The sequence below is a fragment of the Gordonia soli NBRC 108243 genome, assembly GCF_000334455.1.
GTDB lineage: Bacteria > Actinomycetota > Actinomycetes > Mycobacteriales > Mycobacteriaceae > Gordonia > Gordonia soli.
Genome location: NZ_BANX01000003.1, coordinates 1 through 57,671, shown reverse-complemented (window position 1 = coordinate 57,671; position 57,671 = coordinate 1). Strand labels below are relative to the sequence as shown.

The following is a 57,671-nucleotide window of genomic DNA, read 5'->3' as shown; positions in this document are numbered from 1 at the left end:
GGGTCCCGACGCCGACGGCGTGCCCGATGCCGACAGCATGCCCGATGTCGACGAGCGCGCGATCGCCGCCGCGGGTCTGCTCGCCGAACTGGCCGATTCCGACATCCCCGGCGCGCATCCCTCGCACTGGTTCGGACTCGGCGGTCCCAGCACCGACTCGCCGCTGTGGACCCCCGATCGCGGTCCCGTCTCGCTGAGTCCGTCGAATGTCGAAGCATTGACCCGGTGTTCGCTGCGCTGGGTGCTCGAGCGGCACGGCGGTCGTGACGGCGACGGTGCTCCGGCTCTCACCGGGACCCTGGTCCACACGCTGGTACAGGCGGTCGCGGGCACGCTCGACCACGCCGAGGTGACGGCGGCACTCCGCGAGATCTGGGATCGGGTCGACACGGGGGTGCCCTGGTACTCACATCGCGAACTCGCGCGAGCCGAGGGAATGTTGGTCAACTTCCGTGAATGGCTGCGGGTCTCGCGATCCGATCTCACCGAGGTCGGGGTCGAGACCGACGTGGACGCCCTGGTGCCCGCGCCCGGTGATCCCGACGGTTCCGGAGCCGTCGACGACATCCCGGTGCGCCTGCGCGGCCGCATCGACCGACTCGAACGCGACGAGCAGGGCCGTCCGGTGGTCGTCGACGTCAAGACGGGCAAGACCGCGGCGACCAAGGCCGATGCCGAGCAACACGCCCAGCTGGCCGCGTACCAGCTGGCTGTGGCACTGGGAGGACTGCCGGGCGAGCGTGACGGCGTCGAGCCCGGCGGCGGACGCCTGGTCTACGTCGCGACGTCCAACAAGACCACCGGTGCGGCCGAACGCATCCAGCCCGCCCTGACCGCCGAGCTCTTGGACGAGTGGACCGGCATCGTGCGTGGCGCCGCCCGCGCCAGTGTCGGCCCGGTGTTCGCCGCGACACCGAATCCGGGCTGTGGACACTGCCAGCTGGCGACCAGCTGCCCGGCGAAGCTGCCCGGCAAGGCGGTGACCGATGACTGACCGGATCTCGGCGACCTCGCTGGCCGCCGCCCTCGGACTGCCCACGCCCACACCGGAACAGGTGGCGGTCATCGAGGCGCCGATGGAGCCGGTGCTCGTGGTGGCGGGTGCCGGTGCGGGCAAGACGGAGACGATGGCGTCCCGGGTGGTGTGGCTCGTCGCCAATCGCATGGTCGGCCCGGAGGAGATCCTCGGTCTCACCTTCACCCGCAAGGCCGCCAGCGAGTTGGGGGCCCGGATCCGACGCCGTCTCTCGATGCTGGCCGGTTCGCCCGCGTTGCTGCACTGGGACCCCGACGGCGCGTTGGCATCCCGCCTGCGCAGCGCCGACCCCGAGGTCAGCACCTATCACGCCTACGCGGGACGGCTGATCGCCGACTACGGTCTCCTGCTGCCGGTCGAACCGTCGTCGACCCTGCTGTCGGAGACCGAACTGTGGCAGTTGGCGTTCTCGGTCGTGTCGAGCTGGCCAGAGGAACTCGACACCGCAAAGGTGCCCGCCGGCGTCACCGAGGCAGTGCTCAAGCTGTACTCCGAGATGGCCGAACACCTCGTCGACGTCGAGGACCTGCGACACAGCGGTGACGACCTGCAACGGCTGATCGAGACGCTGCCCAAGGGGCCGCGCCAGCGTGATGCCCCCACGCAGGCGCTCCTCAAGGTCAGCGACGTGATCGACGAACGGCGCGAACTGATCCCGATGGTGCTCGCGCTCGTCGAGGCGATGCGCCAGCAGTCGGCGCTGGACTTCGGCAGTCAGATGTCGATGGCCGCGCGACTGGTCGTCGAACATCCCGAGGTGGCCGACGAGGAGCGACGGTCGGTGCGGGCGGTGTTGCTGGACGAGTATCAGGACACCGGCCATTCGCAGCGGATCCTGTTGTCCACACTGTTCGGTCGAATTCTTTCTGGTGCCGGGGGATCGAAGGGCGCCGGCCCGGCGGGGACCGTCGCGGTGACGGCGGTCGGCGACCCGATCCAGTCCATCTACGGATGGCGTGGAGCGTCGGCGGCCAACCTGCCCCGCTTCACCACCGACTTCCCGAAGGCCGACGGGTCACCCGCTGACCGTCTGGAACTGCTGACCAGCTGGCGCAACTCGGCGAACGCTCTGCGGCTGGCCAACGAGACGTCCGAGGAACTGCGGCGACGCGGCATCCCGGTCAGCGTCCTGCGATCGCGGCCGGGCGCCCCGCAGGGCACCGCGCATCTCGCGCTGACCGAGACGGTCGTCGACGAACGCGCCTGGATCGCCGATCACGTGGAACAGCACTATCGACGCGCAGAAGAGGAGGGGACGGCGCCACCGACCACCGCGGTCCTGGTGCGCCGCAACGAGGATTCGGCCCCGATCGCCGCCGAGCTGGAACGGCGGGGGATTCCCGCGGAGGTCGTCGGCATCGGCGGTCTGTTGCACGTGCCCGAGATCGAGGACATCGTCGCCACCCTCCGGCTGATCGCCGATCCGATGGCGGGGACCGCCGCGATGCGGCTGCTCACCGGAGGGCGTTGGCAGTTGGGTGCCGCGGATCTCGCCGCACTGTGGCGGCGGGCAACCGAACTCGCCGCCGAGGAATTCGCCATCTCCAGCGGCGTGGTGACCAGTCGCGAAGAACTCGACGCCGCACTCGATGCCGCACTGCCGACCGAGATCGTCGACCGCGCCGGCATCGCCGACGCCATCGTGGATCCCGGTGAGCCGCAGCGCTACAGCCCGGAGGGGTTCGCGCGCATCCGAGCATTCGGTGCGCAACTGGAGTCGCTGCGCAGGCGGATCGGGCAGCCGTTGCCTGAACTCGTCGCCGACGTCGAGCACACCATCGGGGTGGGGGTCGAGGCGCAGATCCGCGCCCGGCGCATGCGTGGCGCGATCACCGGACGCGAACACCTCGACGCCTTCGCCGAGTACGTGACCCGCTATGCCGATCGGCCCGGCGCCAACCTGCCCGGACTGCTCGCCTTCCTGGACACCGCGGAGACCATCGAGAAAGGACTCGAACAAGGCCGCATCGAGGTCGCCGAACAGCGCGTGCAGATCCTCACCGTGCATGCGGCCAAAGGACTCGAGTGGGACGTGGTGGCCCTGCCGCACGTGTGCCGGGGGATCTTCCCGGGAGGACGCAACGAGGGCACCTGGCTGGGGAGCTCCAAGGAACTGCCCGCCGATCTCCGCGGCGATCTCGCCGACGACACCGCCGAGGGCTTCCCACGACTGTCGCTGGAGTCCGTCGGCGACCGCAAGGAACTCGAGAACGCGCTGACCGAGCACAAGGAGGCGATTGCGCAGCGTCGGCTGGAAGAGGATCGCCGGCTCCTCTACGTCGCCTTGACCCGGGCGAAGGAGGCGCTGCTCGTCTCCGCGCACCAGTGGTCGGAGAGCGGTGACAAACCGCGTGGCGGCAGTGATTTCTTCGATGAGATCCGCGACATCGTCGTCACCGCGATCGACGATCCGGCCACGGACTCCGAGGGCCTCGTGGTCGATGTCCTGGCCGACGACCCACCCGACGGTGCGACGAATCCACTCGCCGAACAGGTGATCCGTGCCCCGTGGCCACGCGACCTGCTGGGCAGCCGGCGGGACGCCACCGCGCGCGGCGCCCGACTGGTGCTCGACGCACTGGCCGCCCGGGATGCGCCGTCGTTGTTCGCCGAACCGGCCACCGACGCCTACCCGGCGTCCGCCGACGAGAACGGCGATCCCGAGGTGAAGGCCTGGCGCGCTGAGGTCGCTGCGTTGCTCGCCGAGCACCACCAGGGCAACCAGGCGCTGGTCGACGTCGAGTTGCCGACCCACCTGTCGGTGAGCCAGCTCGTCGAACTCGACTCCGACGAACAGGTCTTCGCGCAGCGGCTCCGGCGACCGACCCCGTTCCGCCCCAATCCGATCGCACGTCGCGGCACCGCCTTCCACGCCTGGCTCGAGCGGTGGTTCGGAGCGACCCGGCTGCTCGACATCGACGAGCTGCCGGGTGCGGCCGACGCGACCGCGAGTCCTGACGCCGACCTCGACGCCCTGCGCGACGCCTTCCTCGCCTCGCCGTGGGCCAATCGCACCCCGGCCGAGGTCGAGGTCCCGTTCGAGACGGTCATCGGCGGGACCGTCGTCCGCGGCCGGATCGACGCCGTCTTCGCCGAACCCGACGGCGGATGGATCGTGGTCGACTGGAAGACCGGCTCGGTCCCGGAACCGGCCCGGCGTTCGTCGCTCGCCGTGCAGTTGGCGGCCTATCGCCTCGCGTGGGCGCAACTCGCCGGCGTCCCGCCGGAACGGGTGCGGGCCGCCTTCCACTACGTGCGGGACGGGCACACACTGGAACCCGATGTGCTCCTCGATGAACCGGCTCTCGCTGCACTGCTGGCCAGATAGGCTAGATTCCACTCTTGTGAGCGAACGGCGGACCGGCTGATGCGACATCGTCTGCGACGCGGCCTGGCGTCGGAGGAACTGTCCGAGCGTCCCGATCACGCACTCGTCGGTGTCATCCGGATCCCGGAGACCCAGCAGAGCCCCGGTCGCGCGATCGGTCGCCGCGTGGTGTTCGCCCTGGTCGCACTCTTCTTCACCGCGGTCATCGTCTACCTCGATCGCGACGGGTACCGCGACGTCCAGGAGAACGACCTCTCGTTCCTGGATGCGCTGTACTACTCCGCGGTGACCTTGTCGACGACGGGCTACGGCGACATCACGCCGCTCACGCCGACGGCCCGCCTGATCAACCTGCTCATCATCACCCCGCTCCGGGTGCTGTTCCTGATCGTGCTGATCGGTACCACCCTCGAGGTGCTCACCGAGCGCTCACGACAGGCCCTCAAGATCCAGCGTTGGAGGAACAGCGTGCGCAATCACACGGTCGTCGTCGGGTACGGCACCAAGGGCCGCACCGCGGTGGACGCCATGATCGGCGACGGCATCAAGCCCGCCGAGATCGTCATCGTGGACTCCGATGCCGCCGTGCTCGAGGCCGCAGCCGCCGACAACCTCGTCACGGTCCGCGGCGATGCGACCAAATCCGACATCCTGCGTCTGGCCGGGGTCCATCACGCATCGAGCATCGTCATCGCCACCAGCCGTGACGACACCGCGGTCCTGGCCACCCTGACGGCGCGAGAACTCAACCCCCGGGCCAAGATCGTCGCGTCGATCCGGGAGTCGGAGAACACCCACCTGATGCGACAGTCGGGTGCCAACTCGGTGGTCGTGTCGTCGGAGACGGCCGGTCGGCTGCTCGGTATCGCCACCCTGACGCCGTCGGTCGTCGAGGTCATCGAAGACCTCCTCACCCCGGACGAGGGCTACGCGATCGCCGAGCGCGAGGTCGACCCGACCGAGACCGGTGGCTCGCCCTCCCACACCCGCGACATCGTCCTCGGCGTGGTCCGCAACGGAGTCCTGCACCGCGTCGACGACAGCGAGGTCGAGCAGATCGAGGCCGGGGATCGGCTCCTCTACGTCCGTAAGGGCGCATCCGACTGAGGCATGCCCCGCGACGTCCGTCGGGTGCGGGTGACAGGCTGGTGCCCATGGCCCACTTCGTCTTCGACCAACCACCGCTGCTGTCCCGCGCGACGTTCGACCGCGCAGACGAGATCCGCGACGAACCGGAGCGGATGCGATCCGGCTGGCCGACGGCCCGTGTCCTGCCGATCGACGCCTCGGGGCGCTACCCGGTCACCGAGACCGGTGCCCTGCGATGGTCGCCGGCCGCGGACTTCGGATCGACTCCACCGGCAGATGCGGTCTTCCTCGCCGTGCACGGCGGCACCGACCTCTGGACCCTGCGCGTCGGCTCCGTCGACGGCGAGTCCGACGATGCCCGGCGCGGCGCCCACAAGCTCGATCCCGATGAGGCCGGCCTGCTGGCCACCGCCCTCGGCATCCTCAACTGGCATGCGACCGCAGCGTTCTCACCGATCGACGGGGCGGCGAACGCGCCGGCCCGCGGTGGTTGGGTCCGCCGTCATCCGGAGACCGGGGCGGACGAGTTCCCGCGCACGGACCCGGCCATCATCACCGTCGTGCACGACGGGGCCGATCGCGTCCTCCTCGGACGACAGGCGGTGTGGCCCGACGGCTGGTTCTCGACACTGGCCGGTTTCGTCGAGCCGGGGGAGTCGCTGGAGCAGTGCGTGATCCGCGAGGTCCACGAAGAGGTCGGCATCACCGTCCGTGAACCCCGATACCTCGGCAGTCAGCCGTGGCCGTTCCCGCGCTCGCTGATGCTGGGGTTCGCCGCGATCGGCGATCCGGCCGAGCCGCTGCGATTCCTCGACGGAGAGATCGGCGACGCCCGATGGTTCACCCGCGACGAGGTGCTGGCGGCTCTGGCCGACGGCGACGCCTCCTGGATCCGGGGCGACGGTTCGCCCGCAGTGGACACCGGCCCAGACTCCCCGGCGCTCCGGCTCCCGGGATCGATCTCGATCGCGCGGGCCCTGATCAACGCCTGGGCGACCGGCGAGGGTGTGGCCTGAGGCGCCTCGTGCCGGGAATCGGCAGCATCGGCGTGATGTTATGGCTGACATGAGCAACGAGTCGCATGCGCTGACGATGTACACCACCACCTGGTGCGGGTACTGCGCACGCCTGAAGACCGGTCTGAAGTCCCTCGGCCTGACCTGGAACGAGATCGACATCGAGCAGAACCCGGAGGCCGCGGAGTTCGTCGGCAGTGTCAACGGCGGAAACCACGTGGTGCCCACCGTCCTCTACGCCGACGGCACCACCGCGACGAATCCGTCGATCGCCGACGTGAAGGTCAAGCTCGGCGTCTGAACTTCTGTCCCCAGCCGCCGGTGCCCGAGGACCGTGGACGTCGGTGCCGGGTGGGATAGTGAACCGATGCCCGACCACTCCCTGATCCTCGACGGCCTCGATCCCGAGCAGTCCGCCGCGGTGACTGCGCCGCGCGGTCCGGTGTGTGTGCTCGCGGGCGCGGGTACCGGCAAGACCCGTACGATCACGCGGCGCATCGCGCACATGATCGAGACCGGTCAGGTCTCGGCCGGGCAGGTGCTCGCGGTCACGTTCACCGCGCGCGCGGCCGGTGAGATGCGTGGCCGCCTGCGGTCGCTGGGAATCAGCGGACCCGGTAACACGGTGCAGGCGCAGACCTTCCATGCGGCGGCGATGCGTCAGCTGCGGTACTTCTGGCCGCAGGTGTTCGGCAATGCGTCGTGGGAACTGATGGACAACAAGTTCCCCATCGTCTCGCGCGCCGCGCGCCGCGCTGGCCTCGACACCACCACCGAGACGCTGCGCGACCTGTCGTCGGAGATCGAGTGGGCCAAGGCATCACTCATCGGACCCGAGGGCTATGTGCAGGCCGTCACCACCGGCCATCGGGACACTCCGGCACCTCCGGCCAAGGTGGCCGCGGTCTACGCAGGCTACGAGGACGCCAAGGTCTCCGAGGACGGCGACCGGCTCTTGGACTTCGACGATCTGCTGATCTACACCACCCAGATCCTGCAGACCGATCCCGCCATCGCCGAGGAGTTCCGGTTGCGGTACCGGTCCTTCGTCGTCGACGAGTACCAGGACGTCACCCCTGTTCAGCAGGGACTGCTCGACGTCTGGATGGGGGAGCGGGACGACCTCACCGTGGTCGGCGACGCGAACCAGACCATCTACACCTTCACCGGGGCGACCCCGACCTACCTGCTCGACTTCTCACGGCGTTTCCCGGAGGCCGCGGTGGTGCGACTCGAACGCGACTACCGGTCGACGCCGCAGATCGTGTCGCTGGCCAACGACGTGATCGGGGCCGCTCGCGGCCGGATCGCCGGTACCCGTCTCAAGCTCGTCGGTCAGCGGCCGCCGGGTCCGGCGCCGGAGTTCGCCGAGTACGACGACGAACCGGCCGAGGCGACGGCGGTGGCCGCGGCCATCAAGCGCCTCGTCAACCGTGGCACCCCACCGGCCGAGATCGCGATCCTCTACCGCGTGAACGCCCAGTCGGAGAACCACGAGCAAGCGCTCACCGAGGCCGGTATCCCCTATCAGGTGCGCGGTGGTGAGGCGTTCTTCACCCGGAGTGAGATCCGGCAGGCCATGCGACAGCTCACCCAGGCCGCCCAGCGTGACGACCTGCCCGCCGAGGCCGACGTGGCGACCCTGGTGCGCGCGGTGCTCGCCCCGCTCGGTCTGACCGACGCCGAACCCGAAGGTGCACAGGCCAAGGCCCGCTGGGAGTCGCTGCGCGCCCTGGAGGTGCTGGCCGGCGACCTCACCGCCGAGCACCCGGACCTGACCCTGCGTGATCTCGTCGCCGAGCTGTCCGCGCGGGCCGAGGCGAGGCATCCACCGACCGTGCAGGGTGTCACCTTGTCGTCGCTACACGCGGCCAAGGGATTGGAATGGGATGCGGTGTTCCTGATCGGTCTGACCGACGGCTCGCTCCCGATCAATCAGGCGATCAACAACTCACCGGAGGCCATCGAAGAAGAGCGACGGCTCTTCTACGTCGGCGTCACGCGCGCGCGTGAGCACCTGCACCTCTCGTGGGCGCTCTCGCGTAACGAAGGCGGGCGAAAGGGGCGTCGCCGCTCACGTTTCGTCGCCGACCTGGTGCCAGACGACTCGCCCGCGTCGATCGTGGCCGCACCGTCGAAGCCCCGCCGCGGTCCCACCTGTCGTGTGTGCGGGACCCGTCTGGTCGGCAAGACGGCCGCGTTGCTCGGGAGGTGCGAGAACTGCCCGAGCGACCTCGACGAGGACCTGCTCGTGGCGCTGAAGGAATGGCGCCGGGACCAGGCCAAGGAACAGAGCGTGCCGGCCTATGTGGTGTTCTCGGACAACACCCTCGTGGCGATCGCCGAGCAGCGACCGTCGGATGTCTCCTCGTTGGTGGCAATCCCGGGTATCGGTGCGAAGAAGCTGGATCAGTACGGCGACGACGTCCTCGAGATCGTGCGGACCTCCGGCGGCTGACGCGGTCGGTGTCCCGGTTCGGGTCCGAGCGGATGTCGTTCGACCGGACGATCTGCGAAACCGCAGGTAGAAAATAGGTTGTGCCCATTTGCGGGAGCCCTTAGTCTGATTGTCGTCAGTACGGGGAAGCTTCCACGTGCGTCCGAACCGGACCAGCGCGAGTGAGTTTTTCGGTGAAGAAGATCGAGCCAGAAAGGAGTGGATCAGTGAACGGAATCACGAAGTTCGTCGGCACGGCTACGGCTGCCGCCTCGCAGCGCCATCTCGGTGCAGACCTCGTCATCCGACCCGATCGCTCCTGGAACGAAGCGATCTTCGCGCACCCGATGCCGCTGCATTGCGCCGCCGCTTTCGTAGCACCGGAGCAGGCAGCCGGGCGAGTGCCGCAGCGATTCCCCGTTCAGACTCGAAGTCTCCTGATCTAGCAGGACTATTCGACTTCGGGCCACGGGCGATCGCATCGGCGAACCCGTGGCCCTTTTCATGTGGACTCCTCGATCACGTCCTCCCGGACGGACTCCGACGAGGGACCGCACACATCAGGGCTCGGGTGCGACAACACCGACAATCACGAGCAGATGTGGAGATCAGAGTGACTGCGAATTGCGTTCTCGAACCCTGCCTTCCCGAGGTCGGGGCACAGTCCCCGCGTCCGGAGGATGTCGACCTGGCGACCAGCCGGTTCGATGACGTCCCCTGCCGCGTGGCCGACCCCGACCTGTGGTTCGCCGACGATCCGCGCGACCTCGAGCGCGCCAAGTCGATGTGCATCGACTGCCCGTTGCGGGCCGAATGCCTTCGGGCGGCCCTCGATCGGGCCGAGCCGTGGGGCGTGTGGGGAGGCGAGATTTTCGACCGCGGGGTCGTCATCGCGCGCAAGCGTCCGCGTGGACGGCCGCGTAAGAATGCGGCCTGAGGGCCGAGGGCAAGAATGCGGCCTGACGGCCGAGAGCAAGACCCGCCTGAGGATGGTGAAGGGAACGGTGCCCGGGTACCGCGGACTGCGAGATCAGTCCGCGAGCCCGGGCACCCACTTCTCCATGATGGCGCGGTACGGGGCGTCGGCCTCGAGCTGCGCGGCGATGCCGACGCAGCCCGCCAGCACTCGGAACACCATCACATAGTGCTTCGGCACGTTCAGATTGCGTGAGGTCTTGTAGACCTCACCGCGGACGTCGGTCGCCTTGCCCGCCGCACGCTGCAGCCACTTACGCGTGAAGTGGAACGACTCCGTGTACAGCGGATCGACATACGGCTTCAGGTAGGCCTCGATGTCGGCGGGCGACACCTTGTCCTTGTGGGACCGACGGATGAAGTCGGTCTGCACCATCAGCTCGATCAGCTCTTCGTACCTGCGGTCGCGGGCCAGTCGCAGGATCGGGCCGGTTTCTGCCGGGAGGCCGTCGGGGTAGTGGCCGACCGCCCCGAAGTCGAGCACACCGAACCGACCGTCGGAGGCGATGAAGAAGTTGCCCGGATGCGGGTCACCATGCAGGAGGCCCACCCGGAACGGCGAACTCACCTCGAAAGTCGCCATCTTGGCGGCGGCGTCGTCACGGGTCGCCTTGTCGCCGGAGGTGATGATCTTCGACAGCGGGGTGCCGTCCAACCATTCCGACACCACCACCTTGGGAGCGCTGGCCACGATCTTCGGGACCACGAAGTCGGGGTCACCGTCGAATGCCTTCGCGAAGGCGCGTTGATTGTCGGCCTCGCCCAGGTAGTCCAGTTCGGCCTCGGTGCGGTCGATGAGCTCGTCCATCATCGCCTTGACGTCGGTGCCCGGCGAGAGACGTTGCAGCAGACCCGACATGCGCGACAAGGTCTTCAGGTCGGCCTTGAGCGCGTGGTCGGCGCCCGGGTACTGCACCTTGACCGCGACCTCGCGACCGTCGGACCAGACGGCGCGATGCACCTGTCCGATGCTGGCCGACGCTGCTGGTTCGTCGGAGAACTCGCGGAAACGCTCACGCCATTTGGTGCCGAGCTGCTGATCCAGGACCTTGTGGACCCGGTCGGCCGGCATGGGCGGAGCCTCGGCCTGCAGTTTGGTGAGGGCCTCGCGGAACGGCTCACCGAATTCGTCGGGGATGGCCGCCTCCATGATGGACATCGCCTGTCCGACCTTCATGGCGCCGCCCTTGAGTTCACCCAGGACGGCGAAGAGCTGCTCGGCGGCACGCTCCATCAACTCCTGGTTGACCTCGTCCCTGTCTTTGCCGACCATGCGCTTGCCCAGTCCTGCGGCCGCGCGGCCAGCCATTCCGATGGGCAGCGACGCGAGTTTCGCATTGCGTCGACCCTGCCCCCGAGTGATGTCGGCCATAGTTTCCTTTCCCCGCCCCAGGATAGATGACCCGCCGGTCGTGACCCGACAGCGGTGACCCGACCAGCGCATCGGCGGCGACTGCGCGATCACCCGGCATCGCGCAGGGCGACACCGCACTCGCACAGCGGATGCGGTGGCCATCGACGCATCCGCAGTCGCGCCGGACGCGGGTGGAATTCGAGGGCGTGACCGATCAGTTGGGGTGGCGGGACACCGGCGCCTCCCGAACCTCCTGAACCCGGTGACCCTGCGCAACCCGCTGTCGCGGACGACTCCGAGCGGACTGTCTCCAGTTGCTCGATCTGTTCGTGGGCCAGGGCGGCGGTCGCGCGGATCGTGGCGGCGCTGGCGTACCCGGGGCGGCGGAGCAACTGAGCGGCGAGGAGCGGCCAGCCGGGGTCGAGGGCCGTGCGATGGTGGTCGGCGCAGCGCAGGCAGCTGGAGGCGCCGGGCAGGACCAGGGGGCCGACGATGCCGATCCCGTCCCGGACGCGCACGGGCAGGTGCGGGCTCCTGGTCGCCGACAGCGCGGCGACCACGATCGGGTCGTGGACCAGGAAGTCGGTGAGCACCACCAGATCGGCGGCCCACGGGTCGTCGCCACCGGCGAGTCCGTCCGGACGCAGGGCCGATCGTCGGATCGGCAGGCCGACCTCGTCCAGGGAAGTGGCCAGCAGCGTGGCGAGTGGGCCCCGCCCGTGAACCCGGACCCGGAGTCGGCGGGTGGCCGCGCCGATCCCCGGCATCGTCTTGTCCGCGGCCACGAGCTGACCCACCAGGTCGGCGACGTCGCGTCGGGTCAGTCCGATCCGTCGGGCGGCCCGGACGACGTCGGCAGTGGATCTCGGGGCATGCAGCGATCGGATCAGCGTCGCGACCGCCTCGGCGGACTCTGGTCGGGCGAGGGTGATCCGCAGACTGCGATCGGGGTCGGCGCCGACATGGATGGAGTTGTCCGGACGCACGACGACGGGGCTACCCGGCCGGAGGATGGGCAGCATCGTCGGTAGGTTTCCGGCTCCCGCGGCTCGGACGGGCGGCGGATCGGTCGACGGCATGGATCGGTGTGCCATGCGCCGACACTGCAGCATCGGACGCGATAGGCCACGCCGGCTGTACACAGCTGCGACGGTCTGTGGATGGTGCAGTTGCCGCTCGGGTGATTGTGTGGTCGGCCGCGCCGTCAGGAGCGTGTCGTGCCGTCCCCGTCGTCGGGGTTCTCGCTGGTGTCCTCGCCGGGATCCTCGGAGCCCTTGTCCTCGGGGCCCTTGTCCTCGGAGCCCTTGTCGTCGGCGGCCTGGTCGGTGGAACCCTGATCGGTCGCGTCGTCGCCGGCCGCGGATCGCTCTGCGGCCAAGGTCTTCTCGAGTTGCGCGATCGGATCGTCGAAGGCATCGACGCCGCCGCCGATGACGCGGTCGATGAAACCCGCCGGATTGTCGATGTCCTCGCCGTCGGGCATGAGGTCGGGATGAGCCCAGACCCCGTCACGGGTGTCGATGTCGCCGGCCTCGAGGAGCTGACTCCACAGCGCCGACGCCTCACGCACCTTCCGGGGCCGCAGTTCGAGGCCGACGAGGGTCGCGAAGGTCTGCTCGGCGGGCCCGCCCGAGGCGCGACGCCTGCGCATCGTCTCGGTCAGTGCGCCGGTGCTCGGGATGCGGTCGGTGAGGGCGCGCGAGACCACCTGCTCCACCCAGCCCTCGACCAAGGCCAACAAGGTCTCGAGCCGGGCGAGTGCGGCCTTCTGCTCGGGCGTGGTCTGCGGCTCGAAGGACGCCGACGAACTCATGAGCTCCTCGAGCTTGGACGGATCGGACAGCAGTTGCTGCGGATCGACGCCGCCTGCGAGGTCGGTGATCCCGGAGAAGTCGATGCTGATGCCGCGGGCGTACTCCTCGACCGTCGACAGCAGGCGCTGTCGCAGCCATCCCACGTGCGTGAAGAGTCGGACATGCGCGGCCTCGCGCGCCGCCAGGAAGACGATGATCTCTTGTGCGGGCTGTTCCAGACCGTCGGCGAAGGTCGCGATCGCCTCCGGCAGCAGCACCGCGACACCCTCGGGTGCCAGGGGGAGGCCGATGTCGGTGGAGGTCAGCACCTCCTTGGCGAGCTGGCCCAGTCCCTGGCCGAGCTGGGTGCCGAAGGCCATCCCGCTCATCTGGGTGAGCATGCCCATCATCGGGCCCGCGAACTGCGCTGCCTCGGGCGGCAGGTTCTGCTCCCAGGTGCGGGCCAGCTGACCGGCGACCGGATCGCACAGGACCTTCCAGGTCGGCAGTGACTCCTCGAGCCACTGGACCGGGGTCCACGCGACGGATTTGCGGACCCCGCCGGGCAGCGTGGTGACGTCGTCGAGCCAGACGTCGGCCAGGCGCACCGCATCGGTGACGGCGGTGGTCTCCTTGTCCAGGACGGGCGTGAACGATCCGATCTGCTGACGCGCCAGATTGGCGGCCACCTCGTAGTTCACCGGGCCGCCGCCGGAGCCGCCACTCATGCCCGAACCCATGCCACTGAACATGTTGCCCAGCTGGGAGAACATCTGGCCGAGTGCGTTGGGGTCGAAACCCTCTCCGCCGGTGGCGAACCCGAACGGGTTCTGCGGACCGCCGGAGCCGGGGTCCGAACCGCGCCCGTCATCGCCGCCCTTGTTGCGGCGGTCGTTGTCGTCGTCCCCGTCCGAGGACGACGAGAATCCGAAGGGCAAATCGCTCATGTCCCCACGGTACCGGCCGGACGGTGTGATCAGCTCGGATCCCGTGTTCGCCTTGAGCGTAGTCGGCTCAATCCGCCTGTCGGGCAGGCTCACGCCCGTCGCGGCGGACCCGGACCGCGGTTCCGTTAGGGTGAGCGGAATGAGAGTCCAGGCCGGACACCGTCGGATCGCGACGGTCGCCGTCACCGTGCTGGTGTTCGTCGCGCTGCTGCTCGTCGGGACCTCGGTGCAGGTCCCCTACGTCGCGCTCGGACCCGGACCGACGGTCAACACCCTCGGTGAGGTCGACAAGACACCGGTCGTCGACATCCAGGGTGCGCCGACCGACCCCACCACCGGCCATCTGAACCTGACGACGGTCTCGGTCACCGATCGGCTGTCGCTGTTCCAGTCGATCGGGATGTGGATGTCGGGCACCTACACGCTCGAGCCGCGCGAGAAGGTGTTCCCGCCGGATCAGACCGCCGATCAGGTGCGCCAGGAGAACCAGCAGCAGATGACGGGGTCGGAGGACTCGGCCACCATCGCGGCGCTGCGCCATCTCGGTCGCCCTACGAAGCTGGTCGTCGGTGTGGTCGCCGACGGCGGTCCGGCCACCGGGGTCCTGCGTCCGGGTGATCAGGTCGTCGCGGTGGCCGGGACTCCGGTGTCCACCTCTGCGCAGATGCAGGCCGCGGTGCGCGGGCGGGTACCCAAGTCGCAGTTGCCGGTCGAGATCGTCCGCGACGGCGTCCGTCAGACGGTGACCGTCACTCTCGGCTCCCGTCCCGACGACCCGAAGGTCGGCTACCTCGGCGTCACCCCGGAGGTCGTCAACGGCGACCCGTCGTTGAAGATCGACTACAACGTGGGCGACATCGGCGGACCGTCCGCGGGGATGATGTTGTCGCTGGCCGTGATCGATCGGTTGAGTCCCGGCGAACTCACCCACGGAAAGTTCATCGCCGGCACCGGGACCATCACCGACGACGGTCAGGTGGGCCCGATCGGCGGCATCACCCACAAGACCCGGGCGGCGCGCGATGCCGGGGCGACGGTGTTCCTCGTCCCGGACCGCAACTGCGCAGAGGCCACCGGGGACGCTCCGGACGGGCTCGAACTGGTCAAGGTGACGACGCTCGACTCGGCCCTGTCGGCGCTCGACGACATCGGCGCGGGTCGGCCGGCCCCGCACTGCTGACAGGCCTACGGCCGGCTCGGATTCGGCTCGCGTCAGTTCTGATCGTCGGCGTGCTCCAGGGTCGCCGACAACGCGGCGACCAGATTGGGCGCAAGTTCCGGATGCGTGAGCAGTTCGACAGGCGTGCCGGGCTCGCGTGGCGGCTCGTCGTCCCCGGGCCGCAACTGCAGCACGCTGACCGTCCGCCCGTCGCGTAGCGCACCCACGGCGAGTCGGGCCGCCCGACTCCCCGGATGGCTCCGCGCGGCGTCGCGTGCCGCGGTGTCGGCCGCGGCCGGATCGGCCAGCAGCGGTTCGAATGCCGAGTCCAGGTCGGCCTCCGCCTCGGGTGGCAGGACCACGATCTCCTGGACCAGGACGCAGCCGACGACCGTCGGCGGCCACGTCGTCGTCGCCAGCACCTCTTCCAGCCGTGCATCGTCTTCCAGCCGTGCATCGTCGGCGGGTGGGTCCTGCGCGATGGGACTCAGCTCGGAGGTGTCCTGGTCATCGATCAGATCGGGCTGGGTCTGCCTGAGCAGTGCGGTCGGGACCAGAGCGAAGAGGCTCGGTCGGCGACCCCAGCCCTCGGTGTCGACGTACTCGACGACGTCGCGCAACGCCGACCCGAGCGCATCGGGGGACAGGGGCTGCCCGGCCGCGGCCGGTGGGTTCGGATCGGTCACACCGCCATCTTGCCGGGCGGCCGCGGTGGTGTCCGATTCGAGGTCGGGAACCGGATGGGGGTCGGAACCGTTGGAGAGCCAACCCCTCCTCGACGGGCGCTGTGCGGCCGAGCAGGTGACGGGGCGGTTCCGGCGGAACCGTCGCCAGTACAGTGGGGTGCGCATCACACGGTCCGTCTGGCGATCGTGTCCGCGCCGGGGCGGTGCCCGGTATGAGAACTTTGGAGAGTGGGTCACGTGGGCGTACGCGGACCGTCGGGACTGCCGACTCTGTCGCGCAGGAGCAAGATCGCCATCGGTGTCGGTGTCGCGATCCTGGTGCTGCTGTTGGTCGGTCCCCGCCTGGTGGGGATCGCGACCGACTGGCTGTGGTTCTCCGACCTCGGCTACACGCGCGTCTTCTCGACCATCACCTGGACCCGGGTGATCCTGTTCCTCGCCACCTCGGTGGTGGTCGGCGGGATCATCTTCGGCGCGATCGCAGCCGCGTATCGATCTCGCCCGGTCTTCGTGCCGGCCAGCGGTCCCAACGATCCGCTGGCGCGCTACCGCGCCACCGTGATGGGGCGCGTGCGCTGGTTCGGCCTGGTGCCGCCGATCCTCATCGGCCTCGTCGCAGGCCTCGTCGCGCAGGGGTCGTGGGCCACCGTGCAGACGTTCCTGCACGGCGAGCAGTTCGGAGTCACCGACCCGCAGTTCGGTCTCGACGTCTCGTTCTACGCCTTCGACCTGCCGTTCTACCGATTCCTGCTGAACCTGCTCTTCGTCGTCGTCGTGGTCGCGTTCGTGTCGAATCTGGTGACCCACTACGTGTTCGGCGGAATCCGCCTCGGCGGCAGCGGCGGCGGGTCGATGACCACCGCGGCGCGTATCCAACTGGCGCTGCTGGCCGGAACCTTCCTCGCACTCAAGGCCGTCGCGTACTGGTTCGACCGGTACTCGCTGCTGTCGAGCCAGCGAAAGCAGGAGATCTTCACCGGCGGTAGCTTCACCGACATCAACGCGGTGCTGCCGTCCAAGCTCATCCTGATGTCCATCGCGATCATCTGCGCCGTGGCGTTCTTCGCCGGTGTGGTGCTGCGCGACCTGCGTGTCCCGGCCCTCGCGACCGTGCTGATGCTGTTGTCGGCGTTGCTGATCGGTGTCGGATGGCCGCTGGTGATGGAGCAGTTCTCGGTCAAGCCGAACGCGGCCCAGAAGGAGCAGGAGTACATAGCCCGCAACCTGACGGCGACCAAACAGGCATACCGGATCGTCGACGGTCAGGACGTCACCTACGAGCGGAACTGGACCGCGCAGGCGGCGAACTCGGCTGCGGTCAACTCCGATGCGGCGACGCTGTCGAACATCCGCATCCTCGATCCGAACGTCATCGAGCCGGCGTTCACCCAGCGCCAGAAGCTCAAGAACTTCTACGGGTTCCCCTCGCAGTTGGCGGTCGACCGTTACACCGTCGACGGCGACAAGCGTGACTACATCGTCGCCGCGCGTGAACTCGATCCGAGCCGGTTCGACCAGAACCAGCAGAACTGGATCAACAAGCACACCGTCTTCACACACGGGAACGGCTTCATCGCCGCGCCGGCCAACACCGTCGACGAGGCGTCCTCGGATGCCGAGAGCGACCGCGGCGGCCTGCCGGTGTTCGAGGTCAGCGACCTGGAGAACTACCAGACCGACGCCTACAAGCAGAACGCGCCGATCAAGGTGACCCAGCCGCGGATCTACTTCGGCGAGTTGATCTCCAAGGTCAACCCGGACTACGCGATCGTCGGTTCCACCGACGGTGACCGCGAGTACGACGAGGACGGCCGCAACTACACCTACACCGCCGACTCGGGTGTCTCGCTCGGCAACTGGTTCAACCGGCTGCTGTACTCGGTCAAGTACACCGAGCGGAACATCCTGCTGTCGGGAGCGGTCAACGAGAACTCGAAGATCCTCTACAACCGCGATCCCCGGGACCGTGTGAAGAAGGTCGCGCCGTGGCTGACGGTGGATTCCAAGACCTACCCGGCGGTCATGGCCGACGGTTCGGTGAAGTGGATCGTCGACGGCTACACCACCCTCGACAACTACCCGTACGCGCAGCGGACATCGCTGCAGGACGCCACTGCCGATGCGCAGGAGCTCAACCAGGGCCAGACCGGCCGTACACAGGTGAACCGCCAGGTCTCCTACGTGCGCAACTCGGTCAAGGCGACGGTCGACGCCTACACCGGCAAGGTCGAGCTCTATCAGTTCGATCAGAACGACCCGGTGCTCAAGACGTGGATGAAGGTCTTCCCGGGCACGGTGAAGTCGCGTGACGAGCTCAACCGCAAGGCCGATCTGCTCGATCATCTCCGCTACCCGGAGGACCTCTTCAAGATCCAGCGTGCGCTGCTCTCGAAGTACCACGTCGACGATCCGGGAACGTTCTTCCGCAGCAACGACTTCTGGTCGATCCCCAGTGATCCGACCAAGGACGATGCGACCCAGCAGGGATTGAGCCAGCCGCCGTATTACTTCACCGCGGCCAATCCGAAGGGCTCGGGCGACAAGGCCGAGTTCCAGCTGACCACGGTGATGAACGGTCTGAACAGCCGCTTCCTGTCGGCCTACATGACCGCGTCGTCCGATCCGGACACGTATGGCCAGATCACCGTCAAGACGCTGCCGACGACCAGTCAGACCGTCGGTCCGCAGCAGGCGCAGGAGAACATGAAGAGCGCCGGCCCGGTCGCCTCGGACCGCAAGCAGGTCGAGGACACGACCAGGGTGACATACGGCAACCTGCTGACGCTCCCGGTCGGTGGCAACGGCCTGCTCTACATCGAGCCGATGTACACGCAGTCCAAGACCGACGACTCGGCGATCCCGAAGCTGTACCGCGTGTTGGTCTACTACCAGGGACGTGTGGGCTACGCGCCGACCGTCGCGGAGTCGCTGCGTCAGGTCGGGATCAACCCGGCTGCTGCGACGACCCCCGAGGGTGGCTCGCCGCCGGTGGAGGGAGCGCCGGATGCGAACCAACCGCCGACGCAGGGTGGTACGACGACGCCGCCGTCGGGCAACGGGCAGCCGAGCAGCCCGGAGCGCGATGCCGCGGTCCGCGAGATCGGTGACTCGTTGTCGGCGCTGAAGGAGGCCCAGTCGAAGGGTGACTTCAAGGCGTACGGCGAGGCACTCGATCGGCTGAACAAGGCCGTCTCGCAGTACGAGACGCTTCCAGGCGTGAACTGACACCACCCGACGAACGCAGGGCCCTCCGGTGCATCACCGGAGGGCCCTGCGTCTTCCGCACCTCGGGGCCGAATGAGGGGAGTGCGCGGCGCTCAGCGCCGGTATCGGAGCATGTAGCGGTCGAGTTCCTGCGGTGTGTTGTCGGGCAGCACGGGGCTGTGGTGGTTGCGGTGGATCAGTGACACGAAGATCGATACGGCACTCGTGAACGCCGCGATCATCAGGATGCCGAACAGGATGGCCGGCACCACGTGTCCGCCCGCCATGAACACCAGCCAGAGAGCCGCCGCGGTGAACCCGCTGAGCACCAGCAGGTAGCCGACGACGCTCATCGGATGGTTGCCGTGGCTCTCGTGATGGGGCATGTGCAGCGCCATGGGGACTCCTCCGTCGGTGGTCGAATAGCAGGCAGTATACGCCTACGTGTGACAAACATCACAGTAAGCGATCACTGTGGCGGGCCGCTTAGCGCTGTCACCAGCACAGCTATGTAGGGTTGCCTAGTCCTATGCTGCAAGAAAGTGGGCTCTGATGCCACCGCTGAGTCGCCTCGCGCGTATCCAGATCGCCGTCGTCATCGTCATCGGTCTGTTGGCCACCCTGTATGCGGCCGTCCGCTACGTGCGCGTGGACAACATGGTGGGTATCGGCGTGCACCGGGTGACCGTGTCGATGCCGGACAGCGGCGGCATCTTCCCGAACGCCGAGGTCACCTATCAGGGTGTGGCCGCCGGCCGGGTCACCGACCTGCAGCTCACCCGCACCGGGGTGGACGTCCACCTGGAGATCGACTCCGGCGGGCCCGACATCCCTGCGTCTGCCACCGCGGTGGTGGCGAACCGATCTGCGATCGGCGAGCAGTACCTCGACCTGCAACCGACCTCCACCGATGGCCCGTTCCTGCGGACGGGGTCGGTGATCACGAAGTCGTCGGTGCCGCCGCCGCTGCAGGATGTCGTCGCCTCGGCGATCGATTTCACGTCGTCCATCCCGTTGGACGACCTGTCGACGGTCATCACCGAACTCGGAAAGGCGTTCAACGGCCAGGGGGAGAACCTGACCCGGCTGACGGACTCGCTGTCCAAGTTGTCGCAGGCGGGTGTCGACAACCTGCCGTCGACACTCTCGCTGATCCAGAACTCGGATGTGGTGCTGGCGACGCAGGCGGACCAGTCCGACGCGATCCTGACCTGGTCGCGCAACATCGATCTCGTCACCGCTCAGCTGGCGTCGTCCGACCCGGACCTGCGTCGACTCCTGACGACCGGCACGGCGTCGGCGACCCAGATCTCGGCCCTGGTGCGGGAGCAGGGGCCGGACCTGTCGACGGTCGTCAAGCAACTGGCGGGGACCGTCCGCGAGATCGCGCCCACATCATTCGTCACCGGCCCGACGCTCGCGATGCTGGCGAGCCTCTCGGCCAGTGCGCACTCCCCGGCGCGCGGAGACGGCCAGATCCACTTCGGGACCGTCCTCGAGACGAACAACCCGCCGGCCTGCACGCAGGGGTACGAGTCGACCAACGCGATGATCGCGGCCATCAAGAAGCGCGACCCGACCTTCGACCTCCGCTACGACGACTTCCCGTTCAACACCGCCGCACGATGCACGGTGCCCTTCGGCAACCCGACGTCGGTGCGCGGTGCCGCCCGCGCGCCGTACGCGAACCCGGCGTTCACCCAGCCGTGGGATTCGACACCCAAGAAGGACCCGGATCGTCTGGATCTGAACCCGTTGGCACAACAGCTGGCCGGATTGATGGGAGTCCACGCCCGCTGAGGCCAGCCGGTCCCGACGCCGAAGTGTGCGCGATCACAATCGTTTTCGCAGTTCAGTGCGTTGTGGGTGCCATCACGGATACCGATTTGGAGTTGGGGTGACCGTGCGTGTAACGTTGTGTTCACCAACGCGGGGTGGAGCAGCTCGGTAGCTCGCTGGGCTCATAACCCAGAGGTCGCAGGTTCAAATCCTGTCCCCGCTACGAGGACTTCGGCCCCCGATCGCATGTCGATCGGGGGCCGAAGTTTTTTCTGTCACCGACAGGTGCGCGTTCGACGGTCAGCGCCGAAACGCCTCGATCATCGCGGATGTGTCGAGGTGTCCGTGCCCGCGCTCCACCTCACCGGCGATTTGGTGGTGCAAGTGTCGTTTCGGGTTCTTGTTACCGCGCGTCGAGCCCGAACCGTCCGATCCGTTTGGCATGCTGATCGCGATGGCTCCGACGGCTCAAGTGTGTCCGCGGTCGGACTGGGTGATCTTGACACAGACATTGAGTAGCCGAGAGCTGCGGGGGAAGGCACGTATGTCACCGAAGACGTCACAGGAACAGCGTGATCAACTACACAAGACCATTTGGCGCATTGCTAATGATCTCCGTGGAAGTGTGGACGGCTGGGACTTCAAAAGTTACGTGCTCGGCATGCTGTTCTATCGATTCATCTCCGAGAATCTCACCGCCTATTTAAATGGATTGGAACACGAAGCCGGAGACGCGGATTTCGACTATCCGAAACTCGACGACGAGAATGCTGAGTTCGGACGCAAAGATACTGTCGACGAAAAAGGCTTTTACATCCTGCCGTCTGAGCTTTTCCAGAACGTCCGGGAACGCGCGGCGCGAGATGTCAACCTAAACGAGACCCTTGAGCGGGTATTCAAAAACATCGAAGGTTCGGCGGTTGGCACCGACAGCGAGGACGACCTCAAGGGCCTGTTCGACGACCTCGACGTCAATAGCTCTAAGCTCGGCAACACCGTCGCCAAACGCAACGAGAAGCTAGTCAAGTTGCTCAACGCAATCGGGGACCTTCCGCTCGGAAACTTCGAAGACAACTCGATCGACCTTTTCGGCGATGCCTACGAGTATCTCATGCAGATGTACGCCTCCCAGGCTGGCAAGTCGGGTGGTGAGTATTACACGCCGCAAGAAGTCTCCGAGGTGCTGGCAAAAATCACCGTCGCGGGTAAGAAGCGGGTTAACCGGGTGTATGACCCGGCAGCCGGCTCCGGATCGCTCCTGCTCAAGTTCGCCAAGGTGCTCGGCAAAGAGAACGTGGGCGGCTTCTACGGCCAGGAAATCAACCTGACCACCTACAACCTCGCTCGCATCAACATGTTCCTACATGATGTGAACTACGAGAAGTTCGACATTGCCCACGGTGACACACTGACCGATCCCGCACACTGGGACGACGAACCATTCGAGGCGATCGTCTCCAATCCGCCCTACTCGATCAAATGGGAAGGCGACGCCAACCCGCTCCTGATCAACGACGAACGATTCGCTGCTGCAGGCGTACTCGCGCCGAAATCCAAGGCCGACTTGGCCTTCACCATGCACATCCTGTCGTGGCTAGCAGTCAACGGCACGGCGGCGATCGTTGAGTTCCCAGGTGTGCTCTACCGCGGGGGCGCGGAGGCGAAGATCCGGAAGTACCTGATCGACAACAACTACGTCGACGCCGTTATACAGCTGCCGCCAGATCTGTTCTACGGCACCACGATTGCGACATGCATCATCGTGCTGAAGAAGTCTAAGAAGGACAATAGTGTGCTGTTCGTCGATGCATCGGCAGAGTTCAAGCGCATCGGTAACAAAAACAAGCTCACTCCCGACCACGCGCAGACCATTCTCGGTGCTTTCGAGAATCGGGCCAATGTCGCCCATTTCACGAAACTCATCTCGAACGAAGATATCGCGGCAAATGGCTACAACATCGCCATACCGTCGTACGTCGAAGCCAAAGACACTCGTGAGGTCGTAGACATCACTGCCCTCAACGCTGATATCGCCCGCATCGTCGCCCGTCAGGCGGAGCTTCGCGCATCGATCGATGAGATCGTTGCTGACCTGGAGAGCGCGAAGTGAGTCGACTCGATGAACTGATCGCGGAGCTAGCACCTGAGGGCGTCGAATTTAAGTCAGTGGGCGAAGTCGCTGCGAAAAGCTCCAATATCAAATGGGCCAACGCGGGTGACGACGAGTTCCGGTATATCGATCTAAGTTCCGTGGACCGCGTGACGCGCAGGATCGGTGAGACGGTATCCATCACTTCAAGTAACGCTCCAAGTCGCGCACAGCAGATTTTGCACACGGGGGATGTGATTTTCGCAACCACACGCCCCGCGCAAATGCGATGGGCGGTGATCCCTGCTGAGTATGACGGGCAGATCGCAAGCACAGGCTACTGTGTGCTGCGGCCGGATACCTCTATCGTCCTCACGAATTTCCTAGCTCATATCCTTGGCGCAGATGTCTTCCGGCGATACGTTGAAGCGAACCAGGTTGAAGGAAACTACCCCTCGATCACCGATCACCGTGTCAGGTCCTATCGAATTCCCGTACCGCCTATCGAAGTCCAGCGGGAGATTGTGCGGACATTAGATCAGTTCACGGAGCTGGAGGCAGAGCTGGAGGCAGAGCTGGAGGCAGAGCTGGAAGCTCGCCGCCGCCAGTACGCCTTCTATCGGGATTCGCTCGTGGCAGCCGCGGACGGGCCTAAGGTCCAAATGGGTGAACTTGGAACGTTCGTCCGTGGACGTCGATTCACAAAGAATGACGTCGTCGAGTCTGGCATACCCAGTATTCATTATGGCGAGATCTACACCCACTACGGTGTGTCAGCATCGGAGGCGGTGCGAGAAGTCAGATCTGAGCTGTCCCCTCAATTGCGATTCGCCAAGCCTCGCGACGTGATTTTCGCGGGCGTCGGCGAGACGGTTGAAGATGTGGGCAAAGCGGTTGCGTGGTTGGGGGAAGGCTCTGTCGCCGTGCATGACGATACCTTCTCGTTCACGTCGGATTTGAGTCCGAAGTATGTGGCGTACGCGGTGCAGACCGGTGACTTCCATTCGCAGAAGGCGAACCATGTCGCGCGAGGTAAGGTTAAGCGGCTGTCTGCTTCCGGCCTAGCTAAGATTTCGATTCCTGTTCCGAGTGTCGAGGATCAGGGTCGGATTGTCTCCACACTCGATAAGTTTAACTCCCTCGTGAACGATCTCAGCGCTGGACTTCCCGCTGAGCTGACGGCTCGCCGCAAGCAGTACGAGTACTACCGGGACAAGTTGCTGACCTTTAAGGCGGTCGCAGCATGAGTGAGGCGACGCCACGCAAGTACGACCCGATCGCTGTCTCGGCAGAGAGTACGGTCGTCGCCGAGTATGTGCCGGACGCAACGTCGGAGGCTGCGTACCAGTCCGAGGCTGCGCTGGAGCGTGAGCTAGTCAACCTGCTGGAGTCGCAAGCCTACGAGTACCTCGCGATCTCTTCTGAAGCGCAGTTGGTGGCGAACCTCCGTACGCAGCTAGGGGCGTTGAACCAGATTACGTTTTCGGATGCGGAGTGGACTGACTTCTTCGAGAACAAGATCACCGGGAAGAACGACGGCATCGCGGAGAAGACGGTGCGCATCCAGGAGGATCATGTCCAGGTCCTCAAGCGTGACGATGGCTCAACCAAGAACATCACGCTCCTGGACAAGCAGAACATCCACAACAACCGGCTGCAGGTCATCAACCAGTACGAGGTTGACCGAGCCGATCCTGCCGACGAGGACAGCGCGGGAGGGCGCTACGCCAACCGCTACGACGTGACCATCCTGGTGAACGGTCTGCCGATGGTGCACATCGAGCTCAAGCGGCGTGGTGTCGACATCCGCGAGGCGTTCAACCAGATCAATCGCTATCAGCGCGATAGCTTCTGGGCGGGCTCTGGGCTGTTTGAATACGTGCAGCTGTTCGTCATCAGCAACGGAACGCTGACGAAGTACTACTCGAACACGACTCGTAGTCAGCACCTCAAGGAGGGGCAGAAGCCGAGCAAGGGTCGCAAGACGTCGAACTCGTTCGAGTTCACTTCCTGGTGGGCGGATGCGCAGAACAAACCGATCCAAGACCTGACGTCGTTTGCGAAGACTTTTTTTGCCAAGCACGCGCTACTCAACATCCTGACCCGCTATTGCGTGCTGACTGCCGATCGGCTGTTGCTCGTCATGCGTCCGTACCAGATTGTGGCGACCGAGCGAATCTTGCAGCGCATCGACATCGCCACGAACTACAAGCAGCTTGGCTCCGTCGCGGCCGGCGGATACGTGTGGCACACCACCGGCTCGGGCAAGACGCTGACATCGTTCAAGACGGCACACCTCGCCTCGAAACTACCGAGCGTGGAAAAAGTGTTGTTTGTCGTGGACCGCAAGGACCTCGATTATCAGACGATGCGCGAGTACGACCGCTTCCAGAAAGGTGCAGCGAACTCCAACACCTCGACGGGCGTCCTGAAGAAGCAACTCGAAGACCCAACCGCCCGGATCATCATCACCACGATCCAGAAGCTTTCGACCTTCATCAAGGCCAACAAGAATCACGCGATCACAGGCGAGCACGTCGTGATCATCTTCGACGAGTGTCACCGTTCGCAGTTCGGTGATATGCACACCGACATCACTAAAGCCTTCAAGCGCTACAACCTATTTGGCTTCACCGGCACGCCGATCTTCGCCGAGAACAGTGGCAGCGGCGGCAACCCGCAGTTCAAAACCACCGAGCAGGCCTTCGGTGAGAAGCTGCACACCTACACGATCGTCGACGCGATCACCGACAAGAACGTGCTGCCGTTCCGGATCGACTACATCAACACGATCAAGGTCGGTAACCCCGACGACAAGCAGGTCTCGGCGATCGACCGGGAGAAAGCGCTGCAGGACGAGCGCCGCATCGGTGAGATCGTCAAGTACACGTTGGAGCACTTCGACCAGAAGACGAAGCGATCATCTAGCTACGAACACTCTGTCGTGACCAATGTGCCGCAGGCGACACGCACACGCCGCCAAGCCGAAGCACTGCGCGAACGGAAACGAGTGCGCGGCTTCAACGCCATTTTCGCTACTGCTTCGATCCAGGCAGCGCGCATCTACTACAACGTGTTGAAGTGGGAACAGGAGAACCTGGCCGCCGATAAGCGCCTCAAGATTGGGCTCATCTACTCCTACGGCGCCAACGAAGCTGTCGACGGCGGAATCATCGATGACGAGGGCTTCGAGACCGACGACCTCCCAACCGACGCACGCTCGGCCCTCGAAGACGCGATCATCGACTACAACGAGATGTTCGGCACCAGCTACGACACCAGCGCCGACAAGTTCCAGAACTACTACAAAGACCTGTCACAGCGGCTGAAGAATCGCGAGCTCGACCTGGTGATCGTGGTCAATATGTTCCTCACCGGGTTCGATGCAACCACGCTGAACACCCTGTTCGTGGACAAGAACCTGCGCGCGCACGGCTTGATCCAGGCGTACTCCCGCACCAACCGCATCCTGAACTCAGTGAAGACCTACGGCAACATCGTGGCCTTCCGCGACCTCGAAGACGCCACCAACAAGGCGCTGGAGCTGTTCGGCAACAAGGACGCACGCGGTGTGGTCATTCTCAAGCCGTACGGGGAGTACTACAGCGAGTACTCCGAGAAGGTGAACGAGATGCTGTCGGCGTTTCCGCTTGGACAGCCGATCGTCGGCGAGGATGCGCAAAAGGAGTTCATCGCATTGTTCGGGCAGATCCTGCGGCTCGAAAACATCCTCACCTCGTTTGACGACTTCGCCGGCAACGAGATCCTGACTCAACGCCAGGGGCAGGACTACCGCAGTGTCTACCTCGACCTCTACGCCGAGTTCCGCAAAGGTACCGACGCCGAAAAAGAGCTGATCAACGACGACGTGGTGTTCGAGGTCGAGCTGATCAAGCAAGTCGAGATCAACGTCGACTACATCCTTATGCTCGTCGCCAAGTACCGCGAGGAGCACGGCGGCGATGGCCAGGACAAGGAGATCCGTGCTGAGATCTCTCGCGCGGTCGACGCCAGCCCCACCCTGCGCAACAAGAAGGACCTCATTGAGGACTTCGTCGACTCGGTATCGGTCGACGGAGCGATCGACGAAGAGTGGCAGGCATTCATCGCGGCCAAGCGCGAAGCTGAGCTGGCCAAGATCATCGAGGACGAGAACCTCCGTGCCGACAACACGCGCGACTTCGTCGAGACGGCCTTCCGCGATGGCGCGCTACGCACTACCGGCACCGCGATCACCAAGGTGCTGCCTCCTGTGTCCCGATTCGCGAGTGGCGGCGGTCATGGCGAGAAGAAGCAGCGTGTGATCCAGAAACTCGCCGCGTTCTTTGAGCGGTTCTTCGGGCTGGGCACTGGAGGCGACCAGTGAGGAAAAACAGCTGGGAGCAAGTGCAATTGAAGTGCCGAGTTTTCGCGAGACGCTGCTTGATCAGGGAAGCGCTGGCATGAGGGTTCGGCAGGTCGAAATCGAGAACTTCCGCGGAATCGTGGCGGGACACGTGCTGTTCCAGCAGCACACCCTGCTCGTGGGCGGAAACAACATCGGGAAGTCGACGGTCTGCGAGGCACTGGAGCTGGTATTGGGGCCAGAACGTCTCTATCGTCGCCCCGTCATCGACGAGCACGACTTCTCTCACGGCGACTACATTGGTGGCGAGGGCGACCCCCGCGAGATACGTATTCGCGTCGTGCTCACTGACCTATCGGACGAACAGTTGCGTCGGTTCTTCCAGCACGTCCGGCGATGGGACGACGAGACGTTTTCGTTCATCGACGAGGAGCCAGACAGTATCCAATCCGCCGACGGCGACGGCACCGTTTGGGCGCTGCCCGTGATCTTCATTGGACGATATGACCGCGAGGAAGACGACTTCATCGGGGACACGTTCTTTGATCATCCGCTGCCCGAACTCGACGATCTTGACGAAGACGAGCGCGCATCACTTGGCGCGGGCCGCGCGCAGTTCAGCCGCTTGCACAAGCGGGTTTGCGGCTTCATCTTCTTGCGAGCGCTGCGCACCGGATCTCGTGCGCTCAGTCTGCAGCGCGGTTCGCTGCTCGACTCCTTACTCAGGCTAGGCGGTGAGGGCGCGGAGGAGATGTGGCGGGATGCGCTTGGCGCGCTGCAGAACCTCGATCCGGCCATCGGAGAGATCGAACAACTTAGGATCATCCGGGAGAACATTCGCACGCGACTCGGTAAGTTTGTCAACCTGGCTCCTAGTGAGAACGCAGCGGCTTTCTTCGCATCAGATCTCACACGTGAGCACCTGCGTGAAGTCGTCCGACTCTTCGTTGCGACACAACCGAGCAACCACTCAGTACCGTTCACCAAGCAGGGCACTGGCTCGATCAACCTGCTGGTCTTCGCGTTGCTGACGATCATCGCGGACCTCAAGGAAGACCAGTCGGTCATCTTCGTGATGGAGGAGCCCGAGATCGCCCTTCCTCCTCACACCCAGCGGCGCGTGACGAAGTACGTGGTGCAGCAAATGGGACAGTCGATTGTCACCTCCCATTCGCCCTACGTCATCGAGCAGTTCGATCCGGAGAACGTAGTGATCCTGTCGCGCGATGGGAATACATTCTCCGGCGCACCGATCGACACGACGAGCGTCAAGCCTAAGACATACCGCACGCAGCGCCGCCAGTTTGCAGAGGCGATCCTGAGTCGGGCGGTCTTTGTGCTTGAGGGTCAGACGGAGATGGTTGCCGTGCACGCCGTCTCATCGGCGCTCGAGCAGGTCCGTGACGATTACTCGCACGTTGATCTCACCGGCGTCACCCTCTTCAATGCAGGAAATGACCGCGAAGTGCCGCGGTACGCCCCGATCTTCAAGGCGCTTGGCAAGCGGGTCTATGGCATGCGAGACAAGCTGAACGCCCCTGATGCAGCGGACGCGGCTGAGAACATCAAGTCGTTCGACGAGTTCTGGGAGTCGCCGGAGACCGGCATCGAGCAGATCCTGGTGAAGCAGGTTTCAACACGTGTGTTGCGGAGCTTCCTCGACGAAGTCGTGCAGCGCGACGACTATCCGTCAAGCCATCCCTACGTGGCCGAGCGGGTTGCTGATGACGACTTGGCCGAGTTGGCAGTGAAGGTGCTGAAGGCTCGCAAGGGCGATGCGTTTGGCTTCGGATACACCGGCACACTCATCGAGCAGTGTGAGACCGAGGCCGATCTACCAGCTTTCATTCGGGACGCGCTCCTCACTATCAACGAACAGCTCCAGGACGAGCCTGAACTGATACTGGACGACGACACTGCAGCGCCGGGGGCCGGTGCTGCAGAGCCCGAGGAGTAGGTGGCGTGGAGTTGCAGCTCTCCGAGACTGCCCAGGGAGCCGTGGACCACGATTGCCCCGTCTTGGTACTCGGCGGCCCCGGCTCCGGCAAGACCACGCTGTCGCTTCTGAAAGCCCAAGCGATGCTTCCCGTCCTGCAGCCTGGCCAGGAGATCCTCTTCCTCAGTTTCTCTCGGGCTGCCGTCCGGCAGGTTGAGATCCGGTGTCGCGATACTTTGCGTTCGGAAGAGCGTCGGCAAATCGCGGTGCGCACCTACCACGCGTTCGCGATGGAGGTTTTGCGCGCGCATGGTCGACTGCTCACCGGACATGCTCCGCGAATCGTCTATCCCGGCGACGAGAACCTCTCTAAAGCGGTCTTCGAAGGAGACTGGGGCACCGAGATCGAACGCCTGGCACGGGAGGAAGGCCGCTACGTGTTCGGGCAGTTCGCAGCCGCTGCCGCCCAACTCGTTGCTGGCAGCGCATCGATTGCATCGCTACTCGCCAATAAGTACCCCGTGGTCATCCTGGACGAGTTCCAGGACACCGACGACGCACAGTGGGCGCTTGTTCGGACGCTCTCAGAGCGGTCGAAAACTGTGTTTATGGCCGACCCTGATCAGCGGATCTTCGACTATGACTCAAGGGTAGATCCGGAGCGCCTTAATCACCTGCGCGCCCACCTCGGCCCCGCCGAGTTTGATCTCAGCGGGGAGAACCATCGAAGTCCTAACGCTGGCATCCTGCATTACGCCAACGCCGTACTGATAAACCGACCTTTGCCAGACACCAAAGACGTGATCACGCGCGCATACTGGGCGAACGCTTTCGACAGCACCGTTCACGCTGGTGTGGTCTGGATGCTCGGCTCGCTCCGCAAGGCGGGTATCGCTCATCCCTCCGTCGTCGTACTTGCCAGAACGAACGCGCTCGTCGGCAAGCTGTCGATGATCCTTGCGCAAGAGCACAATTTCAACGGCCAGACGATCAGACCCGTCGAGCACGACGTATTGTGGGACGCCGACCTCACGGCAGCGGCTGCCCTGGTAGTGGCTTCGATTCTCGAATGGCCGGGCTGCCCCAAGGAGGTGGCACTCGGCCAGACCTTCGACCGCATCGCCGATTATTTCGATGCGAAGAACGCTGCTAACGCGAGCAACGCCGCTCGTCAGACCAGCGAGCGGTACCGAACTGCTGCAGATCGGGCGCGCAGAGGTGAGACGCAGCGGCTCGCGAGCGCCAAGGCTCTCGCCGCCTCATACGACAGCGGTCTGGTGCTTCAGGGTGATCCTGCACAGGACTGGCTACACGCGCGTGATCTGTTGGCAGCTGGGAACGATTTGTCGGATCTGCTGGCCAACGCCAGGTTCGTCCGGCTCTTCCGAGCAACCGATGAGATCGGAAGCCGACTTGCGTCGGCATGGGACCTTCGCGGCAGCTACGGCCGCGCCATCGACTTGGTACGCCGTGCGCTCGAGGCAGGTCGGCTTCAGTCCGACCAGCGCGACCTACGCGGTTGCGTGCTCATGACTATCCACAAGGCAAAAGGCAAGGAGTTTGATGGCGTTCTGCTTGTCGAAGGGCAGTACCAGGGGGGCTTCTTCCGCGACACCGACACCGAGGCGCAACGAGCGGCGGCGAGACGACTGCTGCGAGTAGGTATCACTCGTGCACGACACCAAGTGGCGATCATCAGGCCGCAGGGCGCCGCACCCCTTGTCGGCTAGTAGCTCGCTCCATGCGGTCGAATCACGACGCCTTCCCGCCTAAGCACGTTCAGTACTGTCGTTCTCCCTAGTCCGACTTGCTCGGCACCCGCGCGACTCGTCATGCCGCCTTCGTACAGCCGAACGACGTCGCGCCGCAGCTGCTCCGTGACCCGCGATCGGAGACGTGTTGTTTGGATTGTGCCTGGTCAGCTCGATGTCCATTGGATCTTGGGGTGTTGGCCTTGGCGCCAGCGAGGACTACGAGGACTTCGGCCCCCGATCGCATGTCGATCGGGGGCCGAAGTTTTTTCTCGGGCACCGACGGCCGCGCTCCCGCCGGTCAGCGTCGGAAGGCCTCGATCATCGCGGATGTGTCGAGGTGCCCGTGCCCGCGCTCCACCTCACCGGCGACCACGTTCTGCACCGCGGTCAACACGGACGGTTCCCGACCCTCTTCGCGGGCGGCTCGGACGATGAGATCGACGGCGTTGCGGGTGAACACGAGGTCTTGGCCGACGGTCGTGTGGTCGCCGGAGTCGAACGCCGGGACATCCTTCTGGATGGACGGCACCATCGCGCCGACGAAGGCGGCGAGCTCCGGCACCAGGTCGGCAGCAGTGATGCCGGCCGAACCCGCCAGTGCGACAGCCTGATGCAAGCCCGCGAAGGTCGTGTACATCGCGGAGAGCAGTGCGAGGTCGCGGATCGAGGCAAGACCCGGTTCGCCGCCGACATGTCGTGACGTGCCGAGGATCTGCAGCGTCGGCTCGGCCTCGGTGTAGACCTCGGGATCACCGCTGTAGAGGATCGCTGCTTCCGGTCGGCCGATCATCGACGGGATGGCCATGATCGCACCGTCGAGGTGTCGCCGGCCCGCTTCGGCTGCCGCGGTGGCGGTTCGACGGGCTTCGGCGGGTGTTGTCGTGGTCAGGTCGACCAGGATCGGTTGTGCGGCAGGGGAGAGGTCCGTCTGCGATACGTCGACAAGGGCGTCCATCACGTTCTGATGGTTCAGCAGGCAGGCGATGACCACCGGTGCAGACGCGGCCGCGTCAGCCGGGGTCGGCGCCACTGTTGCCCCTCGTGCGGCGAGTGGCTGCGTCTTGGTCGGCGTACGGTTCCACACCGTCACCGATCGCCCGGCGTCCAGCAGAGCGTCGGCCAGAGCCGTGCCCATGGCGCCGAGGCCGAGAACGGCGACGTCGGAGGTGGTGGAGTCGGGGACAGGGACGGTCGGCTGCGACGTGGTCATGTCCTCACCATGCTCCCTGGATCGCGAAACGGTAAGTACCGACTTTTTTCTCAGTAACTCCGCACGATGCGAGCTACTGTCGACGTCATGGCACGACGACTTCCCCCGTACACCTGCGGCCTGGACGCAGCCGCCGACGTCATCGGCAGCAAGTGGAAGCCGGGCATTCTCTGGGCTCTCTCGACCGGGACCCAGCGCTACGGCGAGCTGAAGCGGCTCGTGCCGGGCATCACCGAGAAGATGCTCATCCAGTCGCTGCGCGAACTCGAGGCCGACGGTGTGGTGCATCGCGAGATCTATCCCGAGGTGCCGCCGCGGGTCGAGTACTCGCTGAGCCCGAACGGCCGCGAGCTGTACGCCGCCCTGGAACCGCTGGGCGCCTGGGGAACCCGATACATCGACCACATCACCGAAGTTCACGGCCGGGAGGCGTACGTCCCGCACTGAGCGGTCGGCGTTCCGCGGAACGTTCCAGCGGAACATGACAAACTGCTTGCCATGCAAACGAACCCGTGGGTCACGGCTGGCGGTTACATCCTCGCTGCGATCGTCGCGGCCGTCGCGGTCATTTGGAACAATCGCCAGCGACCGCACGACGCCCTTAAGACCTACGTGGAGATCTGGAAGGACCTGCCTGACGACTCGGAAGTGAGAACGGAACTCTGGATTCAGATCGAGATCCGGCTTCGTCAGCTGACAACGCCAGTGGGCGCCTCCCTGTCGTCTGAACAGTCGGCCCAGGACGTACCGCACGAAGATGTCAGTGCCGAGGAGGCTCCGATCCAGCAGCAACTCCGAGGCCGGGGGGCGATTCGTCAGTCAGTCAAGGAGTACGCCTCCGTCGGAGGTGCGGCTTTATGCGTGCTCGGCATCCTCGTGGGTTTTGGCAACGCTGTTGGGAAATGGGTTAGCGGCGAAATTGGCTCGGGATTTGGATATCTCGTCCTGGGTCTCGTCTATGCCGGACTCCTGTTGGCGCTCTACTTCGCTTCCACTTGGGGATCGCCCGACAATTGGCTTCGACGGCATCGCGACGACATGCCTTTCAAGTACTTTGTGGGCACTGAAGCCAAGGATCCTGAACGGTGATCGTCATCACGTGCCACTCATGCCGGAACGTTTTCGGCGTTCCGCGGAACGTTCTTCAGGCGGCCTGCACCATGCTCGAGTGCTGCGCTTTCCAGGCGCAGATCGCGGTGAGGACTTCGGTGGTGTAGCCGAGGTCGAGGCGTCCGCCGGCGGTGGGGGTGGTGGCGGTGGCCGAGATGGTGGGGTCGGGTGTCCAGCTGGTGGGTGCGGTCACTGGTGGTGCGGTGTCGATGAGGGTGCCGTCGGGGCGGTGGAAGCTGAACTGTTGCAGTGCGAGTGCGGTGATCGAGAATTCGCCGCGATGCAGCGCCCGGTGGTGGGTGCTGCACAGCAGGATCAGGTTGTCGGGGTCGGTGCGGCCACCGGCCGACCACGCTCGCACGTGGTGGATGTGTAGGTAGCGGGTGCGTCCGCAGCCGGGATGGCGACATCCCCGATCACGCTGGGTGATGATCCTGACCAGGGCAGCATTGGGTACCCGACGTTTACGCCCCCACCACAGGATCGCACCGTCGCGCCGTGATCGGATGTCGCGCACCGCCGCTCCACACCGTGCTTCATCGAGCTCGGCATCGGCCATCGCCGGTCCGTCATCGAGATACGCATCGACGACTGGCGCAACACCAGCGACTACATCGTCGTGGGTGTGGATGAGGATTTCCGCACCGGGTGCGGTCTCGGGGATGTCGACGAGGTCGTGGATGGTGTCGGCCATCGCGATGACCGCCGGGGCGATCTCGGCCGGCACGTGTCGCCACAGGTCACGCCGCTGCGGCGGACAGGGTTCGTCGTGTGATGGGGCGTTCGGCGGAACGTCGGGGTCGCCGTCGACGCGGGTGCGTTCGTACTCTGCCCGTACCGCGCCGGCCAAGAACCGGGCCCCGTCGAGAGGGCTGAGTCGCAGCGTCACCGACAACGTGCCGTCGTCGTTCCACCTCCACCGCCGTTCCACCTGTGCTGCTGTCGCGTTCATGGCGAGGTTGAGCAGTTCGGCGTCCCGCTCGGGCGTCGCGACCCGGATCAATGCCCGCACCTTCGAATATGTGAGTCGCCCAGCCGCGAACGCTGCTGCGATCATCGGGAGCTCGGAGAGTGCGTGTGCGACCCGAACGTGGTCGTGGGCGGTGCGTAGGGAGAGCCCGACCCGCCACGACAACCACTGCGCACACGAGACGATCCCCTCCCCACTCCAGGCGCGACGCCGATCGAACTCGGCCAGCAACTCCAGAAACCGGGCCGTCAACGCCGCCATCTGACCCGCGTACCCGACCACCCGCGTACACAACTCACCATCCGACAACTCCGCCACCACCGCGCCATCGAACAACGGGGCATCAGATGACGGTGACACCGCAACGGAGACAGCAGCAACAGGCGCGAGCCCAGGCGGTGAAACGACAGCGGACATGACGACCCCACGAGACTCAGGATCAACCCGAACGCTACCGCCGACCACCGACAATCCTGGTTGCCGAAAACTACCGAGTACGAGTCCTTTACGGATTCGCGCCGGGGCGCAGGTCGAGCCGGCGCAGCAGCTGTGCGTTGAGGGCCACCACGACGGTCGACGCCGACATCAGGATCGCGCCGACGCTCATCGGCAGCACGAAACCGACCGGGGCGAGCACCCCGGCGGCGAGCGGTACCGAGATGAGGTTGTATCCGGCTGCCCACCAGAGGTTCTGCTTCATCTTGCGGTAGGTGGCTCGGGACAGCTCGATGATCGACAGCACCGACCGGGGATCGGAACTCGCCAACACCACTCCGGCCGAGGCGATCGCGACGTCGGTGCCCGCGCCGATCGCGATGCCGACGTCGGCGGCGGCGAGGGCGGGAGCGTCGTTGACACCGTCACCCACCATGGCCACCCGCCGACCCTCACGTTGCAGACCCTCGACGGTCGCCGACTTGTCCTCGGGACGGACGCCGGCGAAGATCCGGTCGACCCCGACCTCCGCTCCGACCTTGTCGGCCACCGCCTGCGCGTCACCGGTGATCATCACGACCTGAATGCCGCGCTGGTGCAGGGCATCGACCGCCGCCTGGGATTCGGGACGCACCGCGTCGGCGAGACCGAGTGCGCCGATGACCACTCCGTCGCGAACGACATGCACGATGATCGCGCCGTCGGCGCGCCAGTCCTCGACCGCCGCCAGTTCGGTCAGTCCGTCGGCCAGCACGCGGGGTCCGCCGACCGACACCGTCACGCCCTCGACCGTCGCGGTCACCCCGACCGCCGGACTCGGCGAGAAGTCCTGGGCACGAGGCACTTCGATGCCGCGGTCGGTCGCCGCCGCGACGACGGCCCTGGCCAGCGGGTGCTCGGAGTCGCTCTCGGCACTCGCAGCCAAGCGGAGGACGGTGGTCTCGTCGACGCCGTCGGCGGTGGCGACCGAGGTGACGGTCGGCGTGCCCGTCGTCAGCGTGCCGGTCTTGTCGAACAGCACCGTGTCCACGGTCCGCATCGCCTCCAGCGCGAGTCGGTCGGTGATCAGCACGCCGCCGCGGGCCGCGCGCTCGGTCGCGATGGCGACGACGAGAGGGATGGCCAGACCCAATGCGTGCGGGCACGCGATCACCAGGACGGTGATGGTGCGGACCACTGCTTCGTCGGGCATGCCGATCGCCGACCACACCACCGCGGTGATCACCGCGGCGCCGAGTGCGAACCAGAACAGCCAGCCCGCCGCGGTGTCGGCGAGGCGTTGTGCGCGTGACGACGATGCCTGGGCGTCGGCGACCAACCGCGAGATGCCCGCGAGAGTCGTGTCGTCGCCGATGGCGGTCACCTCGACGCGCAGCCCGGAGTCGGTGGCCACCGTGCCGGCGACCACCTGATCGCCGACACCTCGACGCACCGAACGGGATTCGCCGGTCACCATCGACTCGTCGACGTCGGCCGATCCCTCGACGACGCGACCGTCGGCGGGCACCGAGCCGCCGGGCCGGACGACCACGACGTCACCGACGGCCAGATCTGCGGGTGCGACGGCGACGATCTCATCGCCGACCACCTTCTCGGCCTGGTCCGGCAGGAGCGCCGCCAGCGAGTCCAGCGCCGAGGTCGTGCGTGCCAGGGACCGCATCTCGATCCAATGTCCGAGCAGCATGATGACCACCAGAAGCGCCAGTTCCCACCAGAAGTCGAGCTCGTGGTCGCGGATGCCGAGGGTGGCCCCCCACGAGGCGACGAAGGCGACGGTGATCGCGAGGGCGATGAGGAGCATCATGCCGGGCGCGCGTGCACGGAGTTCGGAGAGCGCACCGGTCAGGAAGGGGCGTCCGCCCCAGACGTAGACGACGGTGCCGACCGCGGGTGAGATCCAGGTGGTCCACCCGTGGTCGGGGAGTTCGTAGCCGACCAGCATCGCGAACATCGAGCTGAACCCGACGACCGGGATCGCGAGTACCAGCATGATCCAGAAGAGTCGGCGGAACTGGGCGACGTGGTCGCCGTGTCCGCCATGCCCCCCGTGGCCACCGTGACCTGCGTGTGCTTCGCGACCCGCGTGTGAGTCGTCCGCGTGTTCGCCGTGATCCGCGTCGTGGTGATGCATGTGGGTGGTCTCCATGCGAGCGACTATACCCCTAGGGGGTATCGAGACGACGAGTGTGCCGGTCGCCCGATGATGACGAAAGGGTGACCCTTTGCACGATGCGGCTGACGACGCCGAACCTCGCGCGCAGTATCGAGGGTGATGACCACAACTGACACCGCCTTGGACGGTGACCGCGCACCGGAACACGGCCCGGCGATCGGCATCATCGGCGGCACGGGACTCTATTCCTTCTTCGACGACGCCGCAGCCACGACCGAACTGGACGTCGACACGCCGTTCGGACGTCCATCGGCGCCGCTGACCAGTGGAGTGATCGCGGGACGGCGAGTGGTGTTCGTGCCGCGGCACGGTCGCGGCCACGAATACCTGCCCCACGAGGTGCCCTACCGGGCGAACATGTGGGCTCTGCGGGCGTCGGGCGCGCGGCGGGTACTCGGTGCGTGTGCGGTCGGCAGCCTGACACCGCGATTGCCCGCCGGCACGATCGTCGTCCCCGATCAACTCGTCGATCGGACGCACGGGCGACCACAGACATTCTTCGACCGATCCGGCTTCCCCTCGCCCGACGGCCCGGTCCACGTGTCGTTCGCCGATCCGTACTGTCCCGACCTACGAGCAGTGCTCGCGTCGGACGGGATCGTCGACGGCGGCACGATGGTGGTGATCGAGGGACCTCGGTTCTCGACCCGTGCCGAGAGTCGGTGGTACGCCGGACAGGGCTGGTCGCTGGTGAACATGACCGGACATCCCGAGGCGGTCCTCGCCCGCGAACTCCGGCTCTGTTACGCGACGACCTGTCTCGTCACCGACCTCGATGCCGGGGTCGACGCCGGTGGCGGTGTGACGGCCGAGGAGGTCTTCGCAGAGTTCCGACGTGGCCTCCCGATCTTCGCGGACCGACTCCGGGACGCCGTCGCGAACCTCGACCCCGGCGGGGACTGCGATTGCGCTGCGGCCGACCACGATCCCGACCGGATCGTCGCGGCCGGGGGAGCGGTACCCCGATGACCCGCGTACTCGTCACCGGCGCCGCGGGATTCATCGGCGGCCGCATCCTCGCCCAGTTGCGCGACGCGGGCTTCGACGTGATCGGCATCGATTCGATGTTGGCGGCGGCGCACGGCGAACACGCTCAGCACCCACCCGGTGTGCATCAGGCCGACGTCGCCGACTCGGACACCATGAGCGCGATGCTCGACGGTGTCGACGTGGTGTGCCATCAGGCGGCGATGGTCGGCGCGGGTGTCGATGCGTCCGACGCACCCCGCTTCGCGCGGGAGAACGACCTGGCGACAGCGGAACTATTGGCGTCGATGTACCGGGCGGGATGCGACCGGCTGGTCCTGGCGTCGTCGATGGTCGTGTACGGGATGGGGTCTCACCGGACCGCCGACGGCCACCGCCCCGACGTCGTCCCCCAGCGTCGTCGCGAGGATCTGGCGGCCGGATTGTTCGACCATCGACTCCCGTCGGGCGAACGTCTGCACTGGGCACTCACCGGTGAGGAGGCGCCGATCGCGCCGCAGAGCAGTTACGCGGCGAGCAAGGCGGCCCAGGAGTACTACGCCCGTGCCTGGGCGCTGGCGACCGGCGGCTCGGTGACCGCGTTGCGCTACCACAACGTGTACGGGCCGGGGATGCCGCGCGACACACCATATGCCGGGGTGGCCTCGATCTTCCGCTCCCAACTGGCTTCCGGCCGTGCACCGAAGGTGTTCGAGGACGGACGACAGATGCGGGACTTCGTGCACGTCGACGATGTGGCCAGGGCGAACCTCGCCGCGATCGAAGATCGGTCACTGGAGTCGTTTCGTGCGTTCAACATCTGCTCGGGTCGACCGATCGCGATCGGCGAGGTCGCGACGATCCTTGCCGAGGCAGCAGGTGGGCCACCGCCGATCGTCACCGGCGAACACCGGGTGTCCGATGTGCGTCACGTCGTCGCGGATCCCGCTGCGGCCGAAGCCGAGCTGGGGTTCCGTGCCTCGACGATGCCCGAGGTCGGGATCGCCCGGTTCGCCGGTGAGCCGTTGCGCGAATCGGTCGAACGGGCCTATCGCTGACCGACCAGTCGACTGTGTTGCGTCAGGCCGGGGTGATCAACGGGATGGTCACGTCGAACCGGGTACCGCCGTCGACGTTGTTTCGTGCCGCGATGGCTCCGGCGTGTGCGTCGACGAGCCCGCGCGCGATGGCGAGCCCCATTCCTGATCCGACCGGCATCCCCGCCGCGTTGACGGGTGTGCGCGAAGCGGTGCCGCGGTAAGAGATCTCGAAGATCCGCGGTAGGTCGGAGTCGGCGATCCCCACACCGGTGTCGGCGACGCTCACCTGTGCGCGACGGTCGGAACAGTTCAGCGTCACGGTGACCTCACCACCGGGCGGGGTGTGCGCGATGGCGTTCACGACGAGGTTGGTCAGTACTCGGGACAGGGCCGACGAACTGCCCTCCACCATCAGCGGATCGGGGAGTGGGCAGACGGTGAGCGAGACGTCGGCCCGTGCGGCGGCGCCGGCGTTCGCGGATACGACCTCGTCGGCGACCTCACGGAGATCGATGGCCTCGAGGTCCAGCGTGAGAGCCCCGGCGTTGATGCGGGCCATCTCGAAGAGGTCGTCGACCATCTGCGACAGCCGAATCGCGTTGCGGTCGATCTGATCGGCGAACTCGGCGACCTCGGTCCGCTCGGTGACCACACGGTCGGCGAGCGCCTCGGCGAGGGCCTTGATGTCGGCGAGCGGGGTGCGCAGGTCGTGGCTGACCCAGGCGATCAGTTCGCGGCGGGAACGCTCCGCGGCGCGTTCCTGTTCGCGCATCTTGCGCTCCCACACTGTGCGTCGCGCCTGGAACCGTCCGAGCCATAGCGCCCCGGGGATGGTCACCAGCGACACCGCGGCGAGCACGGCAACGGTGTTCCACAGGTCTTCGGTGAACATCAGGCCGCTGACGCCGAAGACGCCGACGAAGGTGGCGGCCAACGGGATCAGCACCATGGCGACCATGCTGATGACCAGCGGCATGCGGCGGGCCCACACCACTATTCCCGCACCGATCAACACCACGGGGGCGGTCCACGCGATCGCGAGGAGCAGCATCCGGAGGTTCTCAGGCATCGGTCGCCCCGGCCGTGCTCGTCCAGCGGTACCCCTGCCCCCACACCGTGTCGATCTGCGAGGCGTCGCCGAGCTTTGCGCGCAGCCGCTTGACGTGGACGGTCACGGTCGACAGGTCGCCGACTGTCCAACCCCACACCTTCTCGAGAAGTTCGTCGCGGGAGAAGACGACGTCGGGATGCGCGAGGAAGAAGGTGACGAGATCGAACTCGCGTTTGGTGGTCGACACCGACTGCGAGCCCACCCAGAGTTCCCGCGCCGGCACGTCGACATGGACGTCGCCGTCGGTGACCGTGTCCACCCCGTTGCCGACATGTGTTCCGGCCCTACGCAACACGGACTGGACTCGCAGGCTCAACTCACGGGGGCTGAACGGCTTCGCCAGGTAATCGTCCGCACCGGTCTCCAGACCCAGCACACGGTCGTCGGCGTCACCGAGCGCTGTCAGCATGATGACCGGCAGGTCGGGGTGATCGCTCGCGCGGATGGTGCGGCAGACCTCGATCCCGTCGCCCTCGGGCATCATCACGTCGAGGACTGCCAGGTCGATGGGAGAGCGCTCGATCTCGGCCAGCGCCTCCGCGCCGGATGCCACGACGACGACGTCCATGCCGTCACGCTGTAGGTATCGCCGGACGACGTCGGCGACGACGGGGTCGTCGTCGGCCACCAGGATGTGCATGAGTGCCACCGTTCCCACTTCACCAATACGTTAACACCAGGTGGTTGACCGCGAGGGCGAGAACGACCTGGGCCGACAACCACCATCGCTGATGTCGTGCGGGCAGGAGCGCTGTCGCGATCATGACCCACAGACCGAAGGGAAGCCAGATGCGTTCGGTCTCCGCCTTGCTCAGTGCGCTCACGTCCGCGGCGAGGATCGCGAGCACCCCACCGATCGCCAGCAGCGCGGCGGGACGCGTCCAGATCGAGCGTCGGCACAGTCGTCCGATTCCTCCCGCCGCGGCGGGACCGAGAGCGCACAGGGTCGCCGCGAAGTTGGCCCAGCCCCAATACGAGAACGGGCGGGTCGACGCGATCCCCTGGTAATAGCGCTCCACGACGGCGAAGTAGCCGTCGAACCACCAGAACCCGTAGGCCCAGAACACCGCGACCACTGCCAGAGCGCCGGGTATCGCCCACAGCAGCGGCCGCGCACTCCGCGCGGCGATCAGCACGGCGAGCGCCACGAAGCCCATCAGCACGGCGCCGTAGTTGAGGAAGATCGCCCAGCCGAGTATCACTCCGGCGACGACGCCCGCAATGGCTGAGGCCCGGCGTGATGAGGTTGTCGCCGACACCGCGAGCGCGGCGACACCCCAGGCGGCCACGCCCATCAGCGCTCCGTCCGCGGAGACACCGACCCAGACCAGCCCGGGGAAGAGTGCGAGAAACGGTGCGCACCGACGCGCCCAGTCCTCCGCGCCGAGCCGCCGGAGGGCGATCAGAACAGCGGCGGTGCCACTGCACCCGACCAGCACACACCACACCCCGGCCCAGGCTCCGCCGCCGAGGCCCAACCGGTCCAGCCAGACGAACGTCAGCAACGCGCCGGGCGGGTGGCCCGACACATGCGTTGTCCACGACTCGGGACCGAAATCGACTATCCGACCGGCAAATCCCTCGAGGGTGGCCGGGATGTCGTGTACTCCAGGAACTTCGGCGAGGTACTCGTCCGGCCGAGTGAGTCGGCCGGCCATCCCGCGCTGCCAGCCGTCGATGAGCGCGAGTGCGAATGTCCACATCGTTGCGACGCCGGAGATGACGACCAGCAGCCGGCCCCATCGGAGCGTCGGTGCCTGGATCGGGAGCACGACGACGGCCGCCACTCCGATGACGACAGCCGGGATGGTGCCTGGTCCCATATGCGGCAGCCACCGGCCGAACAACGGTGCAGCATCGGCGAAGATGCGGCCGCGCAGGTCATCGCCCATGACGATGGGGACGATCGCAGCCAGCGCCACCAGTGCTGTCGCGCCACCGACCCACACCAGGTCACGGCGCCAGGTGATCCGTGAGGTGGGGTCGGCGTCGTCGAGGAACGGGTCCTCGACGGGTTCAGGACGCGTCGCGGTGTCACTCACACAATCCAACCTATGCCCGGACGCAACGAGGCGATGCCACCGTGACAGGACGTCACAGTTCCGTCATCGGTCTCGGCCACCATCCTCGCGTCCGGCGTCCTAGCGTGAAAAGCATGAGACCGGAAGATGTGTCGGTGATCATCCCTTGTCGCGACGAGGCGGGTTCGATCGCAGCTGTGGTGCAGGAGGTCCCGTACGGGATGCAGACGATCGTCGTCGACAACGGTTCGTCGGACCCCACCGCCGAGGTCGCGGCGCGTGCCGGGGCAGCCGTCATCCGTGAACCGCGCCCCGGCTACGGCGCCGCCGTCGATGCGGGCGCTCGCGCGGCCCGCCGGCCGGTCGTCTGCATCATCGACGGTGACGGGTCGATGCGACCCGGCGAGCTCCGAATGTTGTTGGATGGCCTAGATGCTGGCGCCGATCTCGCGGTCGGGCGACGACGGCCCGATCGCGCGTCGACCTGGCCATGGCATGCCCGGCTCGGTTCGGCCGGTGTCGCGTGGCGGCTCCGTCGGCGCCATGGAATCGACGTGCACGACATCGGGCCGATGCGTGCGATCGGGCGAGATGTGCTGCTGGGACTCGACATCCGAGATCGGCGGTCGGGTTATCCGGTCGAGCTCCTGGTGCGTGCCGCCGAGTACGGACTGCGAGTGGTCGAGTGTGACGTGACCTACCGGCCCCGGACCGCGGGACGCTCGAAGGTCTCCGGCTCCGTGGTCGGCTCCTGGCGGGCAGGTCGGGACTTCCTGGCGGCGCTGCCGTGAGCGCCGGAATCCTCATCGTCGCAAAGGCTCCGGTACCCGGTCGCGCGAAGACCAGGCTCATTCCGCGGTTCGGCGCGCTCGGCGCCGCGCACCTGGCGGCTGCCGCATTTCTCGACACCCTCCGCGCGGCACGAGCGGTCCGAGAGGCCTCGGTGGTGGTCGCGTGCACCGGTCGGCTCAGCGACGGCGTGCGCGGCGACGAGCTGAGTGCCGAACTCGCCGGCTGCAGGGTGATCGCGCAGCGCGGCGACGACTTCGGTACCCGGTTGGCCAATGCTCACCGCGACGCGGTGGAACTCGGCGTGGACACCGTCCTGCAAGTGGGAATGGACACCCCGCAGGTGGGTGCCGACGAGATGGCCGCCGGCGTGGAACGACTCGCCGCCCCCGGTGTCGACGCCGTGCTGGCGCCGGCTTGCGACGGTGGCTGGTGGGCGCTCGGTCTCCACGACGGTGTCGGGTCGGAGCTGCTGCCGTCGATCCGGATGTCGCAGGCCGACACCGCCTCGGAGACGGAGGGCGCGCTGCGGGCCTCGGGTCTCCGGGTCGCCCATCTGGGCGCACACACGGACGTCGACGTGCCGGATGACGTCGACCGAGTGGCCGGATGGTGCACCGCCGACAGTGAATTCGTCGGTGCTCTGACCAAGTTGCTCGGGGATCAGAGGATCGCGCACGATGCGGCCGGATGACGAACAGACGGTCGGGATGTTCGACGGCGCGTTTGTGGGCGAGTCGAGCAGCCTCCGCCGGGAGGACGGGACGGTCGTCGACCTCCCGGTGACGCGCTGGCTCGGGGCCTCGGGCGAGATCGGGGACCGGTGTTTCGACGACGCCGTCGCCTCGCGGTGCTCCGGTCCGACCATCGATCTCGGTTGCGGTCCCGGGCGATTCCTCGCCGCGCTCGCGTTGCGCGACATCATGGTCTTGGGAGTCGACCATTCGCGCACCGCGATCCACATGGCACGGCAGTGCGGCGCACCCGCGTTGTGCCGCAGCATCTTCGACCGACTGCCGGGCGAAGGGCGGTGGCATCGTGTGCTGCTCGTGGACGGGAATGTCGGGATCGACGGGGATCCGGAGCGGATTCTCGGCCGCGCCGCGAGTCTTGTCGCCGTCGGCGGCACCGTGCTGGTGGAGCTCACCCCCGACATCGAACATGTCGCCGTCGACACGGTGCGGGTGGAGGCGGCGGGTGAGGCCGGTCCGTGGTTCCGGTGGGCCCGGGTGGGATTGCTCGGTGCCGAACGTGCGGGAGCACGTGCGGGGCTGACGATCTCGACGGTGTGGGAGGTCGCCGACCGGCAGGTCGCCGAGATGGTGCGGATGTGACCGCGGCCTCGAGCAGCCTTCGGGACCGGCGGGTCACCACCCACATCGGTCTGGCCCTGGGGCTCTGTGTCGCGGTCTGCTTCGTGACCGGCATCCTCAGTCACTGGATTCAGCATCCGCCGGACTGGTTCTGGTGGCCGAGTCGTCCGGTCTGGCTGTATCGGGTGACCCAGGGTGCCCACGTGATCACCGGTGTCATGGCGATCCCTCTTCTCCTCGCGAAACTCGTTGTGGTCTACCCGAAGTTGTTCGAACGCCCGGTGATCGGGTCGCCGGCGCGACTACTCGAACGTCTGTCGATCGCCGTTCTGGTCGCGGCAACCATCTTCCAATTGGTCACCGGCCTGTTCAACACCGCGCACTGGTACCCGTGGACATTCTTCTTCACCACCACCCATCATGCGATGGCCTACGTCGTCGTCGGCTCGATCGTGGTGCACGTCGCGGTCAAGTTGCCGATCATCCGCGATGCCCTCGATGCCGGGCGGCGTCGGGGTGGCGAGCAGGACGAACGCGGCCCGGTGCATCCCGGTGCCGTGCGCGAGGAGGGCGACGCCGACGACGGCGCCACCCCCGATCACGAGCGCCGGCTGGTGTCGCGGCGGACCGTCGTGCGGAGCGCCTGGGCAGCTGCGGGGGTGGCAGCGGTGGTGACGGCGGGCCAGACGGTGACACCGCTGCGACGCCTCGCCGTCCTTGCGCCGAGGAGCGGGGACGGGCCGCAGGGATTGCCGGTGAACCGTACCGCCGACCAGGCCGGCATCGTCGAAGCTGCGACCGACCCCGCCTATCGTCTCCGGATCGTCGGGCCGGGCATCGAGCGGGTGTTGACTCACGCGGAGCTCGCGGCGCTTCCACAGCACACGGTCGCCTTGCCGATCGCCTGTGTGGAGGGGTGGAGCGCCGAGGCGACCTGGACCGGCGTGCGCTTGTCGGATCTGGTCGCACTCGTGGATCGCAGCGGCGCGAACGGTGCACGGATGGTCTCACTCGAGCGTGGGGCCTATGCCGTCAGTGACGTGCCCGGAGGTCATGTACGCGATCCCAAGACCCTGATCGCGCTCGCGGTCAACGGTCAACGACTCGATCTCGACCACGGGTATCCGTGCCGATTGATCGCACCGAACCTTCCCGGCGTGATGCAGACGAAGTGGCTCGCGAGGATCGAGGTGAGTTGATGTCGACCGCGATTCGGGCGGTTCTCGTGCTGATCGGCCTCGCGTCGATCATCTACGGGGTCAGCCTTATGTGGCAGTTCCCGACAGCCGAGCAGCTGTCCATCGTCGTGTGGCTGGCTCTCGGACTCGCGGCGCACGATGCGGTCCTCGCGCCGATCGCGTTGGGCGTCGCCTGGTTGATCCGACGCAGCACGCCCACACGGTGGTGGGTTCCGCTGATGACCTCCCTCGCCAACACCAACGTCCTGCTCCTGCTCGCCGTGCCGGTCGTGCTCCCTCGGCTCATCGGGTCGGCGCCCGCCAACCCGACCGTCGCCGACCGCAACTATTGGATCGGACTGACGGTCGCGATCGCTGTCGTGTGGGTGCTGATCTTCGCCGTGTTCCGGGGCTCGGCGTGGGCTGCGCGACTACCGTGGTCTCATGGCCGCCGACAAGTCGATCCATGACCACATCACCCAGCTGATCGCCGAGGAGCACGAGTTGCGTGCCAAACTCGGCCGCGGCGAGATCAGCGCCGACGAGGAGAACGCGCGACTCAAGGAACTCGAGGTCGCCCTCGACCAGTCCTGGGACCTCCTGCGCCAGCGACAGGCCCGTCGTGACGCGGGCGAGAATCCCGACGACGCGCAGGTCCGTTCGGCCGATGTGGTGGAGAACTATCTGGAGTGACCTACCGTTGCGCGCACAGCAGTGAAGCGGCAGTCGGAAGAGGGGCGTCATGGGCAGCTATCGGGACGAGTTCGATCGCAGTGTCGACGACCGCGAGGACTTCTGGCTCGACGCCGCACAGGCTGTCGACTGGGTGACGCCACCGACGACCGCACTGGACGACTCGAACCCACCCATCTACCGGTGGTTCCCCGACGCCGAGCTCAACACCTCCGTGAACGCGCTCGACCGCCACATCGTCGCCGGTCACGGCGCTCGGACAGCCCTGATCTGGGACTCGGCGATGACCGGACAACAGCGTCACATCACCTATGCCGAACTCCTCGACGAGGTCGCCCGGTTCGCCGGAGTGCTGCTGGCGCAGGGCGTCACGAAGGGCGACCGCGTGGTGATCTACCTGCCGATGATCCCCGAGGCGGCCGTCGCGATGCTGGCCTGCGCGCGGATCGGTGCGGTGCACTCGGTGGTGTTCGGTGGGTTCGCGGCCAAGGAGTTGGCCGCGCGTATCGACGATGCCGAACCGGTCGCCATCGTCACCGCGTCGGGCGGACTCGAACCGGGGCGAACCGTCGACTACCTGCCGATCGTCGCCGCGGCCATCGACCTCGCCGCGTCATCGCCGACGGTCGTGGTGAAAGACCGCCCGGAGGTCTCCGGGTCGGCCGCCGACGTCGACGGCTGGCTCGACTGGGACACCGAGATCGCGAAAGCCACTCCGGCGGAGCCGGTGCCGGTCGCCGCGACCGACCCGTTGTACATCCTCTACACGTCGGGAACCACGGGTAGGCCGAAGGGCGTCGTCCGCGACAACGGCGGTCACGCGGTCGCGCTGACCTGGTCGATGGCCAACATCTACGACATCCATCCGGGCGACACCTGGTGGACGGCGTCCGATGTCGGCTGGGTGGTCGGGCACTCGTACATCGTCTACGCGCCGCTGTTCGTCGGCGCGACGTCGGTGATGTACGAGGGCAAGCCGGTCGGCACCCCCGACGCCGGGGCTTTCTGGCGGGTGATCGCCGACCATGGCGTCAACGCCCTCTTCACCGCACCGACCGCGATCCGGGCCATCCGCAAGGTCGATCCGGAGGCCGTCGAGCTGTCGAAGTACGACACCTCCTCGCTCCGCACCCTGTTCGCCGCGGGGGAGCGGCTGGACCCGGACACCTTCGAATGGGCCGGGCGGGTGCTCGGCGTACCGGTGGTCGACCACTGGTGGCAGACCGAGACCGGGTGGGCCATCGTCGCGAATCTCCGTGGCCTGGAACCGATGCCGATCAAGGCCGGATCGCCGACGGTTCCCGTGCCGGGGTATCGGGTCGGGGTCCTCGATGCCGCGGGCAATCGTGTCGGCCCGGACCAGGAGGGGACGATCGTGATCGACCTGCCGCTCCCGCCGGGCACGCTCGCCGGACTCTGGCGCGACGAGAAGCGATTCCGCACGTCCTACCTCGACGCCTTCCCCGGCTACTACCTCACCGGCGACTCCGGCTACATCGACGCCGACGGCTACGTGGTGGTCCTCGGCCGCTCCGACGATGTCATCAACGTCGCCGGACACCGACTCTCGACCGGCAGCATCGAGGCGGTGGTCGCCACGCACCCCGCGGTCGCGGAGTGTGCGGTGATCGGCATCCACGACGAGCTGAAGGGGCAGCGGCCCAGCGGATACGTGGTCCTCAAGGCAGGCGTCGAGATCGAGCCCGACACCCTGCGATCGGAATTGGTCGCGAAGGTGCGCGACGAGATCGGTGCGGTCGCGACCTTCCGGGACGTGACAGTTGTCGCCGCTCTGCCGAAGACCCGCTCGGGCAAGATCCTGCGGAAGACCATGCGGCAGATAGCCGATAACGAGGACTATGCCGTGCCGTCGACCATCGAGGACGCTGCGGTGTTGGATGCATTGGCCGAACAACTGCGCGGCTGAGCGGCACAGACCTGATAAGCCGAAGGACCCGGGTGCGATGTGCGCCCGGGTCCTTCGGCCCTGTGAGAGGTGCTTCTCGAGCCGTCAGCTCACTTCAGGTCGGCGCTGCTCTTGTTCAGTACGCGCCGCGCGATGATCAGCTGCTGGATCTGCTGGGTGCCCTCGAAGATGTCCAGGATCTTCGAGTCGCGGGCCCACTTCTCCACCAGCAGACGCTCGGAGTACCCGAGCGTGCCGGTCAGTTCGACGGTCTTGTTGGTGATGTCGGTGCCGGTGCGTCCCGCCTTGGCCTTGGACATGGACGCCTCGAGTGAGTTCGGCTGCTTGTTGTCGGCCATCCAGGCCGCCCGCATCGTGTGCAGGTAGGCGGCCTCGAAGTCGGACTCCATGCGGATGAACTCGGCGGCAGCTGCGTGCTGGTCGGCGGCGGGCTTGTCGTAGTCGATCTCGACGCCTGCCTCCTCGAGCACCCGACGCAGCTCCTCGAGCGACGCTCGTGCCACACCGACCGCCATGCCGGCGACCATCGGGCGTGTGTTGTCGAAGGTCTGCATGACCCCGCCGAAGCCCTTCTTGGTGTCGACCTCAGGCGACCCGAGGAGGTTCTCCTTGGGGATACGGCAGTTCTCGAACCGGATCACGGCGGTGTCGGACACCCGGATTCCGAGCTTGTGTTCGAGGCGTGCGACCTCGACGCCCGGGTGTTCGCGCGGCACCACGAAGCTCTTGATCGCGGCACGCCCGAGGCTCTTGTCGACCGAGGCCCACACCACGATGTGGGTGGCGCGTGAGCCGGCGGTGACGAAGATCTTCTCGCCGTTGAGGACGTACTCGTCACCGTCGAGGGTCGCGGTGGTCGAGACGGCCGCCGAGTCGGAGCCGAAGCTGGGCTCGGTGATGGCCATCGCAGCCCACACCTTGCCGAAGCGCTTGAGCTGCTCGTCGTCGGCGACTGCGGCGATCGCGGCGTTGCCGAGGCCCTGGTAGGGGATGGTCAGCATCAGGCCGACATCGCCCCACGAGGTCTCCATCGTGTTGATGACCGACTGCATGTTGCCACCGTTGACCACGGTGCCCTCGGGCTTCGGCTTGCCCTTCTTCTCCTGGCTGCGCCCGCCGTCGGCGCCTGCGCCCGCCTGACCTGCCTCGGCCAGACCGTCGTACAGGCTGGCCAGCGTGTCGAGCTCGACGGGGTAGTCGTGCTCACGCAGGTCGTACTTGCGGGAGATCGGACGGAAGATCTCGGCCGCGGCCTGGTGGGCCTGATCGATGGTCGTGTCCAGCTTCTTGGGAAGCTCCAGATTGATGCTCATTGTGATCGTCTTTCGGTGAGTGTCCCGGAGGTCGTCAGAGGACGACGACGCCTTCGCCGATACCGGCACCGCGCAGGTCGCGGTACCACCGCTCGACCGGGTGCTCCTTGGTGAAGCCGTGGCCACCCAGGAGCTGGATGCCGTCGAGACCGATCTGCAGACCCTTGTCGATGGTCAGCTTGCGGGCCAGCGCGGCCTCACGGGCGAACGACAGGCCCTGCTCGGCGCGGGCGGCACCGCGCAGCGTCACCAGGCGGATCGAGTCGACCTCGGTCGCGATGGTGGCGACCATGAAGGCGACGGCTTGACGGTTCGAGATCGGCTCGCCGAACGCCTCACGCTCGTTGACGTAGGGGATCACGTAGTCGAGGACTGCCTTCGCGGTGCCGGCGGCCAGTACCGACCATCCCAGTCGGGACAGACGGACCACGTCGCGGTAGGCGGCGAACGCCTCGTCACCCTCGGACTCGCCGATGAGCGCCGTCGTCGGGACGGCGACGTCCTGCAACAGGATTCGGCCGATGCCCGCGGCGCGGACACCCATGCCCGGATCGGCCTCGACGATGAGGCCCTTGCTGTCCGACTCCACCAGGAACAACGCCGGGCGGCCGTCGAGCTGAGCGCCGACGATGAAGAGCTCGGACGAACCGGCGGCCGGGACGAACGACTTCACACCGTTGAGGCGGTAGCCGCTCGGGACGCGGGTGGCCTTGGTCTCCAGCGCGAAGGCGTCGAAGAGCGGACGTGGCTCGGCGATGACGACCGCCGACTGCGGCACGTTCTCGCTCGCGAAGTCGGGCAGATAGGTGCGCTGCTGTGCATCGCTGCCGAAGTTGGTCAGGGTGGTCGCCACGCCCGACGGTGCGAGCAGAGGCAGCGCCAGCCCCATGTCGCCATAGGCCATCGCCTCGGCGACCAGCGCGTTGGTGACCACGCCACGCTCGGTGGCGGCGCCCTCGAAGTCCTCGGGGACGTTGATCAGGGTGACGCCGAGCTCGGCCGAGCGCTTGAGGATGTCCTCGGGTGCGGCGGCGGCGTTGTCGGCGTCGTAGGCAGCGGGACGCAGGATCTCCTGCCCGAACTCGCGGACGGTCTCCGCGATCATCTGCTGCTCGTCGTCGGGGTTGAGGTTGAAGTACCCCTTCGGCGTGGTGGTGAGACGCTTGGGCTCACCCGAGCCGCCACCCTGGGCCGCCTTGAACGCGCGGTTGGCCGCACCGAGGGTCTGGAAGCCTGTCTTGGTGCCCTGGTACGCGATCCGGTTGAGCGGCTCACGGATCTTGTACTTGTCCGCGAACTCGGAACCGGTCACGGTCGTCAGCACCCGCATCGCGGTGCCGATGGCGTTACGGCGACGAGGGTTCTTGCCGACGGCGGAGGTGTCGCGCGGTTCGGTGTGCGTTGTCATGTTCACCACTGTTTCTCTGACGAATTCTCTGACGAGGTCGATCTTCGACACCGATCTTACTCGGTAGTAAGAACTGACCTTACTCTCCGGTAAGGAGCTTGTCACGCACTCGTGGGACACAACGGTCGCACCGTCCCATCTACGCTGGTCTGGTGTCTTCTCACCACCCCGGTGCACCGGGCGTCGCCGATGCCCCCCGTCGCCCCGATCCGTCGGTCGTCGGGCCGTCGCGGTGGGCGGCCGGGGGGCTGGTCCTGGCGGGCGTCGCGGCAGTCGGCGTGGCCGCGTCGCTCAGCCCGGACGCGGTGGCGCATGGTCCGGAGCTGTGTCCGTTCCGTCGGATGACCGGCTTGCCGTGCCCCGGCTGCGGGCTGACGCGGAGCTGGGTGGCGCTGGCCCACGGCGAGGTCGGGCAGGCGTTCGCCTTCAACGTCTTCGGCCCGTTGCTGCTGACCACCGTGATCGCGGTCGCGGCGGTCGGGTTCGTCGCGCTCGTCACCGGCCAGACGACGCTGGTCGCGCGACTTCGACATCGGACCGTGGCGAAGGTCGCCCTGGTCGTCCTCACCGTGTGGATCGGTTACGGGGTCCTCCGGATCGCCGACGTCGTCGCCGGATGGGGTCTCTTCCCGGACATCACCTGAGCCGACAGCCGTCGGGCCCGGTTCCCGAGTGACAGAGTGGATGCATGGAGATCACCCACTTCGGTCATTCCTGCCTGTTGGTCGAGCTCGACGGGACTCGCATTTTGTTCGACCCCGGCACCCTCTCCAACGGATTCGAGGGCATCGACGGTCTCGACGCCATCCTGATCACCCACCAGCACCCCGATCACGTCGACGTCGATCGACTGCCCGATCTGGTGTCGGCGAATCCGGATGCGGTGCTCTACGCCGACCCGCAGACCACCGAGCAGCTCAACGGTGATCGGGTCGCAGGGGAGTGGACGGCGGCGCACAGCGGCGCGGAGTTCGCCATCAAGTCGGTCAGCACGCGCATCACCGGCGGACGGCACGCGGTGATCCATCCTGAGATCCCGGTCGTGGACAACGTCGCCTACGTCCTCGGCACCGCCGACGGTCCGGGACGGTTCATGCATCCGGGCGACTCGTTCTACATCCCGTTCGAGCGGATCGACGTGCTCGCGCTGCCGTCGGCGGCGCCGTGGATGAAGCTCAGCGAGTCGGTGGACTACCTGCGGGCGATGGCGCCGCGAGTCGCCGTGCCGATCCATCAGGCAGTGCTGTCCGATGCGGGCACCGGCGTGCACTACGCGCGGCTCGGCGACATGAAGGACCCGGCCACCGAGCTGAAGATCCTGGAGACAGAGTCGGGTACCGAGATCTGACGGTCCGGCGGTCGCCGGGATCTGTTGTCGCTCAGCCGCGCAGGGCGCCGAGCACGTCGTCGTGCAGCTGACCGTTGGAGGCCACCGCGCTGCCGCCGGCCGGCCCCTCGGAACCCGAGAGGTCGGTGAAGCGTCCACCGGCCTCCCGGACGATGATGTCGAGCGGGGCGAGGTCCCAGAGGGAGACCTCGGGTTCGGCGGTGACGTCGACCGCTCCCTCGGCCACCAGGCAGTAGTTGTAGAAGTCGCCGTAGCCGCGCACCCGCCAGACCTCGTCGGTCAGCGCGATGAATCTGTCGCGGATGCCGCGGTCGGCCCACCCGGACAGACTCGAGAACGCCAGGCTGGCCGAGCCGAGCGCCCCGACCCCGGAGACCTGCAGGCGCCGCGGCATCCCGCCGTCCACGGTAGCGTGGGCGCCGGAACCGGCTGCGGCCCACCAGCGTCGGTGCAGTGCGGGGGCCGAGACGATGCCGACCGTCGGCACGCCGTCGACGAGCAGGGCGATCAGCGTCGCCCAGATCGGTACGCCTCGGACGAAGTTCTTCGTCCCGTCGATCGGGTCGACCACCCACTGGCGGCCTTCGAGCAACTGGTCGCCTCCGAACTCCTCGCCGAGCACGGCATCACCGGGCCGACGGGCGGCGAGGCGCTCGCGGATGAGCTGTTCGCACGCGAGGTCGGCGTCGGTCACCGGCGTGAGGTCGGGCTTGTCGTCGACGCGCAGGTCGACGGCGCCGAAGCGTTGGATGGTGAGCGCGTCGGCGGAGTCCGCGAGGGACAGCGCGAGCTCGAGGTCGTCGCGGGTGTCGATCGCACCGGCCGAATCGGACATGACCGGTAGGGTACTGGGCATGTGGACCGCGGTGGCATTCAGTCTGATCCTGGCCGTGCTCGTGGTCGTCCTCGTCTTCCAGTGGCAGCGTGGGCGTTCGCCGCGACCGCTCGGCGGCGGGCGCGCCGGTTCCTTCGTCCAGGGCACCTTCACGGTGACCGGTGTCAGCGACCGACCCGACCACGGCGACAAGAAGGGCGAGCGCTTCTGCACCATCTCCGGCACCATCAACGGCCCGCAGACGCAGCCCGCCGAGGTCTACGGGACGCTCGTCGTCGGCGAGAACGATCCGTGGCCGCAGATCGGTGCCGACCTCGCCGTCGTCTACAAGCCCGGCAAGGCCTCGACCTCATGGCAGTTCGGCGAGCTGCCCCCGCCGCCGCCCATCGGTGCCGAGGACACCGGTCCGCGCCCGCCCGCCTGAGTTCGCACCCGGCGCACCTCGGCCGCGCGATCACGCAGCCCGATGACGCCGTCCGGGAGAAGCGGTCGATGCGATCGGTATCCTTGAACACCGTGCATCCCGACGCGACCACTGATCTCGAATCCCTCGACTCCACCCTGACCACCGTGGAGAAGGTGCTCGATCTCGAGGAGCTGCGTCGTCGGATCGACGAACTCGAGATGCAGGCATCCGACCCCGAACTGTGGAACGACCAGGAACACGCTCAGCGGGTCACCAGCGAACTGTCCCACGCGCAGGCCGAGTACCGACGCGTCAGCGAACTCCGGCAGCGGCTCGACGACCTCCCGGTGCTCTACGAACTCGCCGAGGCCGAAGAGGGCGACGCGCGCACCGAGGCGGTCGCCGACGCCGACTCCGAACGCGCCTCCCTGCGCGCCGACATCGAGGCCATGGAGGTCAAGACGATGTTGGCGGGTGAATACGACCAGCGCGACGCCCTGGTCAACATCCGCTCCGGCGCCGGCGGTGTCGACGCCGCCGACTGGGCCCAGATGTTGATGCGTATGTATATCCGGTGGGCCGAACAGCACAGCTACGGTGTCGAGGTCTACGACACCTCCTACGCCGAAGAGGCCGGCCTGAAGAGCGCCACCTTCGCCGTGAAGGCGCCGTACATGTACGGCACCCTGTCGGTGGAGCAGGGCACCCATCGCCTGGTCCGGATCAGCCCGTTCGACAACCAGAGTCGGCGGCAGACGTCGTTCGCCGAGGTCGAGATCCTGCCGGTGGTGGAGACCACCGACCACATCGACATCCCCGAGACCGACATCCGCGTCGACGTGTACCGGTCGTCGGGCCCCGGCGGACAGTCGGTGAACACCACCGACTCGGCGGTGCGGCTGACCCATACGCCGACCGGCATCGTCGTGACGTGTCAGAACGAGAAGAGCCAGCTGCAGAACAAGGCGGCGGCCATGCGCGTCCTGCAGGCCAAGTTGCTCGAGCGCAAGCGCCAGGAAGAGCGCGCCGAGCTCGACGCCCTCAAGAGCGACGGCGGTTCCAGCTGGGGCAACCAGATGCGCTCGTATGTCCTGCACCCGTACCAGATGGTGAAGGACCTGCGGACCGGCGTCGAGAACAACAATCCGACCGCGGTCCTGGACGGGAACATCGACGAGTTCATCGAGGCGGGTATCAGGTGGAGGATGGCCACCGCTGATGCCGATGCGTGAGATCGACGTCCTCGCCTTCGACCTGAGCGGGACCGGCGGCGACCGTCTGTTCCGATGGTTGGCCACCAGCGGGCTGGAGATCGTCCTGTGGGTGCTGGCTGCCCTCCTCATGGTCCGCGTCCTGCGCTGGGGCGGCGACCGCTATGCCGAGCGTGTCGATCGCAAGTTCGACGCCCAGGACAACATCGTGCAGTCCGAGGCTGCGAAACACCGGCGCGCAGTGGTGCAGGTGGTCTGTTGGGCAGCGATCATCATCGTCGCGCTGGTCTGCGGGATCCGTATCCTCGGAGTCCTCGGTGTCCCGATCACCGGCCTCGTCGGGCCCAGCGCCGTCCTCGGTGCCGCGCTCGGATTCGGCGCGCAGCGAGTGGTGCAGGACCTGCTCGCCGGGTTCTTCATCGTGGCCGAGAAGCAGTACGGCTACGGCGACGTGGTGACCCTCGCAGTGGTCGGCAGCACCGAACCGGCCGAGGGCACCGTCGAGGACGTCACCCTGCGCATCACCAAGCTGCGCACCGGTGACGGCGAGGTCGTCACCGTTCCCAACGGGCAGATCGTGAAGGCGACCAATCTCTCCAAGGACTGGGCGCGGGCGGTGGTCGACGTCCCGATCCCGGCAGAGGCCGACATCGCGAAGGCGAACGAGGTCCTCGAGCAGGTCGGCCGCGACTTCTTCGACAACCCCGCCCTGCACCGGCTTCTGCTCGATGCGCCGGCGCCACTGGGGGTCATCGATCTGGAGCTCGACTCCGTGACCGTCCGGATGGTCGCCCGCACCTTGCCCGGCAAGCAGTTCGAGATCAGTCGTGCCCTGCGGATCAGGATCGTGCGTGCCCTGGCGATCGAGGGGATCACCGTCGCACCCGGTCGCGAGGTCGAGTCCGGCTCGGCGCCCCCGGCCACTCTCGAACGCAGCGGCTTCGACCGAACCGGGGGTGAGTCCGGTGAGTGACCCGACCCAGCCACCCGGCGAGACCCCGCGGCCCGACGATCCGACGCCGCCCACCCGCAACATCCGTCCGTCGGCCGGCTCGGTGCCGCCGCCGGACGAGACCCCGACCGGCGAGATCCCCACGGTGACCGACGCCGCGGCCGACGACCAGCACACCGATCCGCCCCGACGCGACTGGCGTCATCTGTGGCGTACGCGGATCCGGACGAGCACGTTCATCCTGGTCGTGGCCTTCGTCGGTATGCTCGCCCTCTACGGGTACACCTCGGAGCGGTACGGCGTCGTCGAGCCACCGCAGCGTCCGACCCCGGTGCGCACCACACCGACACCGACGGAGACGTGGACGCCGTCGAGCACCTCACCGACGTCGACATCGTCGTCGTCGTCGTCGCCGTCGGTGCCGAGCACCTCGGACGAGTCCGGAGCCGGTGGCGCGACGGGAGAACCCGACGTCGGCGACCAAGGACCGCAGACGGGTTCGCGGTCGACACCGACCACGGTTCCCGGTCTGCCCGGCGTGCCGCTACCGAATCTCGGATTGCCGTATCCGTCGGAGACCTCGACGCCTCGACGGTGATCGCCAGACGGCTTGACCTGGGCGAAGACATGCCGGGTCGTGCCTGAACGTGGTTCTCAGCCGCCGTGGTTACACTGGCTCACCGTGATCAAGCTGGACAACGTCACGATGAAGTACAAGGCTTCCAGCCGACCAGCGCTCTCCGACCTCAGCCTCGAGGTCGAGAAGGGCGAATTCGCGTTCCTCATCGGACCGTCTGGTTCCGGCAAGTCGACCTTCTTCCGGTTGCTGCTCAAAGAGGACAGGCCCACCGAGGGTGATGTCTACGTCGGCGAGTTCCACGTGAACCGACTGCGTGGTCGAACGGTGCCGAAACTGCGCCAGTCGATCGGCTGTGTGTTCCAGGACTTCCGGCTGCTGCAGCAGAAGTCGGTCGCCGACAACGTGGCCTTCGCACTCGAGGTCATCGGCAAGTCGCCGCAGACCATCAAACGCGTGGTCCCGGAGGTGCTCGACTACGTGGGTCTCGCGGGCAAGGCCGACCGTATGCCGACCGAGCTGTCCGGTGGTGAGATGCAGCGTGTGGCGATCGCCCGCGCCATCGTCAACCGGCCGCTGGTGCTGCTGGCCGACGAGCCGACCGGAAACCTGGACCCGGAGACCAGCGAGGAGATCGTCGACGTCCTCGACCGCGTCAACCGTCGGGGCACCACGGTGGTGATGGCGACCCACGACCGCCACATCGTCGACGCCATGCGCCGGCGAGTGCTCGAGTTCGACAACGGCCGACTGGTCCGCAACGACCCGCAGGGTGTGTACGGGATCGGCTGACGCCCGCCCGACGGACGACCCGACCCCCGACCCGGTAAAGGACACCTGAGCGAGCATGCGAGCGAACTTCATCATCAGCGAGGTTCTCAACGGACTGCGCCGCAACGTCACGATGACCATCGCGATGATCCTGACGACGGCGATCACCCTCGGCATCTTCGGCGGCGGTCTGCTGGTGATCCAGATGGCGGACAAGAGTCAGAAGATCTTCCTCGACCGTGTCGAGATGCAGTTCTTCCTCAACGACGCCGTCTCCGATGCCGATCCGAACTGCCAGTCGGCGCCGTGCTCGACGCTGCGCACCGACCTGGAGAAGCAGCCCGGTGTCGGGTCGGTGACCTTCATCGACCGCGACAAGGCCTTCGAGAACGCCAAGCAGACCTTCCGTGACAACCCCGACATCGCCGATAATATCCGCGAGGGCACCATCCCGGCGTCGCTGAAGGTACGGATGTCGGACTCCAACTCCTTCGGCACGGTGCTCGACGAGTTCAAGGACCGCAAGGATCTCGGTGTCGACGGCGTGCTCGACCAACGTGAGTTGGTGAAACGGATCTTCAGCGTCTTGGACGGAACGCGCAACGCGGCGTTCGCGATAGCCCTGGTGCTGGCCCTCGCCGCGATCCTGCTGATCGTCAACACCGTGCAGATAGCTGCGTTCACCCGTCGGACCGAGGTGTCGATCATGCGATTGGTCGGTGCCACACGGTGGTACACGCAGTTGCCGTTCCTCCTGGAGGCGGTGGTGGCGTCGCTCGTGGGCGCCGTTCTCGCCATCGCGGGATTGTTCACGGCCAAGGTGGTGTTCTTCGACAATGCGCTCCGCGATCTCTACGGGGTGAACATCCTGGCGCGCATCGGTGCGTCCGACGTCTTGTTCGTGGCTCCGTGGTTGATCATCACCGGAATCCTGTTGGCAGGCGTGACGTCGTATGTCACGCTGCGTGTCTACGTTCGGGAGTAACC

General features: G+C 66.6%; 49 protein-coding genes and 1 tRNA gene (1 of these 50 running past the window's edge). 36 read left to right on the top strand and 14 right to left on the bottom strand.

Features of this window, described 5'->3' with window-relative positions:
• The 8 genes from GS4_RS02020 to GS4_RS01985 all read left to right on the top strand — a co-directional run.
• On the top strand, positions 1-994 hold the 3' portion of the coding sequence (locus GS4_RS02020) for an ATP-dependent helicase (RefSeq protein WP_007616957.1). Its footprint begins 2,600 nt before the window's first position; only the last 994 of its 3,594 coding nucleotides appear in the window; its start codon lies off the left edge, out of view; its stop codon occupies positions 992-994.
• Entirely contained in the window at positions 987-4,364 is a 3,378-nt protein-coding gene (locus GS4_RS02015) for an ATP-dependent helicase (RefSeq protein ID WP_007616956.1), read from the top strand. The genes GS4_RS02020 and GS4_RS02015 overlap by 8 nt, the downstream gene beginning before the upstream one ends.
• A gap of 39 nt (positions 4,365-4,403) precedes the next feature.
• Complete coding sequence (locus tag GS4_RS02010) at positions 4,404-5,471, top strand: potassium channel family protein (protein ID WP_007616955.1); 1,068 nt, start codon at positions 4,404-4,406, stop codon at positions 5,469-5,471.
• A 47-nt stretch (positions 5,472-5,518) separates the two neighbouring features.
• Positions 5,519-6,469, top strand: a complete 951-nt coding sequence (gene nudC / locus GS4_RS02005) for an NAD(+) diphosphatase (RefSeq protein ID WP_007616954.1) — start codon at positions 5,519-5,521, stop codon at positions 6,467-6,469.
• Between the two features lie 49 nt (positions 6,470-6,518).
• A complete protein-coding gene (locus tag GS4_RS02000) occupies positions 6,519-6,770 on the top strand; it encodes a mycoredoxin (RefSeq protein ID WP_174343989.1) in 252 nt (83 codons plus the stop codon).
• A 66-nt stretch (positions 6,771-6,836) separates the two neighbouring features.
• Entirely contained in the window at positions 6,837-8,927 is a 2,091-nt protein-coding gene (locus tag GS4_RS01995) for an ATP-dependent DNA helicase UvrD2 (RefSeq protein ID WP_007616951.1), read from the top strand.
• 206 nt (positions 8,928-9,133) lie between these two features.
• Positions 9,134-9,352, top strand: coding sequence for a hypothetical protein (locus GS4_RS01990; protein ID WP_007616950.1), 219 nt, complete (start codon positions 9,134-9,136; stop codon positions 9,350-9,352).
• 167 nt (positions 9,353-9,519) lie between these two features.
• Positions 9,520-9,843, top strand: a complete 324-nt coding sequence (locus GS4_RS01985) for a WhiB family transcriptional regulator (protein WP_007616949.1) — start codon at positions 9,520-9,522, stop codon at positions 9,841-9,843.
• A gap of 93 nt (positions 9,844-9,936) precedes the next feature.
• Here the strand turns inward: GS4_RS01985 and GS4_RS01980 are convergent, their stop codons facing one another.
• The 3 genes from GS4_RS01980 to GS4_RS01970 form a co-directional block, all read right to left on the bottom strand.
• On the bottom strand, positions 9,937-11,253 hold the full coding sequence (locus GS4_RS01980) for an ABC1 kinase family protein (protein WP_007616948.1): 1,317 nt from the start codon (positions 11,251-11,253) through the stop codon (positions 9,937-9,939).
• Positions 11,254-11,342: 89 nt separating this feature from the next.
• Entirely contained in the window at positions 11,343-12,329 is a 987-nt protein-coding gene (locus GS4_RS01975) for a hypothetical protein (protein ID WP_245555535.1), read from the bottom strand.
• A gap of 110 nt (positions 12,330-12,439) precedes the next feature.
• A complete protein-coding gene (locus GS4_RS01970; RefSeq protein WP_007616946.1) occupies positions 12,440-13,975 on the bottom strand; it encodes a zinc-dependent metalloprotease in 1,536 nt (511 codons plus the stop codon).
• A gap of 139 nt (positions 13,976-14,114) precedes the next feature.
• On the opposite strand from GS4_RS01970, the gene GS4_RS01965 reads away from it, so the two are divergent.
• Positions 14,115-15,155, top strand: a complete 1,041-nt coding sequence (locus GS4_RS01965) for a YlbL family protein (RefSeq protein WP_040509183.1) — start codon at positions 14,115-14,117, stop codon at positions 15,153-15,155.
• A gap of 32 nt (positions 15,156-15,187) precedes the next feature.
• Here the strand turns inward: GS4_RS01965 and GS4_RS01960 are convergent, their stop codons facing one another.
• Positions 15,188-15,985: a PPA1309 family protein gene (locus GS4_RS01960; RefSeq protein ID WP_007616944.1), complete on the bottom strand. Its 798-nt coding sequence runs from the start codon at positions 15,983-15,985 to the stop codon at positions 15,188-15,190.
• 72 nt (positions 15,986-16,057) lie between these two features.
• Here GS4_RS01960 and GS4_RS01955 point away from each other — a divergent pair, with 72 nt between their 5' ends.
• Entirely contained in the window at positions 16,058-19,045 is a 2,988-nt protein-coding gene (locus GS4_RS01955; RefSeq protein ID WP_040509242.1) for a UPF0182 family protein, read from the top strand.
• 92 nt (positions 19,046-19,137) lie between these two features.
• On the opposite strand, the gene GS4_RS01950 is transcribed toward GS4_RS01955, so the two are convergent.
• Positions 19,138-19,422 (bottom strand): hypothetical protein, encoded by a 285-nt coding sequence (locus GS4_RS01950; RefSeq protein ID WP_007616942.1) that lies wholly within the window; start codon positions 19,420-19,422, stop codon positions 19,138-19,140.
• 154 nt (positions 19,423-19,576) lie between these two features.
• Between GS4_RS01950 and GS4_RS01945 the strand changes: the two genes are divergently transcribed.
• The 7 genes from GS4_RS01945 (at position 19,577) to GS4_RS01915 (ending at position 30,903) form a co-directional block, all read left to right on the top strand.
• The gene (locus tag GS4_RS01945; RefSeq protein ID WP_007616941.1) at positions 19,577-20,824 is read left to right on the top strand and encodes an MCE family protein; all 1,248 of its coding nucleotides are present in this window, start codon (positions 19,577-19,579) and stop codon (positions 20,822-20,824) included.
• A gap of 128 nt (positions 20,825-20,952) precedes the next feature.
• Positions 20,953-21,026 (top strand) — tRNA-Met (locus GS4_RS01940).
• Positions 21,027-21,347: 321 nt separating this feature from the next.
• The gene (locus GS4_RS01935; protein WP_040509239.1) at positions 21,348-22,913 is read left to right on the top strand and encodes a type I restriction-modification system subunit M; all 1,566 of its coding nucleotides are present in this window, start codon (positions 21,348-21,350) and stop codon (positions 22,911-22,913) included.
• On the top strand, positions 22,910-24,139 hold the full coding sequence (locus GS4_RS01930) for a restriction endonuclease subunit S (RefSeq protein WP_007616939.1): 1,230 nt from the start codon (positions 22,910-22,912) through the stop codon (positions 24,137-24,139). Before GS4_RS01935 ends, GS4_RS01930 begins: the two co-directional genes overlap by 4 nt.
• Complete coding sequence (locus tag GS4_RS01925; protein ID WP_007616938.1) at positions 24,136-27,258, top strand: type I restriction endonuclease subunit R; 3,123 nt, start codon at positions 24,136-24,138, stop codon at positions 27,256-27,258. Before GS4_RS01930 ends, GS4_RS01925 begins: the two co-directional genes overlap by 4 nt.
• Complete coding sequence (locus GS4_RS01920; protein WP_217997670.1) at positions 27,218-29,194, top strand: ATP-dependent nuclease; 1,977 nt, start codon at positions 27,218-27,220, stop codon at positions 29,192-29,194. The genes GS4_RS01925 and GS4_RS01920 overlap by 41 nt, the downstream gene beginning before the upstream one ends.
• Before the next feature lie 5 nt (positions 29,195-29,199).
• Entirely contained in the window at positions 29,200-30,903 is a 1,704-nt protein-coding gene (locus GS4_RS01915) for an ATP-dependent helicase (protein ID WP_007616936.1), read from the top strand.
• Between the two features lie 322 nt (positions 30,904-31,225).
• Here GS4_RS01915 and GS4_RS01910 read toward each other — a convergent pair whose 3' ends face one another.
• Complete coding sequence (locus GS4_RS01910; RefSeq protein WP_007616935.1) at positions 31,226-32,137, bottom strand: NAD(P)-dependent oxidoreductase; 912 nt, start codon at positions 32,135-32,137, stop codon at positions 31,226-31,228.
• Positions 32,138-32,224: 87 nt separating this feature from the next.
• Between GS4_RS01910 and GS4_RS01905 the strand changes: the two genes are divergently transcribed.
• Both GS4_RS01905 and GS4_RS01900 read left to right on the top strand, forming a co-directional pair.
• Positions 32,225-32,584: a winged helix-turn-helix transcriptional regulator gene (locus GS4_RS01905; protein ID WP_051989591.1), complete on the top strand. Its 360-nt coding sequence runs from the start codon at positions 32,225-32,227 to the stop codon at positions 32,582-32,584.
• 51 nt (positions 32,585-32,635) lie between these two features.
• Entirely contained in the window at positions 32,636-33,226 is a 591-nt protein-coding gene (locus GS4_RS01900) for a hypothetical protein (RefSeq protein WP_007616933.1), read from the top strand.
• A 55-nt stretch (positions 33,227-33,281) separates the two neighbouring features.
• Here the strand turns inward: GS4_RS01900 and GS4_RS01895 are convergent, their stop codons facing one another.
• Together GS4_RS01895 and GS4_RS01890 are read right to left on the bottom strand one after the other, a co-directional pair.
• Positions 33,282-34,553: an HNH endonuclease signature motif containing protein gene (locus GS4_RS01895; RefSeq protein ID WP_007616932.1), complete on the bottom strand. Its 1,272-nt coding sequence runs from the start codon at positions 34,551-34,553 to the stop codon at positions 33,282-33,284.
• 169 nt (positions 34,554-34,722) lie between these two features.
• The gene (locus GS4_RS01890; RefSeq protein WP_007616930.1) at positions 34,723-36,798 is read right to left on the bottom strand and encodes a heavy metal translocating P-type ATPase; all 2,076 of its coding nucleotides are present in this window, start codon (positions 36,796-36,798) and stop codon (positions 34,723-34,725) included.
• Positions 36,799-36,924: 126 nt separating this feature from the next.
• On the opposite strand from GS4_RS01890, the gene GS4_RS01885 reads away from it, so the two are divergent.
• Together GS4_RS01885 and GS4_RS01880 are read left to right on the top strand one after the other, a co-directional pair.
• Entirely contained in the window at positions 36,925-37,794 is an 870-nt protein-coding gene (locus GS4_RS01885) for an S-methyl-5'-thioadenosine phosphorylase (RefSeq protein ID WP_007616928.1), read from the top strand.
• A complete protein-coding gene (locus GS4_RS01880; RefSeq protein WP_007616926.1) occupies positions 37,791-38,849 on the top strand; it encodes an NAD-dependent epimerase/dehydratase family protein in 1,059 nt (352 codons plus the stop codon). The genes GS4_RS01885 and GS4_RS01880 overlap by 4 nt, the downstream gene beginning before the upstream one ends.
• A 22-nt stretch (positions 38,850-38,871) precedes the next feature.
• On the opposite strand, the gene GS4_RS01875 is transcribed toward GS4_RS01880, so the two are convergent.
• The 3 genes from GS4_RS01875 to GS4_RS01865 are packed head-to-tail and all read right to left on the bottom strand — an operon-like array spanning position 38,872 to position 41,984.
• The gene (locus tag GS4_RS01875; protein WP_007616921.1) at positions 38,872-39,900 is read right to left on the bottom strand and encodes a sensor histidine kinase; all 1,029 of its coding nucleotides are present in this window, start codon (positions 39,898-39,900) and stop codon (positions 38,872-38,874) included.
• Positions 39,893-40,582, bottom strand: coding sequence for a response regulator transcription factor (locus GS4_RS01870; RefSeq protein WP_040509232.1), 690 nt, complete (start codon positions 40,580-40,582; stop codon positions 39,893-39,895). Before GS4_RS01870 ends, GS4_RS01875 begins: the two co-directional genes overlap by 8 nt.
• A 19-nt stretch (positions 40,583-40,601) precedes the next feature.
• Positions 40,602-41,984 (bottom strand): DUF2339 domain-containing protein, encoded by a 1,383-nt coding sequence (locus tag GS4_RS01865; protein ID WP_007616919.1) that lies wholly within the window; start codon positions 41,982-41,984, stop codon positions 40,602-40,604.
• A gap of 113 nt (positions 41,985-42,097) precedes the next feature.
• Here GS4_RS01865 and GS4_RS01860 point away from each other — a divergent pair, with 113 nt between their 5' ends.
• Genes GS4_RS01860 through GS4_RS01830 form a run of 7 tightly spaced genes read left to right on the top strand, consistent with a single transcriptional unit; the run spans position 42,098 to position 47,863 of the window.
• Positions 42,098-42,754: a glycosyltransferase gene (locus GS4_RS01860; protein WP_040509173.1), complete on the top strand. Its 657-nt coding sequence runs from the start codon at positions 42,098-42,100 to the stop codon at positions 42,752-42,754.
• Complete coding sequence (locus GS4_RS01855) at positions 42,751-43,446, top strand: TIGR04282 family arsenosugar biosynthesis glycosyltransferase (protein WP_007616916.1); 696 nt, start codon at positions 42,751-42,753, stop codon at positions 43,444-43,446. Before GS4_RS01860 ends, GS4_RS01855 begins: the two co-directional genes overlap by 4 nt.
• Positions 43,433-44,086, top strand: a complete 654-nt coding sequence (locus tag GS4_RS01850; protein ID WP_007616915.1) for a class I SAM-dependent methyltransferase — start codon at positions 43,433-43,435, stop codon at positions 44,084-44,086. The genes GS4_RS01855 and GS4_RS01850 overlap by 14 nt, the downstream gene beginning before the upstream one ends.
• Positions 44,083-45,264: a molybdopterin-dependent oxidoreductase gene (locus tag GS4_RS01845; protein WP_007616914.1), complete on the top strand. Its 1,182-nt coding sequence runs from the start codon at positions 44,083-44,085 to the stop codon at positions 45,262-45,264. Before GS4_RS01850 ends, GS4_RS01845 begins: the two co-directional genes overlap by 4 nt.
• Positions 45,264-45,713, top strand: a complete 450-nt coding sequence (locus GS4_RS01840; RefSeq protein WP_007616913.1) for a hypothetical protein — start codon at positions 45,264-45,266, stop codon at positions 45,711-45,713. The genes GS4_RS01845 and GS4_RS01840 overlap by 1 nt, the downstream gene beginning before the upstream one ends.
• Positions 45,688-45,936, top strand: coding sequence for a DUF2630 family protein (locus GS4_RS01835; RefSeq protein ID WP_007616912.1), 249 nt, complete (start codon positions 45,688-45,690; stop codon positions 45,934-45,936). The genes GS4_RS01840 and GS4_RS01835 overlap by 26 nt, the downstream gene beginning before the upstream one ends.
• 49 nt (positions 45,937-45,985) lie before the next feature.
• Positions 45,986-47,863, top strand: coding sequence for a propionyl-CoA synthetase (locus GS4_RS01830; RefSeq protein WP_007616911.1), 1,878 nt, complete (start codon positions 45,986-45,988; stop codon positions 47,861-47,863).
• A gap of 89 nt (positions 47,864-47,952) precedes the next feature.
• On the opposite strand, the gene GS4_RS01825 is transcribed toward GS4_RS01830, so the two are convergent.
• Both GS4_RS01825 and GS4_RS01820 read right to left on the bottom strand, forming a co-directional pair.
• Positions 47,953-49,176, bottom strand: a complete 1,224-nt coding sequence (locus GS4_RS01825) for an acyl-CoA dehydrogenase family protein (RefSeq protein WP_007616910.1) — start codon at positions 49,174-49,176, stop codon at positions 47,953-47,955.
• A 34-nt stretch (positions 49,177-49,210) separates the two neighbouring features.
• On the bottom strand, positions 49,211-50,584 hold the full coding sequence (locus GS4_RS01820) for an acyl-CoA dehydrogenase family protein (RefSeq protein WP_040509227.1): 1,374 nt from the start codon (positions 50,582-50,584) through the stop codon (positions 49,211-49,213).
• A gap of 152 nt (positions 50,585-50,736) precedes the next feature.
• On the opposite strand from GS4_RS01820, the gene GS4_RS26055 reads away from it, so the two are divergent.
• Both GS4_RS26055 and GS4_RS01810 read left to right on the top strand, forming a co-directional pair.
• A complete protein-coding gene (locus GS4_RS26055; protein WP_007616891.1) occupies positions 50,737-51,228 on the top strand; it encodes a DUF2752 domain-containing protein in 492 nt (163 codons plus the stop codon).
• Between the two features lie 44 nt (positions 51,229-51,272).
• Positions 51,273-51,932, top strand: a complete 660-nt coding sequence (locus tag GS4_RS01810; protein WP_007616890.1) for an MBL fold metallo-hydrolase — start codon at positions 51,273-51,275, stop codon at positions 51,930-51,932.
• Positions 51,933-51,963: 31 nt separating this feature from the next.
• Here the strand turns inward: GS4_RS01810 and hisN are convergent, their stop codons facing one another.
• On the bottom strand, positions 51,964-52,767 hold the full coding sequence (gene hisN / locus GS4_RS01805; RefSeq protein WP_007616889.1) for a histidinol-phosphatase: 804 nt from the start codon (positions 52,765-52,767) through the stop codon (positions 51,964-51,966).
• Between the two features lie 19 nt (positions 52,768-52,786).
• Between hisN and GS4_RS01800 the strand changes: the two genes are divergently transcribed.
• The 6 genes from GS4_RS01800 to ftsX all read left to right on the top strand — a co-directional run bounded on the left by GS4_RS01800 (position 52,787) and on the right by ftsX (position 57,669).
• Positions 52,787-53,191, top strand: a complete 405-nt coding sequence (locus GS4_RS01800; protein WP_040509225.1) for a hypothetical protein — start codon at positions 52,787-52,789, stop codon at positions 53,189-53,191.
• Between the two features lie 92 nt (positions 53,192-53,283).
• Positions 53,284-54,405 (top strand): peptide chain release factor 2, encoded by a 1,122-nt coding sequence (gene prfB / locus GS4_RS01795; protein ID WP_040509222.1) that lies wholly within the window; start codon positions 53,284-53,286, stop codon positions 54,403-54,405.
• Complete coding sequence (locus tag GS4_RS01790) at positions 54,392-55,357, top strand: mechanosensitive ion channel family protein (RefSeq protein WP_007616886.1); 966 nt, start codon at positions 54,392-54,394, stop codon at positions 55,355-55,357. Before prfB ends, GS4_RS01790 begins: the two co-directional genes overlap by 14 nt.
• Positions 55,350-55,934 carry an Rv3103c transmembrane domain-containing protein gene (locus GS4_RS01785; protein ID WP_007616884.1) on the top strand — a complete coding sequence of 195 codons (585 nt, stop codon included), beginning with the start codon at positions 55,350-55,352 and terminating at the stop codon, positions 55,932-55,934. Before GS4_RS01790 ends, GS4_RS01785 begins: the two co-directional genes overlap by 8 nt.
• Positions 55,935-56,018: 84 nt before the next feature.
• Positions 56,019-56,705, top strand: coding sequence for a cell division ATP-binding protein FtsE (ftsE, locus tag GS4_RS01780; RefSeq protein ID WP_040509166.1), 687 nt, complete (start codon positions 56,019-56,021; stop codon positions 56,703-56,705).
• 55 nt (positions 56,706-56,760) lie between these two features.
• Entirely contained in the window at positions 56,761-57,669 is a 909-nt protein-coding gene (gene ftsX, locus GS4_RS01775; RefSeq protein WP_007616880.1) for a permease-like cell division protein FtsX, read from the top strand.
• The last annotated feature ends 2 nt before the right edge of the window (positions 57,670-57,671 follow it).

Coding starts and splice junctions, on each gene's coding strand:
- GS4_RS02015 (WP_007616956.1), top strand. CDS start 987: ATGACTGACCGGATCTCGGCGACCTCGCTGGCCGCCGCCCTCGGACTG.
- GS4_RS02010 (WP_007616955.1), top strand. CDS start 4,404: ATGCGACATCGTCTGCGACGCGGCCTGGCGTCGGAGGAACTGTCCGAG.
- nudC (WP_007616954.1), top strand. CDS start 5,519: ATGGCCCACTTCGTCTTCGACCAACCACCGCTGCTGTCCCGCGCGACG.
- GS4_RS02000 (WP_174343989.1), top strand. CDS start 6,519: ATGAGCAACGAGTCGCATGCGCTGACGATGTACACCACCACCTGGTGC.
- GS4_RS01995 (WP_007616951.1), top strand. CDS start 6,837: ATGCCCGACCACTCCCTGATCCTCGACGGCCTCGATCCCGAGCAGTCC.
- GS4_RS01980 (WP_007616948.1), bottom strand. CDS start 11,253: ATGGCCGACATCACTCGGGGGCAGGGTCGACGCAATGCGAAACTCGCG.
- GS4_RS01975 (WP_245555535.1), bottom strand. CDS start 12,329: ATGGCACACCGATCCATGCCGTCGACCGATCCGCCGCCCGTCCGAGCC.
- GS4_RS01970 (WP_007616946.1), bottom strand. CDS start 13,975: ATGAGCGATTTGCCCTTCGGATTCTCGTCGTCCTCGGACGGGGACGAC.
- GS4_RS01965 (WP_040509183.1), top strand. CDS start 14,115: ATGAGAGTCCAGGCCGGACACCGTCGGATCGCGACGGTCGCCGTCACC.
- GS4_RS01960 (WP_007616944.1), bottom strand. CDS start 15,985: ATGCGCACCCCACTGTACTGGCGACGGTTCCGCCGGAACCGCCCCGTC.
- GS4_RS01950 (WP_007616942.1), bottom strand. CDS start 19,422: ATGGCGCTGCACATGCCCCATCACGAGAGCCACGGCAACCATCCGATG.
- GS4_RS01945 (WP_007616941.1), top strand. CDS start 19,577: ATGCCACCGCTGAGTCGCCTCGCGCGTATCCAGATCGCCGTCGTCATC.
- GS4_RS01935 (WP_040509239.1), top strand. CDS start 21,348: ATGTCACCGAAGACGTCACAGGAACAGCGTGATCAACTACACAAGACC.
- GS4_RS01925 (WP_007616938.1), top strand. CDS start 24,136: ATGAGTGAGGCGACGCCACGCAAGTACGACCCGATCGCTGTCTCGGCA.
- GS4_RS01910 (WP_007616935.1), bottom strand. CDS start 32,137: ATGACCACGTCGCAGCCGACCGTCCCTGTCCCCGACTCCACCACCTCC.
- GS4_RS01905 (WP_051989591.1), top strand. CDS start 32,225: ATGGCACGACGACTTCCCCCGTACACCTGCGGCCTGGACGCAGCCGCC.
- GS4_RS01900 (WP_007616933.1), top strand. CDS start 32,636: ATGCAAACGAACCCGTGGGTCACGGCTGGCGGTTACATCCTCGCTGCG.
- GS4_RS01890 (WP_007616930.1), bottom strand. CDS start 36,798: ATGGAGACCACCCACATGCATCACCACGACGCGGATCACGGCGAACAC.
- GS4_RS01885 (WP_007616928.1), top strand. CDS start 36,925: ATGACCACAACTGACACCGCCTTGGACGGTGACCGCGCACCGGAACAC.
- GS4_RS01880 (WP_007616926.1), top strand. CDS start 37,791: ATGACCCGCGTACTCGTCACCGGCGCCGCGGGATTCATCGGCGGCCGC.
- GS4_RS01875 (WP_007616921.1), bottom strand. CDS start 39,900: ATGCCTGAGAACCTCCGGATGCTGCTCCTCGCGATCGCGTGGACCGCC.
- GS4_RS01870 (WP_040509232.1), bottom strand. CDS start 40,582: ATGCACATCCTGGTGGCCGACGACGACCCCGTCGTCGCCGACGTCGTC.
- GS4_RS01860 (WP_040509173.1), top strand. CDS start 42,098: ATGAGACCGGAAGATGTGTCGGTGATCATCCCTTGTCGCGACGAGGCG.
- GS4_RS01850 (WP_007616915.1), top strand. CDS start 43,433: ATGCGGCCGGATGACGAACAGACGGTCGGGATGTTCGACGGCGCGTTT.
- GS4_RS01840 (WP_007616913.1), top strand. CDS start 45,264: ATGTCGACCGCGATTCGGGCGGTTCTCGTGCTGATCGGCCTCGCGTCG.
- GS4_RS01835 (WP_007616912.1), top strand. CDS start 45,688: ATGGCCGCCGACAAGTCGATCCATGACCACATCACCCAGCTGATCGCC.
- GS4_RS01830 (WP_007616911.1), top strand. CDS start 45,986: ATGGGCAGCTATCGGGACGAGTTCGATCGCAGTGTCGACGACCGCGAG.
- GS4_RS01825 (WP_007616910.1), bottom strand. CDS start 49,176: ATGAGCATCAATCTGGAGCTTCCCAAGAAGCTGGACACGACCATCGAT.
- GS4_RS01820 (WP_040509227.1), bottom strand. CDS start 50,584: ATGACAACGCACACCGAACCGCGCGACACCTCCGCCGTCGGCAAGAAC.
- GS4_RS01810 (WP_007616890.1), top strand. CDS start 51,273: ATGGAGATCACCCACTTCGGTCATTCCTGCCTGTTGGTCGAGCTCGAC.
- hisN (WP_007616889.1), bottom strand. CDS start 52,767: ATGTCCGATTCGGCCGGTGCGATCGACACCCGCGACGACCTCGAGCTC.
- GS4_RS01800 (WP_040509225.1), top strand. CDS start 52,787: ATGTGGACCGCGGTGGCATTCAGTCTGATCCTGGCCGTGCTCGTGGTC.
- GS4_RS01790 (WP_007616886.1), top strand. CDS start 54,392: ATGCCGATGCGTGAGATCGACGTCCTCGCCTTCGACCTGAGCGGGACC.
- ftsX (WP_007616880.1), top strand. CDS start 56,761: ATGCGAGCGAACTTCATCATCAGCGAGGTTCTCAACGGACTGCGCCGC.